The sequence below is a fragment of the Thiohalocapsa sp. genome (assembly GCF_022340605.1).
Lineage (GTDB): Bacteria > Pseudomonadota > Gammaproteobacteria > Chromatiales > Chromatiaceae > Thiohalocapsa.
This window is the reverse complement of sequence record NZ_JAJDNQ010000147.1, coordinates 1-57,671: the sequence shown is the minus strand read 5'-3', so window position 1 is coordinate 57,671 and position 57,671 is coordinate 1. Positions and strand designations below refer to the sequence as shown.

Sequence of the window (57,671 nt, the reverse complement as noted above, 5' to 3'; positions counted from 1 at the left end):
CACCAGCGTCGAGGTGCGCGACCTCTTCTATAACGTGCCGGCGCGGCGCAAGTTCCTGCGTGCCGAGAAGACCGAGCTCGGCCACATCGACCAACTGCTGACCCGCTTTGCGCTGGCGCACGGCGACCTGCATCTGCGGCTCACGCACAACGGCCGCGTTTCGCTGGAGTTACCGGCCGCGGACGCGCCGCTGGCGCCGGAGCGCCTGCACCGGCTGCTGGGCGAGTCCTTCCTGAGCCACGCGCTGGCGCTGGACGAGGGCGCGGTGGGTCTGCGCCTGCATGGGCTGGTGGCGAGCCCCGACTTCGCGCGCAGTCAGGGCGACATGCAGTTCTTTTACGTCAACGGCCGGCTGGTGCGGGACAAGGTAATCGCCCACGCGGTGCGTCAGGCGTACCGTGACGTGCTGCACCACGGACGTCACCCGGCTTTCGTGCTGTTCCTGGAGCTCCCGCCACGGCAGGTGGACGTGAACGTGCACCCGGCCAAGCACGAGGTGCGCTTTCGCGAGTCGCGCCAGGTGCACGACTTCATCTTTCGCGCGCTGCACCGGCGGCTTGCCGACGGGCGGCGCGCAGAGCCCGCGGCAACCGGCGCCCAGGCGTCGGCCGGTGGTGGAGCGGCGCCCGCGACGACGCCAGCGGCGGCGCGCGCGCCGAGCCCGGCGCCACCCGCGCCCGGCCGCCTGCCGTTGGGCGTCGCGGAGAGCGCGGGTGGCTACGCGCGTGATGTCCCCGGGCGCGGTGGTGCAGGCGCCGGCGCGCATGTCCTGTGTGCCGGCTTCGCCTTCCAGCAGCCGTCCGGCGATGCGCAGGCGCGGGTGGAGGCAAGCGACGACGCCGGCGAAGTGCCCCCGCTCGGCTTCGCCATCGGCCAGCTCAACGGCATCTATATCCTGGCCGAGGCGCCGGATGGTCTCATCATCGTGGACATGCACGCGGCGCATGAGCGCATCGGCTACGAGCGGCTGAAGCAGGCGGTCCATGGCGAGCGGCTGGTGCGCCAGCCGCTGCTGGTGCCGGTCGCCGTGCACGTGAGCCGGGCGGAGGCCGACCTGGCGGAGCGCCGTGGCGAGCTGTTGCAACGGCTCGGCCTCGGCGTCGATCGCCTCGGCGAGTCCCAACTCGTGGTGCGCGAGCTGCCGGCGCTGCTCGGCGCCGCCGATCCCGAGCAACTGCTGCGTGACGTGCTCGCGGACCTCGCCACGCATGGCGTAAGCGACCGGGTGGAGGGCGCCATCGACGCATTGCTCGCCGGCATGGCCTGTCACGGTGCGGTGCGCGCGAACCGGCGCCTCACCCTCGCCGAGATGAACGCGCTGCTGCGCGACATGGAGCGCACGGAGCGGGCCGACCAGTGCAACCATGGCCGCCCCACCTGGACCCGCGTCTCCAGGCGCGAGCTGGATGGGCTCTTCCTGCGCGGTCGCTGAATGCACGATCTGGACGCCGCCACCGGCGGCCAGGTGGACGCCACGTTGAACGGCACGGCGAGCGGTCCGCCCGTGGTGCTGGTGATGGGGCCGACCGCCGGCGGCAAGACGGACCTCGCGCTGGCGCTGGTGGACGGCCTCGCCGGCGAGGTCGATTGCGACATCGTCAGTGTCGATTCGGCTTTGGTCTACCGCGGCATGGATATCGGCACGGCCAAGCCGTCGGCGGCGGTGCTGGCGCGGTATCCGCATCGGTTGGTGGATATCTGCGACCCGGCGGAGCCGTACTCGGCGGCGCGCTTTCGGACCGATGCGCTCGCCGCCATCGATGACATCCGCGCGCGCGGCAGGCTGCCGCTGCTGGTGGGCGGCACCATGCTCTACGTGCGCGCGCTGCTGCGCGGGCTCTCGCCGCTGCCGCCGGCGGACGCGGCGCTGCGTGTGCACCTCGACGAGCGCGCCGCGGCCCTGGGACCTGGCGGCATGCACCGCTGGCTGACGGACGTGGACCCGGCTTCGGCGGCGCGTATCCACCCGAATGATCCGCAGCGCGTGCAGCGGGCGCTGGAGGTGTATCTCGCTACCGGCCAGCCCATGAGCGTGCTGTGGCGGGAGGCCGGCGCGGGTGGCCTCGGGCTGCCGACACTCAAGCTGGTGCGCTCACCACGGCAGCGTGCGGCATTGCACCGGCGCATCGAGGTGCGCTTCGATGCCATGCTCGCCGCTGGCTTCGCGGACGAGGTGCGGGCGCTGATGGCGCGCGCCGACCTCGGCCCCGACCTGCCGTCCATGCGCTGCGTCGGCTATCGGCAGCTCTGGGAGCACCTGCGCGGCGACTACGACACCGCCGAGATGCGCCGGCGCGCGCTGGCGGCAACCCGCCAGCTCGCCAAGCGCCAGTACACCTGGCTGCGCGCCGAGCCGGACTGCCATTGGCTTTGGGACGATGCGGATCCGCTCGGGCGAGCGCTCGCGCTGGTGCGGCGCAGCCTTGCTGCGGCTCCTGGATAAGACCCGCACCGCGCGGGCACGGGCGCCGTGTCGCATGGGGAAGCACCGATACCTCCGCATGCGCTTTTAGGGCGCCGATACCTTTCCGGATGTGATACGTTTCTTTTTTCAGTGCGTCACGTAAGCAAGCAACGCCGGCTGGGGAACAACCGACCGGTGCACGAGAAGATGGAGTCGCCAACAATGTCCAAGGGCCAGAGCCTGCAAGACCCTTTTCTAAACGCGCTACGCAAAGAGCGGATACCCGTCTCGATCTTCCTGGTGAACGGCATCAAGCTCCAGGGGCAGATCGAGTCCTTCGACCAATTCGTCGTGCTGCTCAAGAACAACGTCAGCCAGATGATCTACAAGCACGCCATCTCCACGGTGGTGCCGGCCCGTAATGTCAAGCTCCCGCTGGCATCGGAGGCGGGCGCGGAGGAGGGCAACAGCTGAGCTCTTCCTGTCACCGACGTCGTCCCTGCGGCGCCCGCGTGTCATTCCCCGATTCGTCGAGCCTGACGGCCTACAGGGGCCTGCCACATCCGGGCTTATCAAGTAGGGCTCGGTCACGGTCCCAGCCCGAAAGCCGGGTGGGCTGCACCGCAGGGTGCGCCGTGCGCGGTCGTGTGGCCGCAATTGCCGTTTGTCCGGGGGCAGCCGCGGGGGTGTTGGCGCATCGTGTTTGACCGACCTTCCAGCGGAGAGCGTGCCGTGTTGGTGCAACTCGCCGTCGGTGGGGAGTTGCCGGCGGACGCGCGTGACGAGCTGCAGCAGCTCGCGGAGGCCGCCGGGGCGACCGTGGTGGGCTTCCTCGGTGGCAGCCGCGTGAGCCCCGACCCGAAGTATTTCATCGGCACCGGCAAGGCCGACGAGCTGAAGGCGCTGGTGGCCGCCGGCGAGGCCGAGCTGGCGATCGTGGACCATGCCCTGAGTCCGGCGCAGGAGCGCAATCTGGAGCGGCTGCTGGAATGCCGCGTCGTGGACCGCAGCGGTCTGATCCTGGACATCTTCGCGCAGCGTGCGCGCTCCTTCGAGGGCAAGCTGCAGGTGGAGCTGGCGCAACTGCGGCATCTTTCCACGCGGCTGGTGCGCGGGTGGACTCACCTGGAGCGGCAGAAGGGCGGCATCGGGCTGCGTGGACCTGGCGAGACCCAGCTCGAGACCGACCGCAGGCTGCTCGGCAAGCGCATCGCCGTGCTCAGGGAGCGCCTCGCGCGCATCGAGGTACAGCGGGGGCAGGGCCGCCGCGCCCGCGAGCGGCACGAGGTGCCGACGGTGGCGTTGGTGGGTTACACCAACGTCGGAAAATCGACGCTGTTCAATCGGCTCACCGACGCCGGTGTGCTGCAGGCGGACCAGCTCTTCGCGACCCTGGACCCGACCCTGCGGCGCCTGCAGCTGCCGGGTGGGCAGGACGCCGTGCTCGCCGACACCGTGGGCTTCATCAGCCAGCTGCCGCACGAGCTGGTGGCGGCCTTCCGCGCCACGCTGGAAGAGACCCGCTCCGCGGACCTGCTGCTGCACGTGGTGGATGCGAATCCGCTGGAGCGGGCGCGGCACATCCGGGATGTCGAGACGGTGCTCGCGGAGATCGGCGCGGACGAGGTCCCGCGCATCATGGTGTACAACAAGATCGACGCCCTCCCGGAGCCGCCCGGAGGGCCGGCGCCGCGGCTGGACCGCGATGCCTCCGGCCGTGTTGAACGGGTCTGGATCTCGGCTGTCACAGGTGCAGGCCTGGATCTACTCACGGCGGCCATCGCCGAGCGCCTGCAGACCGGCAGCATCCGTCAACGCCTGCTGTTGGGACCGGAGGACGGCGCGCTGCGCGCCTGGCTGTTCCGCAATGCCACCATCGAGCACGACTGTCCCACCGAGCTCGGCGGCTGGGAGATGGAGGTCAGCATGCCGCAGGCGCGCTGGTGCCGCGTGCAGGGCGCAAGCGATCGGATGAGCTGCCGAATCCGTGCCATCGCCGAGCCCGCGCATACCGCCGAGCCCGCGCATACGGCCGACCCGGCTGAGCCCAGGGCGGCGGATCTCGTCCGCTGACGGGCGCGGATGGATCGCGATGATGGCATCTGGCCGATGATGGAATCCGGCGCGCGGCGGCGGCCATCCGCGGACAGCACGCGCGCGGCAGTTCCGTGGCGCGCGAGTCCGTGTCGCGTCTTGATATCATCCGCCCCTGGCGGCACCTGCCCCGCCTTGGGGAGCAGAATCCCGCGCAGGACCACAGGCGACACCCAATAGGTGATCCTGGGGTCCGCACCCGAACATCACACTGACGAGCTGCGGAGACATTATGGCTTGGAACGAGCCCGGAGGCGGCGGCAAAGACCCCTGGGGCAACAGCCCGAACAATGCCGGCCCGCCCGATCTCGATGAAATCGTGCGCAAACTGCAGGAGCGCGTCAGTGGCCTGCTGGGTGGCGGCAAGGGCGGCGGTGCCGGCGGCGGAGGCGGCGCGGACATCAGCAGGCGCACCATCGGGATCATTCTGGCGGTGCTGCTCATCGCGTGGCTTTTCACGGGCATCTATATCGTGGACCCGGCCGAGCGCGGTGTCGTCATGCGCTTCGGCGCCTACGCCAAGACCACGGAGCCCGGGCCGCACTGGCACATCCCATACCCGATCGAAACGGTGCAACTGGTGAACGTGGACGAGATCTCGTCCTTCACGCACAAGGCGGCGATGCTGACCAAGGACGAGAACATCGTCGACGTCGAGCTCACCGTGCAATCGCGCATCCAGGACGCCGCCAATTATCTGTTCCAGGACCAGGCGCCGGAGAAGACCCTACGCGATGCCACCGAGACGGTGGTGCGCAAGACCATCGGCGGCAGCAAGCTGGACTTCATCCTCACCGAGGGGCGCAGCGCCATCGCCGCCACCATCCAGGAGCGGGTCCAGGCGCTGCTGAACGGATACAAGACCGGTCTGCTCGTGACCTCGGTCAACATGCAGCCGGCGAAGCCACCGGACGCGGTTAAAGAGGCGTTCGACGACGCCATCAAGGCGCGCGAGGACAAGGAACGGCTGGAGAACCAGGCCGAGGCTTACTCCAATGAGATCCTGCCGCGGGCGCGTGGCGAGGCCGCTCGCATCCTGGCGGACGCCAAGGCGTACCGCGACCGCGTCATCGCCGAAGCGGAAGGCCAGACGGCCCGCTTCTCCGCCGTCCGGACCCAATATGAGAAGGCGCCTGAGGTCACCCGCGAGCGCCTGTATATCGAGACCGTGGAGCGGGTGCTCGGTGCCAACAACACCGTGCTTTTGGACGTGCCCGGCGGCAACAGCCTGATGTACCTGCCGCTGGACCAGCTCATCGGCAAGCCCACGCGGGCGCAGGCGGGCAGCAACAACAAGTCGTCGGCTGACCTGTCTCAGCCCACGACGGTGGGCACGCATTCGCCGGATCTACGCAGCCGCGACGTATCGCGTGAACGGAGGAGCCGTTGATGGACGACTTCAAGAAGATCCTGGTGCCCGTGGCGGTCGCGCTGCTGGTGCTCCTGGTCTACGCCTCGACCTTTACCGTGAAGCAGTACGAGACCGCCATCAAGCTGCGCCTGGGTGAAATCGTCGGCAGCGACTACAAGCCGGGCCTGCATTTCAAGGTGCCGTTGCTGAACAACATCCTGAAATTCGATGCGCGCATCCAGACGCTGGACGCCCGCCCGGGGCGCTTCCTCACCATCGAGAAGAAGGACGTCATCGTCGACTCATACACCAAGTGGCGCATCAGCAATGCGGCGCAGTTCTTCCGCTCTACCGGCGGTGACTCGGCACGCACCGCACGGCTGTTGTCGGAGCGGATCAATACCAGCCTGCGCGACGAGTTCGGCAAGCGCACCATCCAGGAGGTGGTGTCAGAGGACCGCCTGGAACTGATGACCGAGCTGACCAAGCAGATCGATACCCAGGCCTCCGAGCTCGGCGTCGATGTCGTGGACGTGCGGGTCAAGAAGATCGACCTGCCGCCGGAGGTCAGCGAGTCCGTGTACAACCGCATGCGTGCCGAGCGCGAGCGGGTGGCCCGCGACCTGCGCGCGAAGGGCTCCGAGGCCGCCGAGCGTATCCGCGCCGACGCCGACCGCCAGCGCACCGTGATTCTTGCCGACGCCTACCGGGAGGCGGAAGAGACGCGCGGTCAAGGCGATGGGAAGGCGGCGGGGATCTATGCCAAGGCGTACCAGGCGGACCCGGAATTCTATGCCTTCTACCGTAGCCTGAACGCCTACGTGGAATCGTTCGGCAAGGGCGACACCACACTGGTGCTGGCGCCGGACTCGGAGTTCTTTCGCTTCTTCAGCGACAAGGAGGGTAGGTTGAAGGACAGTACCCCTTCCGTGGAGCCCCCGCAGGCTGCGACGGCCGTGCCCGCACCGGGGCTCAGCGCGCGGCTGTCGCCGCCGATGCCCTACGACTGACGGAACGGCCACGGGGTGCACGCCCGCCACCAGGCACCATGTCTGTACAAGGCACCACCGCGCCGCACCCCGGGAGTGCAGGCGTGGTGGGCTCTCTCCAAGGCCAGCGGGCGTCGCTGACTTGATCTGGCCCCTAACGCCTGCCGACCGGCGGGCGTTAGACTTTGCCGACAGCTTTTGTAATGATTCCGCGCCGTCGCCTGGCGCCGGCGCCGCGGTCCGCAGTCTTCGCCGGCCGCGTTCCCCTTGGGATTTCCTATGTGGCATGACCTGCTGGTGGCCGTGGCGCTGCTGTTCGTCATCGAGGGCATGCTGCCCTTCCTGGCGCCTGGGCTTATGCGGCGCTTGCTGCTGGAAGTGGCCCGGCAGGACAACCGCAGCCTGCGGCTGACGGGGTTGTTCAGCATGCTGGCCGGCGTCGCGTTCCTGTACCTGATCAACTGATCCCGACTCCACCTGACGACTTCCCGCGAGCCCCATGAACGAAGAACGCTGGCGCCTGCCGGACGGCATCGACGAGGTGCTGCCGCCGGAGGCGGCGCGGGTGGAAGCCCTGCGCCGCGAACTGCTCGACCTCTACGGAAGTTGGGGCTACGAGCTGGTCATTCCGCCGTTCATCGACTACCTCGACAGCCTCCTCACCGGCACGGGCAGTGATCTCGACTTGCGAACCTTCAAGCTCACGGATCAGGTGAGCGGGCGTCTGCTGGGGGTGCGTGCGGACATGACCCCGCAGGTGGCGCGCATCGACGCCCACCGGCTGCGCCGAGAGGCGCCGACGCGGCTGTGCTATCTGGGGACGGTACTGCACACCCGCTCGGACGGCTTCGCCGGCTCCCGTTCGCCGTTGCAGATCGGCGCGGAGATCTTCGGCCACGACGGGATGGAGAGCGACGTCGAAATCCTGCGTCTGTTCGTCGCGACGCTGGCGGTGGCCGGCATCGACAACGCCTATCTGGACCTGGGCCACGTCGGCATCTTCCGCGGGCTGGCGCGGCAGGCGGGGCTGGATCGGGGGCAGGAGATGGCCCTGTTCGACGCCCTGCAGCGCAAGGCGATTCCAGAGATCCACGAGCTCATCGACCAGGCCGGCGTCGCGCCCGCTGTCGGCGATATGCTGCTGGTGTTGCCGGAGCTGAACGGCGACGACGCGCTGCAACGTGCCGGGCACGCCCTGGCGGCGGCAGATGCCCCGGTGCAGGCGGCACTTGAGCGCCTGCGGCGCGTCGCCGAGGAGACTGCCCGCTGGCTGCCGGCGCTGTCCGTGCACTTCGATCTCGCCGAGCTGCGTGGCTACAACTACAAAACCGGCATCGTTTTTGCCGCTTTTGTTCCAGGGTGGGGATTGGAGATCGGCCGCGGCGGGCGCTACGACAACATCGGCCACGTGTTTGGCCGGGAGCGGCCGGCCGTGGGCTTCAGCACGGACCTGAAGGGTCTGATCGCCCAGGCCGCTCCGCGGGAGGTACCGGCGTCGGCGTCGGCGTCGCCGGTGCTGGCACCGTGGAGCACGGATGCGGCGCTGCAGGCGGCGGTGGCGGAGCTGCGCCGTGCCGGCCGCCGCGTGATCCAACAACTGCCGGGCAGCGCGGCTGAGATCTCCGAGGCAGCAGAAGTGCTGGTCGAGACCGCCGGCGGCTGGACATTGCGCCGCGCCGCGGACGCAACCGACGAGAGCTAGATGCCTCGTGCAGCAACAGGGGCCGGGAGTGGGGTGCAGCGCACCCGCGGCATGAACATCGTGTTAACGTGTCGCTCGATCATCGGGATCGGCGGCCAGCGGAGATAAGACCGACATGGGCAAGAGCGTTGTTGTCATCGGCACCCAGTGGGGCGACGAGGGCAAGGGCAAGATCGTCGACCTGCTGACGGAGCGGGCCGATGCGGTAGTGCGCTTTCAGGGCGGCCACAATGCGGGCCATACGCTGGTCATCGATGGGGAGCAGACCATACTGCACCTGATTCCGTCCGGCATCCTGCACGATGGCGTCGTCTGTCTCATCGGCAATGGTGTGGTGCTGTCACCCGAAGCGCTGTTGAGCGAGGCGGCGACGCTGGAGGAACGGGGTGTGCCGGTGCGCGAGCGCCTCGGCATCAGCCCTGCCTGTGCGCTGATCCTGCCCTATCACATCGCGCTCGATCAGGCCCGCGAGCTGGCCCGTGGCGCCAAGGCCATCGGCACCACCGGCCGCGGCATCGGTCCCGCCTACGAGGACAAGATTGCGCGGCGCGGCATTCGGCTCGGCGAGCTCATGGAGCCGGCGCACTTCGAGGAGCGGTTGCGCGAGGTGCTGGAGTACCACAACTTCGCGCTCCAGCATTACTTCAAGGCGCCGCCCGTGGACTTCTCCGAGGTGCTGGACAGTGCCCTGACCCACGGTGAGCAGATCGCACCGATGGTGGACGACGTGGCGGGCCGGCTCGCGCGCATGCGCGCCGACGGCGCCAACATGCTCTTCGAGGGCGCGCAGGGTGCGCTGCTGGACATCGACCACGGCACCTATCCGTACGTCACCTCGTCCACCACCACCGCCGGTGGTGCCGCGAGCGGCAGTGGCGTCGGCCCCCTTGATCTCGACTACGTCCTCGGCATCGTCAAGGCCTACACCACCCGTGTGGGGGGCGGGCCCTTCCCGACCGAGTTGTTCGACGACGACGGCGATCACCTCGGTGCCCAGGGCCATGAGTTCGGCGCCACCACCGGCCGCAAGCGCCGCTGCGGCTGGCTCGACATGGTGGCGCTCAAGCGCTCATTCATCATCAACAGCGTCTCCGGGCTGTGCATCACCAAGCTCGACGTGCTGGACGGCATGGAGACGCTGCGCATCTGCACCGCCTATGAGCTGGACGGCGAGCTGCTGGACGCCCCGCCGGTGGGGTCCGATGCGCTGGCGCGCTGCAAGCCCCACTTCATGGAGATGCCCGGCTGGCGCGAGTCCACCGTCGGCGCGGAGTCCCTGGATGCGCTGCCGGCTGCCGCGCGCGCCTACCTCGCCAAGATCGAGGAACTGGGCGGCGTGCCCATCGACATCGTCTCGACCGGCGCCGACCGCGCCCAGACGTTGGTGGTGCGCCACCCCTTCGACGCCACCTGATTCACCCCTGTCAGCACCGACGCCGCGAGCCGAGCCCCAAGGCTCAGACCCCAGCTCGACCCCCAGCTCGAGTTCAGGCCGGAGAGCCCGGGCTTGAGCCCGAGCAGGGGGCCGCGGCGCCCGTCCAACCCCAGCCGGGAATGCCCAATCCATGAGTGAAACGGCCCTGCTGCTGGAGAGCCTGCGCCTGTTGATGATCGGCATGGGTATCGTCTTCAGCTTCCTGCTGTTGCTGGTGGGCATGCTGCGGCTCATGTCCTGGGCGGCACTGCGCCTGGCGCCGGTGTCCGCGGCGCCTGCCCCGCAAACGTCCGCCGCCGCCGACGATCGGGTGGTGGCCGTCATCGCCGCCGCCGTCGCCCGCTATCGGGCAGGCCGAGGCCGTCCGCGGCACTGACGCGCGGCCTGCGCGTCCCGCACGCATGCAACGCTCTTCATTGTTTCAAGTGAGAGATCCATGACCGAGAAGACACCGTTAAGGATTACCGATGTCGTGCTGCGCGACGCCCATCAGTCCCTGCTGGCGACACGGATGCGCATCGAGGACATGCTGCCCATCGCCGAGAAGCTGGACCGGGTCGGTTACTGGTCCCTGGAGAGCTGGGGCGGCGCCACCTTCGATGCCTGCATCCGCTACCTCGGCGAGGACCCCTGGGAGCGGCTCCGCCAACTCCACGCGGCCATGCCCAACACGCCCCAACAGATGCTGCTGCGCGGGCAGAACCTGCTGGGCTACCGGCACTACGCCGACGACGTGGTGGACAAGTTCGTCGAGCGTGCGGCGGCCAACGGCATCGGCGTGTTCCGCATCTTCGACGCCATGAACGATCTCAGGAACCTGCAGCAGGCGGTGCGCGCGGCGCTGGCCACGGATGCGCATGCACAGGGCACCATGTCCTACACCGTGAGTCCAGTGCACGACGTGGACTATTGGGTGGATCTCGGCCGGCGCCTCGAGGACCTGGGCTGCCACTCCATCTGCATCAAGGACATGGCCGGGCTGTTGCGGCCGTACGTGGCCGAGGAACTCGTGACGCGCCTGAAGGCGAGCTGCACCATCCCCATCGCCATGCAGTGCCATGCGACCACCGGCATGAGCACCGCCACCTACGTCAAGGCGGCCGAGGCCGGCATCGACACGGTGGACACCGCCATTTCTTCGATGAGCATGACCTACGGCCATTCGCCGACGGAGTCCATGGTCGCCATCCTCGAGGGCACGCCGCGCGATACCGGGCTGGACCTGAAGCTCCTGGAGGAGATCGCCGCCTACTTCCGTCAGGTGCGAAAGAAGTACGCGCGCTTCGAGGGCTCGCTGCGTGGCGTCGACTCGCGCATCCTGGTGGCGCAAGTACCGGGCGGCATGCTCACGAACATGGAAAACCAACTGCGCGAGCAGGGCGCCACCGACCGGCTCGACGAGGTGCTGGAGGAGATCCCGCGGGTGCGCGAGGAGCTGGGCTACCTGCCCCTGGTGACACCCACCAGCCAGATCGTCGGCAGCCAGGCCGTGCTGAACGTGCTGATGGGCGAGCGCTATAAGTCCATCACCAACGAGACCGCCGGTGTGCTCAAAGGCGCCTACGGCGCCACGCCGGCGCCGGTGAGTCAAGAACTGCAGCAGCGCGTGCTCGGTGCCGGCGAGGCACCCATCACCTGCCGCCCGGCGGACGAGCTGGAACCGGAGCTGGATCGGCTGGCGGCGGAGCTCGACACCATCGCCGGGCAGCGCAAGCTGACACTGGCCGAGGATCATGTCGACGACGTGCTGATCTACGCCATGTTCCCGCAGGTGGGGCTCAAGTTCCTGGAGCACCGCGGCGATCCGTCGGCGTTCGAGCGGCCGCCCTGGGAGCTGGACGCCGAGGACAAGGCGAACGCCCAAGCGGCGGCTCAATCGAGAAACCAGTCGGCAAGCCAGTCGGGAACGGCCGCAGCAGCGACAGGTCCCGAGCGCTATCGGGTCGAGGTGGACGGACGCAGCTATGCGGTGACCGTGTCGCCCGAGGGCAGCATCGAGCACGTGGCCGCCGCGCCGGGCGCCGCCGTGGCGCCGACCCCGGCGGCCGCCGCGCACATGGTGGAGTCGCCGCTGGCCGGCAACATCGTGCGCGTCAACGTCAAGCCAGGCCAACGGGTGGGGGTCGGCGACGTGCTCCTGGTGCTGGAAGCGATGAAGATGGAGACGGAAGTGCGCGCCACCACCGGCGGCATCGTGGTGGAGATCCGGGTCAAGGACGGCGACGCCGTGGCCCTGGGTGCACCGCTGTTGTCACTGGCCTGACCCGGGAAAGAGCGCGCAGATGGACCAACTCTTGAAGCTCTGGCAGTCCATGGGCATCGCCAACATGGGCTGGGGTCAACTGTTGATGATGGCCGTCGGCTGCGGCCTCATCTACCTGGCCATCGCGAAGAAGTTCGAGCCGCTGCTGCTGGTGCCCATCGGCTTCGGGGCGCTGTTGAGCAACATCCCGGTGGCCGGCATCGGCGGCCACGACGGTTTGATTGGCATGATCTACACCGTCGGCATCGAGACCGGCATTTTTCCGCTGCTGATCTTCATGGGGGTCGGCGCGCTGACCGACTTCGGCGCGCTCATCGCGCGGCCGTCCACGCTGCTGCTCGGCGCGGCGGCGCAGTTCGGCATCTTCGGCACCTTGATCGGCGCGGCGCTGCTGAATTTCCTGCCCGGATTCGACTTCACCATCCAGGATGCCTCCGCCATCGCCATCATCGGTGGTGCGGACGGGCCGACGGCCATCTTCCTCGCTTCGCGGCTGGCGCCGGACCTGCTCGGTGCTATCGCGGTCGCGGCCTATTCGTACATGGCGCTGGTGCCCATCATCCAGCCGCCCATCATGCGTGCGCTGACCACGAAAGAGGAGCGTGCGGTGGTGATGCAGCAGATGCGCCCGGTGTCGCAGCTCGAGCGCATCCTGTTCCCGTTTGTGGTGCTGCTCTTGTGCGCCTTCCTGCTGCCGTCGGCGGCACCGCTGATCGGCATGCTGACCTTCGGCAACCTGCTGCGTGAGTGTGGTGTCGTCGAGCGCCTGAGCCGCGCGGCTCAGAACGAGATCATCAACATCGTTACCATCATGCTGGGGCTGGCGGTGGGCTCGAAGCTCTCCGCGGACCGGTTCCTGGCGCTGGATACCCTGGGCATCCTCGTCCTCGGCGCGCTGGCCTTTTGCATCGGCACCGCGGCGGGTGTGCTGATGGGCAAGGTCATGCACCGCGTCAGCGGCGGTAAGATCAATCCGCTGATCGGTGCCGCCGGCGTCTCGGCGGTTCCCATGGCGGCGCGTGTGGTGAACAAGGTTGGCCTCGAGGCGGACCACCACAACTTCCTGCTGATGCACGCGATGGGCCCAAATGTGGCCGGTGTCATCGGCTCGGCGGTCGCCGCGGGTGTCCTGCTGGCACTCACGGGTAGCTGACAGGACCATCACGGGCAGTGCCGCGAGGTCAACGATGGCGGGCCGGCCAATTGCGCCAGCCGAGTGCGACGCTCATTGCGCCGGCCTTGAGGAAGCGCCGATTGATCGGCGCTTTCCATGCCCGGCGGGATGCCCTGCCGTGTTCAATCGCCCGGCGATGAGCGGATCGAGAAGCTCGGAAATCGCCCGATCCTTGAACGGCACCGATCTTGTGCGTCCACCGTGGAAGCGTTATACTTGAATGCTTATGCGCGACGCGTTGCCAAAGTCCGTTGACCCACGTCGGCTGGCAGAGCTTGGTCGCGAACTCGCCGGCCATTTGCCGCTCGGACGTATGCCACGGCTGGCGGGGGTCGTCTTGGACGACCGCGAGAGCGCGGAGTCGGATTACGCCGCGTACGAGCTCAGCTTCCGACGCGATGCGAGTGGCCGGAATCTGATCCAGGGCCGGGTGAGCGCGACGTTGCGGCTGCGCTGCGAGCGCTGCAACGGCGTGCTGGAGTTACCCGTGTCCAGCAGCTTCACGCTGGCAGTGGTCGAGGGGCTGGACGAGGCGGCCCAGCTTCCGGAGGCGTACGAGCCGCTGCTGCCGGAAGAAGCGGATATCGACCCGGCGGAGCTGGTGGAGGACGAACTGCTGCTGGCGGTGCCGGCGGTGTCACGTCACGCCGCCGGCACCTGCGCGCCGCCACCCTTTGCCGCGCCGGCGGAAGACCTGCCGGACGACACGTCGCATCCACATGACAACCCATTCGCCGTGCTGGAGGGGCTGAAGCGCGGGCACTGACGCCTGGCGCACGGCGCCACCCTATATCAAGGGCAGCATTCGGCACATTAATCAAGGATATCGGAGAGAGCTCATCATGGCCGTTCAGCAGAACCGAAAGACCCCGTCGAAGCGCGGCATGCGCCGCTCCCACGACGCGCTCAGCAGACCGACCCTGTCGGAAGATGCCACCACCGGCGAGATCCATCGCCGGCACCACGTCACGCCCGATGGCTTCTACCGCGGCCGCAAGGTCGTGGACCGCTCCGAATAACACGCTTGCCGGCGCCGTCCGTTGCGAGCCCGCGGGAGCGGAACATGAGCCGACCTCCGACCATCGCGCTTGACGCCATGGGCGGGGATCACGGCGCCAGGGTCGTGATTCCTGCCGCCAGGGCCTTCCTGAGCAAGGTACAGAACATCAACCTGGTCCTGGTGGGGCAGCGGGAGGTCATCGAGCCGATGCTCGCCGCCGAGCCCCGCGTGGATGAGGACGCCCGCATCCGCATCTATCACGCCAGCCAGACAGTGGGCATGGATGAGCTGCCGTCCAAGGCGCTGCGCGGCAAGAAGGACTCCTCCATGCGCGTCGCCATCGACCTGGTCAAGGAAGGCGCGGCGGATGCCTGTGTCAGCGCCGGCAACACCGGTGCGCTCATGGCCACGGCGCGCTTCGTGCTGAAGACGCTGCCGAACGTGGACCGGCCTGCCATCATCAGCGCGATGCCGTCGGCGCGGGGCGGAACGCATATGCTGGACCTCGGGGCCAACGTGGATTGCAGCGCGGAGCACCTGTTCCAGTTCGCGGTCATGGGCAGCGAGCTGGTGAAGGCCGTGGAAGGCGTTGCGCGCCCCAGGGTGGGACTGCTGAACATCGGCCAGGAGGAGATCAAAGGCAACGACCAGGTGCGTCGTGCGCACGATCTCATCTCCGGCTCCGACCTCAATTATGTCGGCTACGTCGAGGGGGACGACATCTTCATGGGCGATGTGGATGTCGTGGTGGCCGACGGCTTCGTCGGCAATGTTGCGCTCAAGTCCAGCGAGGGCGTCGCGAAGCTCGTCGCCCACATGCTGGGCAAGCATTTCCGCAAGAACCTCTGGTCGCGGCTGTCGGCGCTGCTGGCGCTGCCGACGCTCCGGGCCTTCAAGGAAGAGGCGGACCCACGGCGCTACAACGGCGCCAGCCTGCTGGGTCTGCGTGGCATCGTGGTGAAGAGTCACGGCGGTGCGGATGCCACCGCGTTCGAGAATGCCATCCACATCGCGCGGCACGAGATCGAGGCCAAGGTCATCTCGCGCATCGAGCACGAGGTGGCGGCACATCTGGACACGGCACCGATGCGGGCGAGCGCATGACGACCTACGCACGCATCCTGGGCACCGGCGGGTATCTGCCGGAGAAGGTCCTGACCAACCAGGACATCGAGCGCATGGTGGACACCTCGGACGCGTGGATCCGGGAGCGCACGGGTATACACGAGCGGCGCATCGCCGCCGACGGCGAGACCTGCGGCGACCTGGCCGAACAGGCCGCGCGGCGCGCCATGGACGCCGCCGGTATCGCGCCGTCAGACATCGATCTGATCGTCGTTGCCACCACCACTGCGGATCAGATCTTCCCGAGCAACGCTTGTCTGCTTCAGCATCGGCTGGACATCCGCGGCTGCCCCGCTTTCGATGTCCAGGCGGTCTGCACCGGCTTCATTTACGCCCTCGGCGTCGCCGAAAAGTTCATCCGCACCGGTGCCGCCCGCCACGCGTTGGTGGTGGGCTCCGAGACAGTCTCGCGCATCATCGACTGGACCGACCGCGGCACATGCGTGCTGTTCGGTGACGGTGCCGGCGCCGTCGTGCTCGGTGCCGACAGCGAGCCAGGCATCGTCTCGACGCACCTGCACGCCGACGGCGCCTACCGCGAATTGCTGCAGGTGCCGGCCGGGATCGGCAACGGTTTCAACGGCTCGCCGTACATGGAGATGAAGGGCAACGAGGTGTTCCGGGTGGCGGTGACGACGCTCGGGCGCATCGTCGACGAGACCCTCGACGCGAACGGTATGACCCGCGCCGACATCGACTGGCTGGTGCCGCACCAGGCCAATCTTCGTATCATCCAGGCCACCGCCCGCAAGCTGGATCTGGCCATGGAGCAGGTGGTGGTGACCGTGGACCGGCATGGCAACACCTCGGCGGCCTCGGTGCCGCTCGCGTTCGACGAGGCGGTGCGTGACGGGCGCATCCAGCGCGGCCAGACGGTGCTGATGGAGGCCTTCGGCGGCGGCTTCACCTGGGGCTCGGTGCTGCTGCGTTACTGAGGCACCATCGCAATCCGGTACGGACCGGGCTGCCGTCTCGCCTGCCTGTCTACTGCCGGCTTATCGTCTGCTCATTGCCCGCACATCGCCCGCATATCTCCTGATCATCGAATGACCGAAACCAAGCTCGCCTTTCTCTTCCCCGGCCAGGGGTCACAGTCCGTCGGCATGCTGGCGGACCTCGCCGACGCCTACCCGCAGGTCCGCGAGACGTTCGCCGAGGCATCCGCCGTGCTCGGCCGGGACGTCTGGTCGCTGGCGGCCGAGGGGCCGGCCGAACGACTCGACCAGACCGAGAATACGCAGCCCGCGATGCTTGCCGCCGGGGTCGCCGTGTGGCGCTGCTGGCAGGCGCGCGGGGGCGCGACGCCCGCGGCCATGGCCGGTCACAGCCTCGGTGAGTACACGGCGCTGGTTTGTGCCGATGCGCTGGACTTTGCGGACGCCATTGGCCTGGTCGCTGAGCGTGCGCAGCTCATGCAGGCCGCGGTGCCGGCCGGCGAGGGGGCGATGGCGGCCATCCTCGGGCTCGATGACGCGCAAGTTGTCGAGGTCTGCGCTGAGCAAGCGCACGGCGAAGTGCTGGAGGCGGTCAACTTCAACGCACCCGGGCAGGTGGTGATCGCCGGCGGCAAGGCGGCGGTGGAGCGGGGTGTCGCCGCGGCGAAGGCCGCCGGCGCCAGGCGGGCGGTGGTGCTGCCGGTCAGCGTCCCGTCGCATTGTGCGCTGATGCGGGACAGCGGCGAACGGTTGGCGGAGCGTCTGGCAGCAACGAAGCTGCGTCTGCCCGCTGTACCGGTGCTGCACAATGTCTCCGTGGCGATCGCGGAAGATCCGGACACCCTGCGCGACCTGCTGGCGCAACAGCTCTACAGCCCGGTGCGCTGGGTCGAGACCATCCGTGCGCTGGCGGGCATGGGCATCACCACGGCGGTGGAGGCCGGTCCCGGCAAGGTGCTCGCAGGTCTTGGCAAGCGTATCGACAAGACCATCACGACCCTGCCGGTATTCGACCCGGCGGGGTTGGACCACGCTCTGGAGGTGATCGGGAATGCTTGACGGCGAAGTGGCATTGGTGACGGGCGCGAGCCGCGGCATCGGCCGGGCCATCGCGACGGCTCTGTTGGAGCAGGGCGCCGCCGTGGCGGGTACGGCGACGACGGCCGCGGGTGCCGCGCGTATCGGCGAGGAACTGGCGGGCGAAGGCCGACAGGTCATCGGGCTCGAGCTCAACGTGACCGATCCGGCCTCCATCGAGGCCACGCTCGCTGCCATCGAGGAAGCCTTCGGCGCCGCGCCCGGCATCCTGGTGAACAATGCCGGCATCACTCGCGACGGTCTCCTGCTGCGAATGCAGGAGGCGGACTGGGACGCCATCATCGCCACTAACCTGACCTCGGTGTATCGGCTCACGAAGGCTTGTCTCAGGCCAATGACCAAGGCACGAAAGGGCCGCATCATCAATATTTCGTCGGTGGTGGGCGCCACCGGTAACGCGGGCCAGGCCAATTACGCCGCCGCCAAGGCCGGCATGATCGGCTTCACCAAATCCCTGGCCCGGGAGGTGGGCGCGCGCGGCATCACCGCCAATTGCGTGGCCCCCGGGTTTATCGACACGGACATGACCCGCGGGCTGGGCGACGATCATCGACAAGCCCTGTTGGCGTCGATTCCGCTGAACCGGCTCGGCGCGCCGGAAGAAGTTGCCGCCGCAGTGGCCTTTCTCGCCTCGCCGGCAGCGAGCTACATCACCGGTGAGACGCTGCATGTCAACGGCGGCATGTACATGGCCTAGCGTGCCCGTGGTGTGCCGGGACGAAAGTAACGAGTTATCAGAACCTTAGTTGCGTTTTGTCAATAGGTTCCGAGCTTTCAACGGCACGCGTTTGTCACTAAAATACCGCCGGCGCACCGCGCCGCGGCCCATACACGTCAAGAGGGTTAAACAGCATGAGCAGCGTTCAAGAGCGAGTCACGAAGATCGTCGTCGAGCAACTCGGCGTCAAGGAAGAGGAGGTGACGCCGGAGTCTTCGTTCGTCGACGATCTCGGCGCCGATTCCTTGGACACGGTCGAGCTGGTGATGGCACTCGAAGAGGAGTTCGATACCGAGATTCCCGACGAGGATGCCGAGAACATCACCACGGTCAAGCAAGCAATCGACTACATCAATGAGCACCTGAACTGAGCCGCGTACCGCGCCCCGCGGTGGGGCGTCGCATCCGCGGCGCCACGGCATGATGGCGGGCGTCCGGCGGGCGCAGCCGCCTCAGCAGGTTGTCGAGAGGTGAAGCATGAGAGGTAGAAGGGTCGTCGTCACCGGTGTGGGCATCGTTGCGCCCGTCGGGCTCGACATCGCCTCCGCCTGGGAGAACATTCTGGCCGGGCGCAGCGGCATCCAGCCCATCACCCATTTCGACGTCGGACCCTTCAGTACCAGGTTCGGCGGTCCGATCTATGGCTTCGATGCCACCCAGTACGTCTCCAAGAAGGAGGCGCGCAAGATGGATGCCTTCATCCATTATGGCGTCGCGGCGGGTACCCAAGCCATCGAGGCGTCGGGGCTGCCCATTACCGAGGAAACCTCCAAGCGCATCGGCGTGGCGGTGGGCTCGGGCATCGGTGGCATCACGGGCATCGAAAACAACTACGCCGCCTACGTCGAAGGTGGTCCGCGCAAGATCTCGCCGTTCTTCGTACCGGCCAACATCGTCAACATGGTTGCCGGAGACCTGTCCATCAAGTATGGGCTGAAGGGGCCGAACTTCTCCATCGTGTCCGCGTGCAGCACGGCCACGCACAACATCGGTCAGGCGGCCTACATGATCCGCTATGGCATGGTCGATGCGATGGTGGCGGGCGGCGCTGAGATGGCGACATCGCCGGTGGGGCTCGGTGGCTTCGCGGCAGCCAGGGCGCTGTCGACGCGCAATGACGATCCCCAGCGGGCGAGCCGTCCCTTCGACAAGGAGCGCGATGGGTTCGTGCTCAGCGACGGCGCTGGCGTCATGGTGCTGGAGGAGTATGAGGCGGCCGTCAAGCGCGGTGCGCCGATTCTTGCCGAGGTCGTCGGCATCGGCATGAACTCCGATGCCTACCACATGACCGCACCGTCCGAGGACGGCGCTGGTGCCGCAGACTGCATGCGGCTGGCATTGGAAGACGCCGGTATCGATGCCGGGATCATCGACTACATCAATGCCCATGGCACCTCGACGCCAGCGGGTGACATCGCGGAGACCAAGGGTATCAAACTCGCCATGGGCGAGCACGCCTACAAGGTCGCCGTGAGCTCCACCAAGTCCATGACCGGGCACATGCTTGGTGCCGCCGGTGGCGCGGAGGCCATCTTCAGTGTGCTGGCCATTCGCGACCAGGTGGCGCCGCCCACCATCAACTACGAGACGCCGGACCCGGCGTGCGACCTGGACTACGTGCCGAATGAGGCGCGCCAGATGCGCATCGACTATGCGCTCAGCAACTCGTTCGGCTTCGGCGGTACCAACGGGACGCTGATCTTCAAGCGCATCTAGCGCGTCGTTCCCCGAGCATTGGGAGGCGCGTGAGGTAGAGGGACGTGGCCCGCGCTTCAGCACTGGTCGACGGCCGTGCCGCCGACCGTGTGGCCGTCACCGACCGTGGCTTGCACTACGGTGACGGCCTTTTCGAGACGATCGCGGTCCGGGGCCGGTGTCCCTGCCTGTGGCAACGGCACCTGGAGCGGCTCGCGCTGGGCTGCGAGCGTCTCGGCATCCCGGTGCCGGCGCCGGACACCCTCGTCGCCGAGGCGCGGCAGTTGCTCGACGGCGCCGACGCAGCCGACGGCGTACTCAAGCTCATCCTCACCCGTGGCAGCGGCGCGCGCGGCTACGCCGCGCCGCCGGCACCGCGACCGACACGCATTCTCTCCTTCCATCCGGGCCTACCCGAGCCGAGGCGGGGCACTGAAGCCATCATCCGGCTAACGCTGTGCGAAACCCCGCTTGGCGACAATGCACGACTTGCCGGCATCAAGCACCTGAACCGGCTGGAGCAGGTGCTGGCGCGCGCCGAGTGGTCGGATCCGCGCATCCTCGATGGCATCATGTCCGATGGGCGCGGGCACCCGGTCTGCGGCACCATGTCGAATATCTACGTCCTGGACGCGGCCGGCATCGCTACACCGCCCCTGACGCGGTGCGGCGTCGCCGGCACGGTTCGGGATGTGGTGCGGGACTGCGCAACGGCGCTCGGCATCCCGTTCCAGGAACGGCAGCTCGACCTGTCTGACCTGCATGCCGCCGACGGGCTCATGATGAGCAATGCGTTGCTGGGGCTGATGCCGGTGGGTTGGCTGTGCGAGCATCGCTATAGCGCCGGCACCGTGCCGGCGGCATTGATCGACCGGGTGCGGGCGACCGCGCTCGAACCGGAGACCCTTGCGTGAAGACCATCCTTTCGACCTTGCTGGTGCTCGCCATCGCCGGCGGTGCCGCCGCCTGGGGCGGTTGGGCGCTGTACCAGGACTTCCTTGCCACACCGGTGAAGCTGAACGCCGAGCAGGTGGTCTACAAGGTTCCCAACGGGGCCACCATCCGTGGTGTCGCGCACGATCTTGCCGACCGTGGCTGGATCAGGAGCCGGTTCCTGTTCACGATGCTTGCCTACGAGCACAACCAGCAGAACGCCCTGAAGTCCGGCGAGTACGCCATCGAGCCCGGCATGACGCCGCCGCAGGTGCTGGCGCGACTGACCAGCGGCAGGTCGATCCAGTTCCCGGTGACCATTGTGCCCGGCATGACCTTCCGCCAGGCGCTCGCGGCGGTCGATGATGCCGGTGTCTTCGAGATGGAGCTCAAGGGCTTGCCCAACGATGAGCTGGTCAAGCGGTTGGGGATCGAGTCGGAGCACCCGGAGGGCTGGCTCTATCCGGACACCTATCTGTTCCAGCGCGGTGCCACGGACGTGCAGATTCTGACCCGTGCGTATCGGCGCATGCGCGAGGTGCTGGATGAGGAATGGGGCGCGCGTGGCGGCGACCTAGCCGTCAAGACACCCTACGAGGCGCTGATCCTCGCCTCCATCGTCGAAAAGGAGACCGGCAAGGCCGACGAGCGCCCGCGCATCGCCGGCGTTTTCTCCCGCCGGCTCGAGCAGGGCATGAAGCTCCAGACCGACCCTACGGTGATTTACGGGCTGGGCGAGGACTTCGATGGCAACATCACCCGTGCGCACCTGCGTCGGGAGACGCCGTACAACACCTACGTGATCCCGGCGCTGCCACCGACCCCTATCGCCCTGCCGAGCCGGGAGGCCATCCATGCGGTGCTGCACCCGGCCGCGGGGGACGAGCTCTACTTCGTCGCCCGCGGCGACGGCAGCCACTACTTCTCTGCTACCCTGGAGGAGCACAATTGCGCCGTGAGGCATTTCCAGCTCAAGCAGCCCTGCGCAGAGCTGCGCCATGAAGAGACCGGCGGCGCCGATGCGCCTGCGGACAAGCCGGAGACGGCCGCGGCCGACATCTGAGCCGCGCCGGGCCGGGGCGACCAAGGGCAAGCGACATGCGCGGGCACTTCATCACGCTGGAGGGCATCGAGGGCGCCGGCAAGACCACCCAGCGCGAGGCCGTTGCGGACGGACTGCGCGCCGCCGGTCTCGATGTCTTGGTCACGCGCGAGCCGGGCGGCAGCGAGATCGCCGAGCGCATTCGCGCGGTCCTGCTGGACCCCGCCAACACCGGCATGCATGGCGATACCGAGCTGCTGCTCATGTTCGCCGCCCGCGCCGAGCACTTGCACCGGCGCATCGTGCCGGCACTGGATGCAGGCACCTGGGTCGTCTGCGACCGCTTCACGGATGCCACCTACGCCTACCAGGGCGGCGGCCGCGGCGTACCGCCGGAGCGCATCGGGATGCTGGAGGCACTGGTGCAGGGCACGCTGCGGCCGGATCTGACCCTGCTGTTCGACCTGCCGGCGGCGATGGGTCTGGCCCGTGCGCGCGGGCGCTCAGCGCCGGACCGCTTCGAGTCGGAGGCGCTGCATTTCTTCGAGCGCGTGCGCGATGCCTATTTGGCGCGTGCCGCGGCCGAGCCCGGGCGCATAGTGTGCATTGATGCCGGGCGCGAGCAGGCCGTCGTGACCGCCGAGACCCTGGCCGCGGTCCGCGCCTATCTCGCCCGCGTCGGCCCGGCGCGGAGTCCGGCGCGAGGCGGGACGGACTCATCGCAATGATCCTCGCCGAGCCGCTCTCGCTGGCGCCACTGCCCTGGCTCGATGCGCCGTGGCAGTCCGTCCAGGCCGCCGTCCGCACCGATCGCCTCGGCCATGCATTGCTGATCACCGGCCCCGCCGGCATTGGCAAGCGCCGCTTCGCGGATCTGCTCGCCGCGGCGCTACTCTGTGCGCAACCGACATCGGACGGGCTGCCCTGCGGGACCTGTGAGGACTGCCGGCTGCTCGCGGCCGGCAGTCACCCGGACCTGGCCCGGCTGGTGCCGGACGAAGACAGCAAGACCCGCGAGATCAAGGCGGATCAGGTCCGGGCGCTGTGCGGAAGCCAGGCCATGACGTCGAGCCGGGGGCGGCGTGCCGTCTATTGCATCGCACCGGCGGAGGCCATGAACACCGTGGCCGCCAACAGCCTGCTCAAGACGCTGGAGGAGCCCGCCGCCGCCACACTTTGGCTGCTGGTGTCGGAGGCGCCGGGCGGCTTGCCGGCCACCGTCCGCAGCCGGTGTCAGCGGTTGACGCTCGCCGTGCCGCCAGCGGAGGCCGCCTTGCGTTGGCTGAACGAGCAACTCGCGGGCAAGGGGGACGGCGCACGACTGCTCGACATCGCCCACGGCGCGCCGTTGCGGGCGCTGGAGCTGGCCGCGGAGGGACAACTCGAGGCGCGGACACGGTGCCTGCAAGGCCTCGAGGCCGTCAGTACGGGGAGCACGGATCCGCTCGCCGTCGCCCAGGCTTGGCAGTCCCTGGAGCCGGGGCTAGTATTGGACTGGCTCGCCGGCTGGGTGAGCGACCGGTTACGGCTTGGGGTGGACCCCGGCGTGAAGCATCTGACTAACCCGGACCAGCGCCGCGCGCTGGCGTCCATCGCACCCGGCCTGGAGCCGCGACAGGGCCATCACTACCTGCGGCAGATTTATGCCGCGCGCGCGCAGGCTACGTCGACCGTGAACAAGCAGCTGCTGTTCGAATCCCTGCTGTTGCGCTGGGCCCAACTGAGCCGATCGGCCTGATTCGTTCCAGATCCATTCCAGGCCCGTTCCATAGCCGCTGCAACTGGCCGGCACCACCACGCGGCGCATCGCATCGCGCAAGACACCATGGACTCCGAATCACAAACCGGCCGCCAACGCATCCTGAGCTTCGCCATCAAGGACAAGGCGGCGCTTTATGCCTCCTACATGCCCTTCGTGCGCAACGGCGGACTCTTCATTCCCACCAGCAAGCGCTACAGCTTGGGCGACGAGCTGTTCCTGCTGCTTCAGCTAATGGACGAGAAGGAGCGCATTCCCGTGGCCGGCACCGTCGTTTGGATCACGCCTCTCGGCGCCGAGGGCAACCGGCAAGTGGGCGTCGGCATCCAGTTCACCGAGCAGGACAAGGGCGACGCGCGGCGCAAGATCGAGGAATACCTCGCCGGCGGTTTGGAAGCCGACCGTCCTACCCACACCATGTAAGGCGCTGGTACGCGGTGCCGGCAGACTGATTTGGAGCCGGATCATGCTCGTGGACTCCCATTGCCACCTGGACCGCGTTGACCTCACGCCTTACGCGGGGCGCTTCGACGCCCTGATGCAAGCGATCCGCGCGGCCGGCGTCGGCCACATGCTCTGTGTCTGTATCGACCTCGAGGATTTCGACGCCATGCGCACGCGGGTGGCGGGGCAGCCGGACGTCTCCATCTCGGTCGGCGTGCACCCGAACGAGCGTGACGCGCGCGAGCCCACAGTCGAGGAACTGGTGCGGCTCGCTGCCGAGAGCGGTGCGGTGGCCATCGGCGAGACGGGTCTCGACTACCACTACAACCAGGGCGACCTGGAGTGGCAGCGGGAGCGCTTTCGGGTGCACATCGATGCCGCCCGCCGCAGCGCGCTGCCGCTCATTATCCACACCCGCGATGCCCGCGAAGACACCATCGCCATCATGCGCGAGACCGGCGCTGATGCGGCCGGCGGGGTCATGCACTGCTTCACCGAGACCTGGGACATGGCCCGGCAGGCGCTGGATCTGGGCTTCTATATCTCGTTCTCGGGCATCGTCACCTTCCGCAACGCCGAGGCGCTGCGCGACGTGGCGCGCCGGGTGCCGCCGGAGCGTCTGCTCATCGAGACCGACTCCCCCTACCTGGCCCCGATGCCGCACCGCGGCAAGAGGAACGAGCCGCGCTTCGTCGTGCACGTGGCGGAGAAGATCGCCGAGCTGCGCGGGATGACCACCGCGGCCGTTGCCGAGCTGACGGCGCAGAACTACGCGGCGCTGTTCGGCGCGCCGAACGGGCACTGAGACGGGCAACGACAGGACGGCACCAAGTCGCTTGAAGGGCCTAGATCGTTGCAGATGTGTGAAGCCAGATGTGCAGCGCAGCACCGATCAGAAAGGGCTAAGGGCCAAGGGCCGGAACGGCAGTCGACGGAAACTGGGCGGTCGCGCTTTGGGGCTCGGCCCTCGGCCCTTCCTGCCTAGGCGCGCTGCGGCCGTGCGGCCGGGCGCAAGTCGTCGACGTTCAAAGCCGGCAGCGGCCAGAAGGGGCCGAGGTCCTCGCGCACCCACCAGACGCCTTGCTTGGCGTGCTCCTCCGGCGTTGCGAACCGGTAGCGGTAGACCCGCACCCGCAGCATCGTCGGCGGCCCGTCGGCGAACGGCGGCTTCGCCAGCAGCCGGGTTACGGGCGGCGAGCCCTCCAGCAGCCGTTCGAGAAAGGTCCCGAAGTCGTCAAGGAAGGGCGGCGCCTTGGGCACGAACCAGATTTGCCAGTCCCAGCGCGGCTGGCGCGGTACGACGAAGGGTGTCATTTCCGCGGGGTCGTCCGGCGCATAGCGCCAGTCGAGCTCCACCCAGTCGCGGCCGTTGCGCGACGCCTCCACCTGCACAGCAATGCGCTCGCGGTCGATGATCGGGAAGATATGATAGCGGTTGGCGATGCGATAGGGCTCGAGGTAGTCGACCCAGCCGCTGAGGGTGGGAATCGGCTTGCGCCAGACCATCTCCGCTGCGGACACCACGCTCGCCGGCACCACCACCAGCGCGACGCCGACGCTGAGTGCGGTCACCAGCGGGCGTGCCTTTACGGGTAGCGGTGAGCGCTCGGTGGCCCAGGCCGGCAGCCGGCGCGGCAGCACGCGCGCCAGCGCGCGGTCGTCGAACAGGAACAGGCACAGCAGGATGGTGAGCAGGTTGATGAAGTTGTGGTTGCTGGTGGCGATGATCAGCACCTGCCACAGGATGGTGAGCCAGGCGCCGATGTGCCGGAAGCGCCGCGGCAGCAGAAAGAAAAACGGCACCACCAACTCAACGAACAGGGTGCCGGCGGTGCCGACGCGCAAGAGCCAATCCGGGAGTTGGTGCGCGTACCAGGCGCCAATGTGGGGCAGGGGCTGGGTCTCGAAGTAGTGGTTCAGCGCCGTCAGATGCCGCCAGCTCTCGTCGCCGCTGATGATCTTCGACAGCCCGGACAGAAACCGCAGCTTGAACAGCACCCAGCGGAACAGCCAAACCACGAGCCTGGGCCCCCCGGGCAGCAGGATCGCGAGAAAGCCCGTCTCCAGCAGCAGATAGTCCCACTGGAAGCTCGTGAAGCGCTGTCCGGCCTGGTACAGCGACAGATAGCAAAGGTAGAGCAGGATCAGCAGGACGCGGTTGTCGCGGCCGAGGAACAGCAAGAGCCCGAGCAGCGCACCGCCCCAGGCGACCGCCAGCAGCGCCAGGTCGCTGGCGTTGAGCCAGAACAGCGACGGGTACTGCAGGAAGCGCAGCGCCCCGTAGATCTCCCGGGCGCGCAGCAGTTGTTCGGCGATGGGATGGATGCCCTCGGCGCCCGCCAGCGCCTGGATCTGCAGCGCAAGCGACGCGAAGGCGGCGAAGTAGACGAGTCCCAGCAGGCGCAGGAACAGCCACGCCACGAGCCGATAGCTGTCGGCAGCGGAGGGTAGTGCCGTGCTGATGGGCAAGGTCTTGGGCATGCTGGGTGTGGGCCTGCGGATTCCTCGGTTACCATGGTGGCCGATGCCGCCGCGGCGGTCCATGCCGAGGCGCTGATCTGCCTCGCTTCACCGATCATGGCTCCGCGCGCTCTCGATTACCGCCATGCCCGACTTCATCGACAAGCTGCGTCTGAAGGAGCAGGCGGACGAGGACCAGTACTTCGCCCGCCGCGACCGTGAGCTGATCGCCGCGCTGCGGGCCCGGCGGGCATGGTCCTTGACGCGCCTCGTCAGCGGCGGTCAGACGGGTGTCGACCGTGCCGCGCTGGACGCCGCGCTGGCGCAGGGCATTGCGGTCGGTGGTTGGTGCCCTAAGGGGCGCGCCGCGGAGGACGGTGTGATCCCGGAGCGCTATCCATTGCACGAAACCCCGAGTGCCGATCCGGCGCAGCGCACCGAGTGGAACGTCCGCGACAGCGACGCCACGCTGATCCTGCACCGTGGGGCACTCGCCGGCGGCACGGCGCTGACCGCGGAGGCCGCACGGCGTCGCGGACGGCCGCTGCTCCAACTGGACCTGGACGCGGCGCCCGAGCCCGACATCATCGATGCCTGGCTGCGAGGGCAGGGCGTTCGGGTGCTGAATGTCGCGGGTCCCCGGGAGTCCGAGGCGCCGGGCATCGGCGACCTGGCGCTGGACCTGCTGCGGCGCCTGTTGGCGGTGGAGTCGAAAGGTGCCGCCGGCCCGGCTTAGCGAAGCAGCCGTGACCGGGCCGTTCAGAGCAGCGCGCTTGCGGCGCCGAGTGTGGCCCGGCATGACTGGCATGACCGGTGTTCTGCGGCTCCTGCACCCGCGGTGCTTGCGTTAGACTCCGTGCGTCGCGACAACGTGCCTCCCCATGAATCTGTCCCTTGTCGTTCTGATCCCGCTTCTCGGTGCACCGCTGGCTGCCTGGGTGTCGCGTTTCGGCCGGCTGCACGCCGCCTGGATGGCGGGGGTGCTGGCCGCGCTCGCGCTGGCCGCGCTGATCCCGTCGAAGCCGGCGGTGTTCCATGGCGAGACGCTGGTGCAACAGTTGGCGTGGCTCCCGGACTTGGGTCTGAACCTGGCCTTCCGGCTGGACGGGCTGGGGATGCTGTTTGCGATCCTGATCCTGGTCATCGGTCTGCTGGTGATCCTCTACGCCCGGTATTACCTGTCGGAATCGGACTCCACCGGCCGCTTCTACGCCTACCTGCTGCTGTTCATGGGCTCGATGATGGGCGTGGTGCTGTCGGAGAATATCCTGCTGCTGCTGATGTTCTGGGAGATGACCAGCCTGTCGTCGTTCCTGCTGATCAGCTACTGGCAGCAGCGCAGCGATGCCCGCAACGGCGCGCGCATGGCACTCACCATCACCGGCCTCGGCGGGCTCGCGATGCTGGGCGGCTTTCTGCTGCTGGGGCGGATCGCGGGTAGTTACGATCTGTCGGCGATCCTGGCCCAGGGCGATGCGATCCGGGCACACCCCCTCTACACGCCGATGCTCGTGCTGATCCTGCTGGGGGCCTTCACCAAGTCCGCCCAGTTTCCGTTCCACTTCTGGCTGCCACAGGCCATGGCGGCGCCGACGCCCGTCTCGGCGTATCTGCACTCCGCCACCCTGGTGAAGGCGGGCGTGTTCCTGCTGGCGCGGTTGTTCCCGGTGCTCTCGGGCACCCACGCGTGGTCCTACCTGGTCATGGGCCTCGGGCTGACCACGCTGCTGATGGGCGCTTACTTTGCGCTGTTCAAGCACGACCTCAAAGGGCTGCTCGCTTACTCCACCATCAGCCACCTGGGACTGATCACGCTGCTGTTCGGCATCGGCACGCCGTTGGCGGCGGTGGCCGCCGTGTTCCACATCATCAACCACGCCACCTTCAAGGCATCACTGTTCATGGCCGCGGGCATCATCGACCACGAATGCGGCACCCGTGACATGCGGCTCATCAACGGCCTCTGGCGCTACATGCCCTACACGGCGACCCTGGCGATCGTGGCGGCGCTCTCCATGGCCGGCGTGCCGCTGTTCAACGGCTTTCTGTCCAAGGAAATGTTCTTCGGCGAGGCCGTGAACTTCGCCAGGGACAGCGTCTGGATCTGGGTATTCCCCGCCACCGTGGCGCTTGCGGGCGTACTGGCGGTGGCCTATTCCCTGCGCTTCATCCACGACGTCTTCTTCAACGGTGAGCCGGTGAACCTGCCGCGCACGCCGCACGAGCCGCCGCGCTGGATGCAGGTGCCAGTGGAGGTGCTGGTGGCCATCTGCCTGCTGGTGGGCGTCGCGCCGGCCTATACCGTTGGGCCGTTTCTCCACGTGGCGGTGGCCGCCGTGCTGCAGGCGGAACCGCCTCACTACAGCCTCGCCATCTGGCATGGCTTCAATGCCGCGCTGCTCATGAGCGTGGTGGCGCTGGTGGGCGGCGTGCTGGTCTACGGCGGGCGCCGGCCACTGTTCGCCCTGGCCCGTCGCTGGCACGGCCTGCTGGATGCTCCCGCCGTCTACCGGTGGGTGTTGCGCCAGGTGCTGGCGCTGGCCGGGGCCGTCACCCGGTTGCTGGACACCGGCTCCCTGCAGCGCCTCGCCGCGGTGTTCATCGTCACCGCGCTGGTCGCCGGTGCTGTCGGCATCATCCCGCCGCGCCTGCCCATCACCGGCCCGGTGGCGGTGAGTGCGCCCGACGCGGCCAGCGTGCTGGTGGCGGCGATGCTGGTGGTGGTGGGGCTCGCGTCGGTGCTGATCCACCAGCGCCGGCTCACGTCGCTGATCGTGCTGGGCGCCGCCGGGCTCCTGGTGTCGCTGATCTTTGTGAAGTTCTCGGCGCCGGATCTGGCTCTGACCCAGCTGTCGGTGGAGGTGGTCACCATCGTCCTGCTGCTGCTGGCCATGTATTTCCTGCCGCGGCGCACGCCGGTGGAGACCGACACCGGCCGGCGGCTCGGGCATTTCTTCATCGCCCTGGGCGCCGGCGGCGGCGCCGGCATTCTGTCCTGGGCGATGCTGACCCGTCCGCACGCGAGCATCTCGCGGTTCTTTCTGGACAACAGCGTCTCCGGGGGCGGCGGCGCCAACGTGGTGAATGTGATCCTGGTGGACTTCCGCGGCTTTGACACCCTCGGCGAGATCACCGTGCTGGCCCTGGCGGGGCTCGGCATCTATGCCCTGCTGAAGGATCTGCGGCTGCCCGGACCGCGGTACGACATCGCCGGCCGGCCCTGGGACTGGGACGTGCACCCGCCCATCATGGCCGCGCTGGTGCGTCTGCTGCTGCCGCTGGCGCTGCTGGTGGCGGTGTTCATCTTCCTGCGTGGCCACAACCTGCCGGGCGGCGGTTTCATCGCCGGACTCGTGACGGCGGTGGCCCTGATCATGCAGTACCTGGCCAACGGCGTGGATTGGACGCATGCACGGATGCCGCGTAACCTGCACCCGGCCATCGGTCTTGGGCTGCTGACCGCGCTCGTCACCGGCAGCGCCAGCATGCTGCTGGGCTATCCGTTCCTGACCTCTGCCTTCACCCATGTGCACTGGCCGTTCGCCGACTTCGAACTGGCCTCGGCCATCGCCTTCGACCTCGGGGTCTATTTGGTGGTGGTGGGAGCCACGCTTCTGATCCTGGTGCACATGGGCCTGATGCACGGCGCCAGCCATCTGCCCGACGCCGGTCGCCCGCGGGCTGCCCGCGACGCGGCACCGCATCCGACGTCTCGCCTCGCCGCCGACTGACGGAGTCTGCTGTCATGGAAGCCCTGTTCGCCGGCATCATCGCCAGTCTCACCGGTTGTGGCGTCTATTTGGCTCTGCGTGCCTACACCTTTCCCGTGGTGCTTGGCCTGACGCTCCTGTCCTATGGCGTAAACCTCTTCCTGTTCGCCACCGGGCGGCTCACCGTGGGGCAGCCGGCCGTGATCAGCGACACGGCTGCCGGTTATGCCGATCCGCTGCCCCAAGCGCTCGTGCTGACGGCCATCGTCATCGCCTTCGGCATGACCGCGTTCGTGATCATGCTGGCACTCAAGGCCAAGGCGGAGCTCGGCAACGATCACGTGGATGGCCGCCCACCGGACAACCCGAGGGATGAGTGGGAGCAGGATCGGGCAGACGGCTGGGCGAACGACCGGGAGGACGAGGCTTGAGCCAGGCCGTTATCGTCCCGCTGCTGCTGCCGCTGCTGGCGGCGATCGTTCTGCTGCTGACCCGGCGGCGGCTGTCTTTGGCGCTCCGCCGCAAGCTCAATCTGGGTGCCGTGGCGCTGGAACTGGCGGCCGTGCTCTGGCTGTTCGTGCAGGTGGCCGGCGAGGGCATCCTGGTCTACCAGGTGGGCAATTGGCCGGCACCCTATGGAATCGCCCTGGTGGCCGACCGCCTCAGCGTCTGGATGCTGCTGATCACGGCCCTGCTGGCCTGCTTCGCGTTGCTGTATGCGGTGCAGGGCACCGACAGCGGCAGCCGTCACTTCCACCCGCTGTTCCAACTTCAGCTCTTCGGGCTGAATGGCGCCTTTCTGACCGGCGATCTGTTCAACCTGTTCGTGTTCTTCGAGGTGTTGCTGCTGGCATCCTATGGCCTGCTGCTGCATGGTGGCGGACGCGCGCGGGTGCGCGCGGGCCTGCACCTGGTGATCCTGAACCTCCTCGGCTCGACGCTGTTCCTGTTTGCGGTGGGCACCCTCTACGCCATCCTCGGCACGCTGAACATGGCCGATCTGGCCGTCAAGGTGGCCGCCACCGCCCCGTCGGACGTGGGGCTGGTGCGCGCGGCCGGCCTGCTGTTGTTCACGGTGTTTGCGCTGAAGGCGGCACTGGTGCCACTGTATCTTTGGCTGCCGGCCGCCTACGCGGGCACGTCGGCACCGGTGGCGGCGCTCTTCGCCATCATGACCAAGGTGGGTGCCTACGCCATCCTGCGAGTGGAGACGCTAATCTTCGGCGCCGACGCCGGCCCGCTGGCGCACCTGCTGGAGCCGTTTCTGCTGCCGCTGGCGCTGCTGACCATCGTCGTGGCGGGTCTCGGCGTGCTGTCCGCCGATGGCCTGCGCCGTCAGGCCGCCTACCTGGTGGTGCTGTCCATCGGCACCCTGCTGACCGCCTTTGCGCTGGGCACGTCCCGGGGCATCGCCGCCGGGCTCTATTATCTACCGCACAGTACCTTCGCCGCCGCGGCCCTGTTTTTGCTGGCGGACGTCATCGCCCGCGGTCGCGGCGCCCTGGGCGACCGGCTGAATCCCGGGCCGGCGGTGCCGGCCGCACCGTTGGTGGGGGGACTGTTTTTCCTGCTGGCGGTGACCATCGCCGGTCTGCCGCCCTTGTCCGGCTTCCTCGGCAAGTGGATGCTGCTGCAGGCCGCGCTGGACCTGCCAGCCATGCCCTGGGTGCTCGCGCTGGTGCTGAGCGTGGGATTGCTCACCATCGTTGCGCTGGCACGTAGCGGCAGCCTGTTGTTCTACCGACCAACCGGCGGGTTGCGCGGCTGGGCCAGCGCCGCGACGGTGTCTGACCTTGCACCGGCGGTCGCGGGTGAGGAGGGCGCGCGCCAAGGCGGCGCGGGCGATCGCTGTGTCGTCGGCGGGCGCGAGGAACACGCCGGGCCGGACTGGTCCCGGCTCGCACCCGTGATGGGTCTCGCCGCCCTGTGCCTGGCCCTGGTGGCCGCCGCCGGCCCCGTCACGGACTTTACCGCCGCCACTGCCGAGGGCCTGCTGCAGCCGCAGCGCTACATCCAGGCGGTGCTGGTCGGCGCCGCGGAGACCTGAACATGCTGGGCCGCCTGTTGCCGCATCCGCTGCTGACGCTGGCCTTGGCCCTGGTCTGGCTGTTGCTCGTGAATAGCTTCACCAGCGGCCAGGCGTTGCTGGGCCTGTGCCTGGGCTGGGCCATTCCGCTGTTCACGCGCCGCTTCTGGCCGGATCGGGTGCGTATTGCACGGCCCTGGTGGCTCGTGTTCTTTCTGGTGAAGGTGCTCTGGGACATCCTGGTGGCGAACCTCACCGTCGCCCTGCTGATCCTTGGGGGGCGTCGCTTTGCCCGGCCGGCCTTCGTGCCGGTGCAGCTGGAGTTGCGCACCGAGCTGGCCCTCAGCATCCTGGCCAACACCGTCTCCCTGACCCCGGGCACCGTGTCCGCCTGGCTGAGCCCGGACCGCCGCACCCTGCTGGTGCACGGACTGCGGGTGACGGACCCCGACGCGCTGGCGCGGGAGATCAAGACCCGCTACGAGCGGCCCCTTAAAGACATCTTCGAGCCAGACATCGTCGAACCCGACATCTTCAAGCCGGACACGTTCGAGCCACCATGCTGAGCATCGCCCTCATCATCGCCTTGACCCTCGTCTGCGCCGCCATGCTGTTGAGCCTGTGGCGGCTGCTGGTCGGTCCGGACCATCCGGATCGCATCCTGGCGCTGGACACCCTGTACGTGAACACCATCGCGTTGCTGGTGTTGGTGGGCATCTGGCTCGGCAGTGGGCTGTACTTCGAGGCGGCGCTGCTGATCGCCATGATGGGCTTCGTCGGCACGGCCGCGCTGTGCAAGTACCTGCTGCGCGGCGACATCATCGAATAGGTGCAACATGCAGGAAATCGCCATCTCGGTGCTGATCGTCATCGGCGCGGCCTTCACCTTCATTGGCTCCCTGGGGTTGGCGCGGCTTGGCGATTTCTACAGCCGCCTGCATGGCCCCACCAAGGCGACGACCCTCGGCGTCGGCGCGCTGCTCACGGCGTCGGTGATCCATTTCAGCATGGAAGGCGAGGGCATCAGCCTGCACGAGCTGCTGGTGACGGTGTTCCTGTTCATCACCGCGCCGGTGAGCGCCCATTTGCTTGCCAAAACTGCCCTGCATTTGCGCGTGCGCTCCATCGCGCCGCCGCCTCGGGTCGCGTCGTCCAGCCGCACGGGCAACGAGCGCTCCGCGTGAGCATGACGGCTCGCGAAGCGAGCGCCTGACGTTCTTGGGTTGCGATGCTCGGGAACGCGGCGGAGCACCCCGCAGGGCGCGGCGCGGCGGGGCGGGTTTGGCTCGGCGGCAGGAGCTGGGGCTGCCAAGCGCGGGGCTTGGGCAATCAGTGAGCGAAGGCGCTGTCGGGGTTGGCTGTCGACGGCTGCGCGGCATCGGGCTTGTGCACGCCGGTGTCGGCGACGAGGTCTAGCTTGAGCGGCGCGAGCTGTCCGCGCTCGCGATTTGCGCTGACGCCGAGCAGGTCGCTCATGGATGTGAGCGGCATGCTCGAATTCACGGGAAAGCTGCTGTGGCGGTACCGGCTCACCTGCAGGTTGAGTCCGCGCAGAGGGGTCTGCTCCAAGACTTCCATCACCTGAAACGCCAGCTTTGCCGGCTGGATCGAGACCAGACCCTGGTGCGTGACGATGCCCGTGTCGGGGTTCGTGAGCCGCAGGATGTTGCAACTGCAGATGGCGGGCGTCAGACGAAACCCGGTGTCATGGAGGCCGTCGATGACGCCCTGGACATGGGCTTTCAGGGCTTTCCGGGAGACTTGCGGCGGCAGATTGCCGATGGAAAGCAGAATCGAGCCCGTCTTGCCGAACATGCTTGAACACCTCGTCTAAAGCGGAGTGAGGACGCCAAAACGCCGAGCGACCTAAGGGAAATAGTGCACGTAACTATAGGTACGAGTCTTTCAAAACTGTAAGGGTATTCTACCGCGCGCAGATGACGAGGATGCTTCGTTGTAGAACACGTTATGTATATGCTTAGGGCCATGGAGCCGGCGAAATGCTGCGTATTCGCTGTCAGTCGAACACGAAAAATGCTCTCTGCAATATTTTTGCATCAGGGGGTTAGATATACACAAATAGGGCCTTGCGACGAGCGCTCTGGCGTGTTCTGTCGTCGCGGACACTTTGCGCGAGGTACGCCGGCGGTCGTCCAGCCACCAGTCCCGGATCGGTCGATGGCGACGCGGATGGCGGGGGCGAGGCCGCGGGCAGCCCCGGTCCGCGGAAAAGCCGGATCAAAGTCATGCGAATTGACATGCCGCGTTGCTCTTGGCGGCCGGCGGCCTGATCCTTAAGCGGTTGACCAGCAGCCCTGCACCCGGCGCGGCGCGACAGCGTTCCGCACCGGGCGTGGCGGCACACCCGACCAAGCAGCAGAGCCGGACCGTGCGTAAAGCCATCAAGATTCTTCTCCCCATCGTGGTGCTCGTGCTCGGTGTCGGCGTTTTCCGGGTGCTCAAGTCCACCAGACCGGAGCAGCCGCCGCCGGAGGTGCAGGAGCGCATCTGGCGGGTGGAGGTCGAGCGGACGATGCCCGAGCGTATGGCCCCGGAGCTCAGGCTGTACGGCCGTGTCGAGACGCCTGATCTGCTGCGCGCCACCGCTTCCGCGCCGGCCTGGGTCACCGAGGTGGCGGTGCGCGATGGCGAGCGCGTGCGCGCGGGGGACGTGCTGGTGCGCCTGGACGCGCGCGACTTCGTGCCGCGCATCGACCAGGTGAAGGCGCAGATCGCCGAGCTGGAGGCCGAGATCGGCAGCGAGCAGAACCGCTACGAGACCGACCGCCTGGCCCTGGCGCAGGAGAAGCGCCTGCTCGAGCTGGCGCGCGATGCCGTCGAGCGCCAGCGGCGGCTCAAGGCGGAAAAGGTCGGCGCCGAGCAGGCGTTGGATGATGCGGAACAGGCCGCCGTGCAGCAGGCCCTGGTCGTCAGCAATCGGGAGATGAGCCTGGCCGACCATCCCACCCGCCTGCGTGCCCTCGAGGCACGGCTCGCGAGCAACCAGGCGCGGCTCCAGGAGCTCCAGCTCGAGTACGAGCGTGCCACCATCCGCGCCCCCTATGACGGCATCGTCACCGGCGTCGAGGTCACCGCGGGCGACCAGGTGGCCAAGGGCGAAGTGCTGGTGCGCATGTTCGGGCTGGACAGCTTGCAGGTGCGGGCCCGTATTCCCGCGCCCTACCAGGCGGAGCTGCTGGCGGCGCTGCACGAGCATGGCCGGCTGCCGGCGACGGCCGACCCGGGCGATCAGGCGCTGGAGCTGGCGCTGGAGCGCATCGCCGGCGAGGCGGGGCCGAGCGGCGTCGACGGGCTGTTTGAGGTGAGCGGCGACCCGTCCGCGCTCAGGCTCGGGCAGATGCTCACGGTGCGCCTGGAGCGGCCAGCCCGAGACGGCGTGGTCGCCGTGCCCTTCCGCGCCGTCTACGGCGGTGGACGCATCTACAAGCTCCAGGACGGCCGCATGGTGGGGATCGACGTGGATACGCTCGGCGAGCGCCAGGGCGGTGCGGATGGCGATGAGCGGCTCTTGGTGCGCTCGCCGCTGCTCGGGCGTGGCGATCTCATCGTGACCACTCACATGCCCAACGCCATCGACGGCCTGCGCGCGGAGACCCTCGACGAGAGTCGGGTCGCCGGGGCGTCGGCAGCGGAAGATGCGCCCGCCGCGCGGGGCGATTCGCGTCCCGCCGACGCCGGCAAGGCGCAGACGCTGCAATGAGCGAGCACCCAACACCGCCCGCGGGCGATGCGCTCGCGCCGCGCGGCCCGCGCACGTCTAGCCGCCAGCAGCCTGCCATGCAGCATCGCGGCGACCTGATCGGGCTGTTCGCCCATCACAAGGTCGCGGCCAACCTGCTCATGATCATCATGCTGCTGGCCGGCGCCTTCGCGCTCGACAAGCTCAACGTGCAGTTCTTCCCGAACTTCGAGCTGGACGTCGTGCAGGTGCGGGTGGTCTGGACCGGCGCCAGCGCCGAGGACATCGAGGACGGCATCACCGATCCCCTGGAGCAGCGCCTGCGCTCGGTGGACAACCTGGACAAGCTGACCAGCACCTCCAGCGAGGGCATCTCCGCCATCACGCTGGAGTTCAAGGAGGGCACCGACCCGCTGCTGGCGCTGGACCAGGTGCGCCGCTTCGTGGACGAGTTCCGCAACTTCCCGCTGGATGCCGAGAAGCCCGAGATTTCACTCCTGACGCGCTACGAGCAGGTGGCGCGGCTGCTCATCACCGGCCTTGACGACCCGGCGGAGCTGCGCAAGCTGGCGCGCCGCTTCGAGTCCGAGCTACTGGACCGCGGCCTCGACAAGGTGGACATCAACGGCCTGCCGGACGAGGAGATCAGCATCCAGGTGCCCACCGAGCAACTGGAGCAGCTCGAGCTGGGCCTGCGCGATATCGGCAACCGGGTGGGCGAGTTCAGCCGCGATCTGCCGGCGGGCTCCGTCGGCCGTGCGGAAGGGTCGCGGGAGTTGCGCAGCCTCGACAAGCGCCGCGACCCGCTCGCCTTTCGCGACCTGCCGGTGAAGACCGACGAGGAGCTGCGCGTCAACCTCGGCGACGTCGCCACCATCGACCGCGCCCCGAGCGACAACACCATCCAGGTCGGCGTCGCAGGCAAGCCCGCGGTGGAAATGATCGTGCGCCGCGCCGAGACCGGCGACACCCTCGAGTCTGCGCAAACGCTGGCGAAGTGGCTCGACGACACTCGCCCAACCCTGCCGCCGGGCGTCAAGGTCACCGTCTACGACGCCTCCTGGGAGCTGGTGCGCGACCGCATCATGCTCCTGGTGCGCAACGGCCTGAGCGGCCTGGTGCTGGTGGTGCTGATCCTGTACCTGTTCCTCACCGGTCGGGTGGCCTTCTGGGTGGCCTGGGGCATTCCTGTGTCCTTCGCGGCGACGCTGTTCATCCTGTATCTCACCGGCGGCAGCATCAACATGATCACGCTATTTGCGCTGATCATGGCACTCGGCATCATCGTCGACGACGCCATCGTCGTCGGCGAGGACGCCATGGCCCACTACCAGATGGGCGAGGACCCGCTGCTGGCCGCCGAGGGCGGTGCGCGGCGCATGCTCGCGCCCGTGGTCGCCTCGTCGCTCACCACCATCGCCGCCTTTCTGCCGCTGATGCTGGTGGGCGGGCGCATCGGTAATATCCTGGGTGCCATCCCGGTGGTGATCATCTGCGTGATCCTGGCCTCCCTGGTGGAGAGCTTCCTGGTGCTGCCGGGGCACCTGCGCAACGCCTTCCTCCACACCCACAAGATCAAGCCCGGGTCCATCCGCGCGCGGCTCGACCGGGGCTTCGAGGCCTTTCGCGACCGGCTGTACCGCCCCTTTGCGACCCTCGCCATCGCTCACCGCTTCACCACCGTCGCCGTGGCCATTGCGCTGCTCTTCTGCGCCGTCGGACTCATGGCAGGCGGGCGCATCGGCTTCACCTTCTTCCCGACACCCGAGTCGCAGATCATCAAGGCGGACGTGACCTTCGTCGCCGGCACCCCGCGACAGGTGGTGGACCGCTTCCTCGCGCACCTCCAGCAGACCGCCTACGCGACCGAAGCGGCCCTCGACGACAAGCGCAGCGGCGGCAAGCTCATCGATGCCATGATCGCCTACCACGGCTCCAAGGCCGATGACCCGGCCGCGGCGGACCAACTCGGCGGCCTCACCCTGGAGCTCATCGACGGCGACCTGCGCGACGTGCGCAACACCGCGTTCATCCGCGCCTGGCGCCAGCGCATTCGGCAGCCGGCGGGGCTGGAGAACCTCACCATCGCCTCGCGGCGCGTGGGGCCGCCCGGGCGGGACCTCACCGTGCGCCTCACTGGCAATGACTCCGCCGTGCTCAAGGCCGCCGCCGTGGACCTCGCCCAGACGCTGTCCGGCATCGACGGCGTGCGCGAGGTGGAAGACGACATGGCCTACGGCCGCGAGCAGCTCATCTATTCGCTGACGCCGGCCGGTCAGGCGCTGGGGCTTACGGTGGAAAGCCTGGGGCAGCAGTTGCGCGCCGCCTTCGACGGCCAACTGGTACAGATCTTTCAGGATGGCGCCGACGAGGTGGAGGTGCGCGTGCGCCTGCCGGAGGATGAGCGCGCGAGCCTCGCGAGCCTGTATCGGCTCAATATCCGCACGCCCAATGGCGAGTCGGTGCCGCTGACGGCGGTGGCGGACTGGCACTCGCGGCGCGGCTTCGAGGTGCTGCGCCATGCGGAAGGGCGACTCGCGGTGGAGGTCACCGCCGACGTGGACACCAGCGTCAACAACACCGACCGCATCATCGCCGCGCTGGAGCAGGGGCCGCTGCCGGCGCTGGCGCGCGACTACGGCATCCACTATTCATTTGAAGGGCGCTCCGCGGACCAGCGCGACACCCTGTCCGACATGCGCAAGGGCTTGGGGCTGGGGCTGATTCTGATCTATCTCATTCTGGCCTGGGTCTTCTCGTCCTATGGCTGGCCCATCGTGGTCATGACCGCCATCCCTTTCGGGCTCACCGGCGCGCTCATCGGGCACTGGGTCATGGGCATCGATCTCACCATCCTGTCGCTGTTCGGCATGTTCGGCCTCTCCGGCATCGTCGTGAACGACAGCATTATTCTGGTGACCTTCTACAAGCACCTGCGCGCCGGCGGCATGCCCGTGCGCGAGGCGCTGGTGGAGGCGTCCTGCCAGCGCCTGCGCGCCGTGCTGCTGACCTCGCTGACGACCATTGCGGGTCTGACCCCGTTGCTCTTCGAGAAATCCTATCAAGCGCAGTTCCTGATCCCGATGGCTACGTCCATCGCCTTCGGTCTCGCCTTCGCCACTGTACTGGTGCTGCTGGTGATCCCCTCATTGCTCTCCATGCACGAGAGCGTGCACGGGCTGATCGAGCGCTTCACCGGCAGCAAGGCCGAGCCCGCCCCCAGCGCCTAGCCCCCGGGACCGCCGGCGTCCCGCCGGCACCTGTGGGAGCGCCGGCGTCTCGCCGGCACCTGGGAGCGCCGGCGTCTCGCCGGCCCGCGCAGCGTTAGCCGCGCTGAGGCCGCCTCCAGCGTTTCGTGTCGACCGACAAGGCCGGTAAACCCGATACACACCCGCTCGCACGGCGGCCTCCGACCAACGCGTGCGCCGGCAAACGGTCAGAGCCCGAGCCCGTGACCGGGCGCCACGGGCGGAAGTGCGTGTCGGTGTGTGAACCGTACACCACCTCGAACCCGACTCATGACGCCGGCCAGCGCCCCAACCGCGCAAGCATGGCCTCGGCCCGGGGCGACCGGGGCGAGAAGGCCCACTTCAGCGCCAGACCCGAGCCGAACGCGAGCAGGATGATGACGGCCACCAGGGCGGCGAAGAGCTGGTCGTTGATGATGTCGAGCGAGCGGCCGACGCCGACGAAGATGAGCGCCACCTCGCCGCGCGGGAGCATGCCGAGCGCAACCGTGGCGCGGTCCACGTCTGATCCCGCCACCCAGGCGGTCGTGAGCTTGCCCAGCACCGCCGCCAGCAGCAGCGCGAAGGTCAGCAGCATGGTCTGCCACTGAAGGAACACCGCCAGGTTCACCTGCATGCCGATCAGCAGGAAGAAGATGGGCGTGAAGACCGCGATCAGGGGCACGAGCATCTGCTTGGTGGTATCGCGCAGAGCCTCGTCGGAAAGGATGAGGCCAGCCGCGAAGCCGCCGACGGTGCCGCTCAGACCCAGCGAACTGCACAGCCACCCGAGCAAGAAGGCGAAGGCAAGCGGCGCCAGGAAGCGCAGCTCCGGCGGAGAGATGCGGTTGAGCTGGTGGGCGAGGGGTCCACCGAGTCTGTCCCCGAAGATCACGATGGCGGCGAGAAAGGCGACGCTGGAGACCAGGAGCCAGGCTACCGCCGGCACGTCCATGTGGCCCTTGACGACCAGCTCGATGGCAAGCGCCAGCAGCAATAGGCCGATCACGTCGTTGAGCACGCAGGCTCCCAGGATGAGCCGCCCTTCGGGCGTGGTGGCCTTGTCGATGTCTTCCAGCATGCGGGTGACAACGCCGATGCTGGTGGCGCCGAGGGTCGCCGCGATAAAGAAGCGCCCGGCAGGGGACAGGTCGAGCGGCAGGAGCCAGGCTACGACAAGCGCGATCGCGAGCGTCCCCAGCGTGCCCACTACGGCCACCTGTGCGGCATCGCGGCCGACCCCGCGCACCTGGCGAATGCCGGTCTTGAGCCCGACGTTGAATAGCAACAGGATGATGCCCAGGCTGGAGAAGAGCCACAGGCTGATGCCGGTATTGACGTTTGCCAGCGCGTGGCCGCCACTCAGGAGCTGCAGCACCTCGTGCCCCTGGCCGCCCGGGGCCAGTTCCTCCGGGCTGAAGACCTCGGACGCGGCCTGAGTGACTGAAACGCCGGTCTGCCAGACCTGATCGAATACCGGGCTGGCCGCCCCGTAGATCATGACGAACTTGAAAAACGGCAGCCCGAGCCAGTAGCCGATATTTCCCACCACCACGCCGATCAGCAGTTCACCCAGTACTGACGGCTGCCGGAAGCGGCTGGTGACCCAGCGGGCGACGATGACCATCGTCATCAACAGCGCCAGCTCCAGCATGATGCTCGCGAAGGGATCGGGCATAACTGCCTGTGTGGGCATGTCAGACATGGCTCGCATCCTGAAAGTTGTTTACGACTCGCACCGGCCACGATGGCCAGTGTTCATTTGGAGTCACAATTCATGCCAAGCCGCTGTTTACCGTCATCGCCGGGCAACGGGTGTCGGCGAATGCCGGGGCAGCAACGTGTGTTGGTTGACATGAACCAAGGGCGATGTGTCCTGTCCACCAGCACGAGCGCCGCGGCAACCCGCTCGGCGCGCCGCGCGCGTTGAAACTGCCCATGCCGCCCTGTTCGACGCCTTTGGCAAGCAAGATGCATGACAACCATGAGAGCCAAGGCTGCGCGCGCTCCCACGGGCGGCCGCGCCAGTCACTAAGGCTTGTGGGGTTCCGAGTCGAGGCTGCGCCTCGTCCGCGGTGCTTTGCCGTGGGGCTTGGGCCATGTATTCATGCTCGATGAAGCGGAGATCCTGCTCATGTCGAACGTAATCACGCACGACACGCAAGACATGCCAGACACGCACGAGGATAGGCACGAGGGATTGCCTCAACTCGTGCCACGACCGCGTAGCGGCATCGGCAAGTTCATCGTATCGGCCTTGCCATACACGGTGCTCTACGCCATTGCGGTGGTGCTCATCGCGATGACGGATCACAATCCAGCCTCGGCGCAGGATACCTGGGACTACTTCATTCCCTTGGTGGGTCTGGTCTCGATCACGAGCGGCTGGGCCTTGCATGCCGGCGACACCTGGCAGTCGCGCCTGCGTTACATCCTGCAGCAGGTCATCCACTGGGGGGCGCTGCTGCTCGTGATCCACCTGCTGTTCCAGACGGACGTGCAGCATTTTCTCCGGGCCGAAACCGATGGCTTCGTCATCGTCTATCTGCTCGGCCTGTCCGGATTGCTGAGTGGTCTCTACCTGGACTGGAAGATGGCCGTGTTCGGGCTGTTCCTGATCTTCAGCGGCGTTTTCATCGCCTACCTGGACGATAACGCGCTGCTGTTCGCCATTGGCGGCATCGCCACCATGGCCGTGGTCGGCACCGCCATCGCCTGGATCAAGTTCCACCAGCAGGGTGGAGACAGCAGCGGCAGCAGCGCCTGATCCGAACGGAGGCAACCGTGGAAACGATGCCGAGGGAAGGCTCAACCGGCGCAGGCTGCAAGAGTAAAGTGCTCCGGCGGCGGGGCAGGGTGCTCCGCCGTGGGAGCGGCGTCCCCGCCGCGATCGCGATCGCCCCGCCCGGGCTCCGTGTCGCGCCGAGGACGGCGCTCCCACGGCGCCGGCCCGAGCCTGTCCCGCGCCCGGCAGGGCAGGCTAATGCCCCTTGCCCGGCTTCAATAGCAACAGCAGCGGCGCCATAAACACGAAGCTCAGCGCGATGAGCTCGAAGACCTGCGTGAACGCGACCATCGATGACTGACGACTCAGCTCGTTGGCCAGTAGTATCGCTGCCCTGGGATCGCTGAGGGTGAGTCCTTGCACCTGGAGCCAGTGCTCCAGCGCCGGATTGAAGGGGTTGATGTAGCCGCCGAGCCGGTTCCAATCGGCCTGGCCGAGCCTGGTGTACCAGGTCGCGGCGATGGAGATGCCGATGGAACTGCCGACGCTGCGCGCCAGGTTGTAGAGGCCGGCACCGGCGTCGGTCGCCTCTGCCGGCAGCGTCGCATAGGCCAGGGTCGAGAGGGTCACGAAGATGGACCCCATGCCGAGCCCTTGCAGCACGCTCGGCCAGATCAGCCAGCCCGGGCTGATCTGGAGGTTGTACCACGACATGATCCAGGTCGCGGTGCCGGCCACGACCATGCCGGTGGCGATGATCCAGCGCGCGTCGACCCTGCCGGAGATCCGCGCGATGATGAACATGCCGAGCGCTGCCCCGAACCCCCGCGGTGCCATCACCAGGCCGGTCGTCTCCACCGGGTAATTCAGCAGCCGCTCCATCAGCAGCGGCTGGATGGCGATGGTGCCGAACAGCGCGAGCCCGAACACCAGCATCAATAACGAGGCGAGCGCCAGGTTACGGTCGCCGAACAGGCGCAGATCCACGATGGGCTGCTTTGCGGTCAGTCCGCGCCAGGCGAACAGCGCGAGCCCCACCACCGCCGTGAAGGTCAGCAGCACGATGAAGTCCGAGGTCCACCAGCCTTCCTCGTTGCCGCGGTCGAGCAGAGTTTGCAGACTGCCGATGCCGACGATCATGAAGAGCGCTCCCAGCCAGTCCGTACCGGTCTCCCGGCGCGGGGTCTCGCGGATGTAGCGCGCCACCATTGCCAGGTTGAGCAGCCCCACCGGCAGGTTGATGTAGAACACCCAGCGCCAGTTGAGGTGCTCGGTGACGATGCCGCCGACCGTGGGCCCGAGGATGGGCCCGAGCATGACGCCGATACCCCAGATGGCCATGCCCTTGCCGCGCTTGTCCGCCGGGAACAGGCCAACCAGCACGCCTTGGGAGAGCGGGATCAGTGGCGCACCGGCGACACCCTGGATCAGCCGGAAGAACACCATCTGCGTCAGCGACTCGGCGAGGCCGCAGGCGGCCGATGCGAGCACGAAGCCGGCAATGCCGTAGAGCATGACCCGGCGCCGGCCGAAGCGCCCGGCCAGCCAGCCGGTGAGCGGTATCGTGATCGCCTCGGCGACGATATAGGCGGTCAGCACCCAGGTGACCTGGTCCGCCGTCGCGCCGAGCGCGCCCATCATATGTGGCAGCGTGACGTTGACGATGGTCATGTCCATGATGGCCATGACGGTGGTCAGCATCACGGCCGCAATGGGCAGGATGCGGTCCGCGGGCTTCAGGTCGTTGCCGGGCTCTGCCATGTCGGTGCGCCGCTGCGGGCTAGTCCACGGTGGTGTTCACGGTGACCTCGGCACTGGCTCCGACACGCAACTGCGGTGTCGGGTCGAGGACGCGGATGCGCACGGCGAAGCGCTGCGTCACCTTGACCCAGTTGCCGGTGGCGTTTTCCGGTGGCAGCAGCGAGAACGCGGTCCCGGAGGCCGGACTCAGCCCCTCCACTTTGCCCTTGAATTGCCTGTCGGGCACCGCGTCGACGCTGATCGATGCCGGCTGTCCGGGCTGGATGCGGGGCAGGTCTGTCTCCTTGAAGTTGGCGTCCACCCAGACGTCGTGACTTTCCACCAGCGCGAACAGGGGATTGCCGGCATCGACATAGCTGCCGGGGCGCAGGTCGAAGTTGCCGACGACGCCGTCGGCTGGCGCGTAGATGCGGGTGTGCTGCAGGTCGAGCTTTGCCTGTGCCAATGCGGCCTGGGCGGACTTGATCGAGGCATTGTTCTCACCGAGCGCCCCGCGCGCCGCCTTGGCGGCCACCAACTCCGCCCGAGCGCTGTTGAGTGCGGCCTGGGCATCGAGCTTGTCCTGCTCGGCGCTGTCGCCCATATCCCGCGACGCGGAGCCCTTGGCCACCAGCGCCTCGATGCGCTGGGCGTGGCGCGATGCCTCTGATGCGTTGGCCTTGGCGGAGGCCACCTTCGCCTCGGCGGCATTCACGCGTGCGTCGGCGGCCGCCAGGTCTTCCTGGGCCTGCTGGAGCTGTGCCTCGGCGTGGCGCACCGCCAGCTCGAAGGGCGCCGGGTCGATGGTGAGCAGGAGCTCGTCGCCCTTGACCGCCTGATTGTCGCTGATCAATACGGTCTTGATCGGGCCGCTCACCTGGGCAGCGATGTGTACGACATGGCGCCCGACATAGGCGTCGCTCGTCGACGGATGGTGGCTGGCATAGATGTGGTACCACCAGCCGGCGCCCGCAAGCACCGCGATGACCGGGATACCGATGAGTACATGACGCAGCTTCATCGCCGCTGTCTCCTGCTATTGCGCAAATGGGCTGCCAGGGTTTGCGATGTCCGCGGGAGTTGCCATCGCAGGCGGGTGTCCGAGGGCCACCCGGCGGCGCTTGACGTGCAGCTGACCTGCCGGCGGATCTGGTGCGGCGGACCCGTCGTCCAAGGATCTCGCTCCTGACGTTTGATAAGCGGAGGTCGGTTGTCGAGGACAAAGTCACGGCAGACCTCCAGAGGATGCTGTCCCGGCCCTCACTGTGCCGGGATCTGCCGGCCGATGAACAGTCCCAGCCACAGCGCGGCCAGGCACAAGATCAGGCTCAGCACGATGTTCAGGGCCGCGTGCAGCGGCGTGAAGCGCCGGTGCAGCGACAGGCTCTGATAGGCGAAGCTCGAGAAGGTGGTGAAGCCGCCGCAGAAGCCGTGGAGGAACTGTTCCAGTTCCTTGGTATTCCACTGCACCGGGTTGGGCATCCAGCCGATGCCGATGCCGAGCACCAGACAACCGACCACATTGACGATGAGTGTCGACAACGGAAAGCGGTGCGTGATGCGCAGCGTGATGAGGAATCGGGCGAGTGCGCCGAGGCCCCCGCCCAGTCCGAACAGGCCATGCAGCAGAAGCGCGCTCATGGCGCCTTGCCGGTGTGTTGCCCGAGCAGGTCACCGAGATAGGCGGCGGCGACGCCGAGTACGACGGAGCCCGCGACATCGGCGGTCATGGCCAGCATCTCACCCTCGGAGGCCAGGTTGAAGACCTGGTCGGTGAAGTGCGAGAAGGTTGAGAACCCGCCGCAGAAGCCGACGGCGGCGAACTGGAGCAGGTGATGGTGCAGGCGATCCTGCGCCCCGTACAGCCAGCCCACCAGGAAGCAGGCGCTGACATTCACCAGCAGCACGACGACCCAGGGCGGCAGCTCGGGCAGCATCGGCGTCAGCAGCTCCCGGGTGATCGAGCCCAGCGCGCCGCCGAGGAAGACCAAGACGAGCAGAGGCGCCATCTCCCGCGGCGTGATCGGTGCCGGGGCGGGAGGGGCTTGGGGCTCACGTGCCATGTACAAACATCTCCTTGGATTGGTCTCGGCTGCTGGCCCGGTTGCCGCGCCGGCTGGCGGTCCAGTCGCCGCTCCAGTCGCTGGCCCGGTTGCCCGCCTCGGCGCCGGCTCAGTCGGTGGCCTTCAGGCCATACTTCTGCACCCGGTAGCGGAGCTTCTCGCGCGTCGTGCCCAGCACCCGCGCCGTCAGGCTGACGTTCGCGGCGTTGCGGCGCAGCGCCTCGTCGAGGATGGCACGCTCCATCGCATCCAGGGTCAGGCTGCCGTCCAGCGGCAGGCAGATCCGCTCGCCTTCCGCGAGCGTCCCCGGCTGCGTGCCATCGGTCGCGGCCGCGGCCTCGCCCAGATGCAGCCAGTGTTCGGGAAACACCGGGCCGTCGGCGAGCAGCACGCAGCGCTCCACCACGTTCCTCAGCTCACGCACGTTGCCGGGCCAGTGGTAGCCCTTGAGCCGGCCCCAGACCGACGTCGGGATCGTATCGACGCGCTGGCCGGAGCGGGCATTGAACTCGCCGATGAGCACGGGTAGCAAGTCCTCGATGTCGTCCTTGCGCTCGCGCAGCGCCGGCACCTCCAGCCGAAAGACGGCGAGGCGGTGATAGAGATCCGGCCGAAAGGCGCCTTCCGCCACCCGCTGCTCCAACGGTTGGTTCGTGGCGGCGATGACTTGGATGTCCACCTCCAGCTCCCGCTCTCCGCCGATCCGCCGCACCCGGCGGTCCTCGATGGCCTTCAGCAGCTTGGCCTGCAGGTCCAACGCCAGCTCGCCCAGCTCGTCGAGAAACAGCGTCCCGCCGTTGGCCTGCTCGATGAGCCCGCGCCGGCGCCCCTTGGCACCGGTGAATGCGCCCGCCTCGTGGCCGAACAGCTCGGCCTCCATCAGCTCTTTGGGCAACGCGGCGCAGTTCACCTCGATGAGCGGGCCCGAGGCGCGCGGGCCGGTGTTGTGCAGGATGCGCGCGGTCAATCCCTTGCCGGTACCGGTCTCGCCGGTGAGCAGGAGCCCCGAGAAGGGCACCTCGGACAGCCGCGTCAGCATGTTGCGAAACCTGGTCGCGGCCGCGCTGTGGCCGATGAAGGCGTCGGGAGAGTAGCGGTTGCCGCGCAGGCGCTCCTCGTCGCGCAGCCGGCGCTGCGCGCGGGCGCTGCGGGCGGCACCGGCGACGACGATCTGCAGCCGCTCCAGCTCGCAGGGCTTTTCCAGGAAGTCGAAGGCGCCGAGCTTCAGCGCGCGCACGGATTCGGGGATGCCGCCATAGGCGGTGAGGAAGATCCACTCCCCCGCGACGCCGCGGCCGCGCACCTTTTCCAGCAGGTCCAGCGCGTTGCCGTCCGGCAGGCTCATGTCCGACAGCACCACCAGGGGCTCCAGGTTTCGCTCCACCAGCAGGCGCTCCGCCTCGGCGAGGTCGAAAGCCTGTACGGCGTCCCAGCCGCTCGCTACCAGCTCCGAGCGGAGCTCGTCGCCGAGCAGGCGCTCGTCCTCGATAATCAGCAGGGCGTCAGGCATGGTCGAGCGCTCCGGATGCGTCGGCGGACGCGCAGGGCAGGCGCAGGGTCACCACCGCGCCGTGGGGCTCCCGGTTGGCGAGCTGGAGGTCGCCGTCGTGATCGCGGACGAAGCGCCGGACCATGGCCAGTCCAAGCCCGGTGCCGCCCTGACGCCCGGTGGCGAAGGGCCGGATGCCCGCGCGCAGCAGCTCGGCTGGAAAGCCGGGACCGCTGTCGCTGACACTGATGCTGAGCTCGGTGTCCGCGCGCTCGGCGGCGATCTCGATGCGCCCCGTCGCCGGCATGGCCTGCACGGCATTCAGCACCAGGTTGAGCAGGGTCTGGCGCAGGCCCGCCACCGGCAGCAGGCAGCGCAGCTCGCCCGGCACGCGGGCGTCGATCTGGACCCCGTCCGGAACCTGGTAGCGCAGCAGGGTCAGGAGCTCGGCAACGAGCCGGTCGACGGCGACCACCTCCAGCGGCTCCGGCGAGTGGCGCGCGGCGTCCACCTGGCTCGTGAGCAGGTGATTGATGCGCGTGAGCTCGTCGATGACCGCCGCGATGCGGGCGGCGTGCTCGCTATGTCCCAGCGCCCGATGCAGCTTGCCGCAAGCCATCTGGATGCCGGCCAGTGGGTTGCGCAGCTCGTGCGCCAGGCCCGCCGAGACCGCGCCCACCGCGGCGAGCCGCTCGGCGCGGCCGAGCTCGCGGCTCTGCGCCAGCAGCGCCTCGGTGGCGCGGCGCACCTCGTGCTCCAGGGTCTGCTCGCGGTCGCGGTGCTCGGACTCCAGCTCCTTCAGGCGCGAGACCAGCGCGTTGTAGCTGTGAAAGGCGGGCTGTGCCAGGCCATCCATCTCGTCGATGACCGTCCCCGGCACCGGCCGATAATCCTTGCGGCCGAGGCGTCCGAGCAGTTCCTCCAGCGCCCGCAGTGGCTGTCTGGCGCGGCGCTGCACGGTCAGCAGGGAGGCACCGAGCAGCAGCGGGACGGTCAACAGCAGCAGTGCAGTCAGGGTGATCTCCGTCCGTGCGTCTTCCTGGCCTCGGGTCAGGAGCTCATTGTGGCGTTCGCGCTCGCCATCCAGCACCTGCCGCATCTCGGCCAGCGTCCGGAACAGCACGTCCTCGGGGTGCGCCGCGGTCGTGCCGAGCTGCGCCTCGATCTGCGCCAGTCGGGTCGCGGTGTCCGGATGCAACGCTCCCTCGGCGCGGGCGATTGTCGCGACCTCGGTTCGAAGCTCCAGGAGCTGCGAGGGCTGGATCGGTTGCCCTCGCAAGTCGCTCAGCAGGGTCTGCTCCATGCTCAACGCTACGTCCTCGATGTGCTGGATGTGGTCAAGGTGGGCCTCGATGGGCTCCAGGCGATGCAGATTGCGCCAGGATACGAACAGCATGCTCAGCAGCACGGCCACCACCACGCCCGCCGACATCCAGAGCGGGAGCCACAGCATCTGCCGAACCACGAGCGGGCTGTCCGTCCCAGTGCTGGTCAGATGGCCGCGATTTCCGAATGACATCGTGCATTCGCCCTCGTTGGCCCGCACGGGCCCTTGGTGGAGCCGGGCGAGCGCCGCCCGGGCTGGTCGGCAGGGTGCCGATCGTTGCGCCCGTCGCGCATTGGCCGGCCGGATCGGCGCGTCGCGCAAGCGCCCCCCGCTGTTTAAGCAAACTTCGTACCGGTTGCCAAACACCCGAGCAATCGGGTCCAGAGGGCGAATGATCCATCTGTTGCTGGTTGACTACAACCAACCTGGCTGCCATCAACCAGGAGGAAGGTCTCGTGACATATGGTTGTCGGCACCGAGCGTCGGGCTGGCTTCCTCGAAGCGGTGGCGACGAACTGGCCGTGATGCCCGACGGCGAGTTGGTCGAGGCGTCATTGCGTTTGTGCGCGAGGGCGGGATTCGTCTCGTCTCACGGCGCCCTCAGCCGGGCGCCGAGACCACCCAGCCGGCATCGTCGCGGCGGCTCGCGACCAAGGCCTCCAGCGAGTCGATCTCCGGCACCTGCTGGCGCAGGATCCCGTCGCCAAGGCTGTACGTCCAGCCGTGCACGATCAGCCGGCGGCCCTGTTTCCAGGCGTTCTTGACGATGGTGGTGTTACAGACGTTCGTCACTTGCTCGGTGAGCAAGAGGCCGGAAAGGGCGCCGATGGGGCGCGCACCGTAACCGCCTGATTGTCGTGCCTGCTTCGTCGGCCCGACCTACGGGGGCATGCTCGACGCTCACGCGCGCGGCGGCGGCGCGCCGGTGTCGATGAGCCCGCCCCGTTTCATGGCGTTGAGCCTGGACGGGGCAGTGCTCGCGATCGCCTACGATGACGACCTGACGCCTGGCTATGAACGGCCTGCGTCGGGCTTGCCCCCCGTTCCGGCCTCAGCGGTTGCGGATGAAGTCGTAGATGTTCAGATAATCCTGTCCGGGGTGATTCCAGGAATAGTCTGAGCGCATGGCATTCTTCATCAGCTCGCGGAAGTGCTCCGGGAATTGGTAGTAGCAATCAATGGCGCGACCGAGGGCGGACTCCAGCCCGGGTGGGTCGTAGTTGTCGAAACGGTAGCCGTTGCGCTCGTGCAGCGGGCGGTCCGAGAAGTCCTTGTCGAACACGGTGTCGGCCAGTCCGCCGACGGTGCGCACCACGGGGATGGTGCCGTAGCGCAGCGCGATGAGCTGAGTGAGGCCGCAGGGCTCGAACTGGCTCGGCACCAGCATGATGTCGGCACCGGCGTAGATCAGGTGGGACAGGTCTTCGTCGAAGCCGATCTCCAGGTGGCAGTCGGGGCTGTCGTTCAGCATGTGCTTGAGGCCCCAGAAGTCGTTGTTGATCTGCTGGTCCGGGCTGGAGCCCAGCAGCACGAACTGGGCACCGTGCTCGAGGGAATAGAAGATCGCATGACGGACCAGATCGAGGCCCTTCTGCGGGTCGAGCCGGCCGATGAAAGCGACGATGGGCTTCTCGTTGTCGGCCAGCATGAGGCGATGGCGCAGGGCACGCTTGTTGTCGTACTTGGCGTCGATGTTGTCGACGCCGTAAGGAACCGGCAGGTGGTGATCCACCTCCGGGTTCCAGACATCGTAGTCGATGCCGTTGACGACGCCGCCATACTTCATGTGGTGCGTGTGCAAGGTCGGCTCCAGACCGAAGCCTTGGCCGCCGTCCTTGGTCTCGAAGGCATAGCGCGGTGACACCGTGGTGATAAAGTTCGAATAGACAACGCCCGCCTTGAGCAGGTTTAGCGCATTCTTGTGGGTGTTGTCGCCCATGCGCAGCCGGTCGAAGAAGCGCTCCGGCTGATGCAGCCCGGTGGCGCGCAGCAGCTCGGCGCCGGTTACGCCCTGGTGCTTGTAGTTGTGGATGGTGAGGCAGACGCGCGGATGGGTCATGCCGAGCTGCTGGTAGAACTCGTAGAGGAATACCGGCACCAAGGCGGTCTGCCAGTCATGGCAGTGAATGATGTCCGGATGCTTGCCGGCCTTCCACAGGAACTCCATGGCCGCCCGGGAGAAGAAGGCGTAGCGGAAGACGTCGTCGGCGAAGCCGTAGATGCCGCCGCGGTTGAAGAAGTTGTCGTGGGAGTGCGGCTCGATGAAGAAGCACTTGCGGTCGTGCACGAAGCCGAAGTACACGGTGCAATGGACGGCTCCTTCATACCACGGCACCCAGAGGTCACGGTAGACCTCGTGCAGCTCGTAGATATGGTCGTAGCGCAGGGTGTCGTATTTCGGCAGGATGATCTCGACGTGGTTGCCGCGAATCGCCAGCTCGCGGCTCAGTCCGAAGACCACATCGGCAAGGCCGCCGACCTTGGCTACCGGCGCCATCTCCGGCGTGATCTGGACGATGAACAGGCTCGGCCGGTGCTCATGATAGGCGGATGGGGGAGGCGGCTCGTGCTGCGGCTCGGGATGGGGCTCGGGCTCGGGCTGGTAGCCGGAGTCGGGACGGTCCTCGGGCGTTGGCTCCGGTTCCGGCCCACGATCCCGGGAGGTCGTTGGCTGCTCGGGCGCTTTCGCGCTCGGCTCGACTGCCGGTGCTGGCGCCGGCTTTGGCTTTGGCGTCGGCTTCGCTTTCCGCGCCGGCGCCGGCTGCGCCATCGACTCCGGCGGTGCGGTCACGGTCGTGCTTGGCTCGGCGCGGGTGAACGCGTGGACCAGCGGCATCGGGCGCAGCGCAGCGGTCTCCTCGCCGGCGCGAATCCGGGGCAGCAGCGGCTTCGCGGTGGTCTCGGGCGCCGGCGGTGCCGGGGTCGCCTTCGTCGGTGCCGCGGTGGCGGTGCCGGCCGCCGCCTTGGCCTTGGCCCCAGCGGCTTTCTTGGCGGCGCGCTTCTTCGTGGTCTTGCTGGTCTCGGCCGCGGTCGTCTCTGTGACCGCGCTCTTCTTCGGGGTCGGCTTGTTTGCCATATCAGACAGCCTACAGCGTCAGTGAGCTCATTGTGGTCGCGCGAAATCCGCGACTCAGTCTTCGGGGCCTGCCTCGGTGACCCTTGCCGAGTCCTCGGCCGGCGCCGTCGGTTTCAGTACGATCGCGGCGAGCGGCGGCAGGGTCAGCACGAGGGAGTCGGGGCGGTTCATCCAATCGACGGTCTCGGTCGGGATCGGCTCGTCGCCGTTGCCCATCCCGCTGCCGCCGAATTCGGGCGCATCGGAGTTGAAGATCTCCCGGTATGCGCCGGCGGCGGGCACGCCGATGCGGTAGCCCTCTCGTGGCACGGGCGTGAAGTTGAGCGCGATCACCAGATGGTCTTCGCCATTAGCGGTTTCGGCCGGTGCACGCCGCTGGAAGACCAGCACGGAATTGTGCGCGTCATGACAGTCGATCCACTCGAAGCCGTGCGGCTCGAAGTCCTCTGCATGCAAGGGCACCTCGGCCCGGTGCAGGCCGTTCAGCGTGCGCACCAGCTTCTGTATGCCTTGGTGGAAGGGATATTCCAGTACGTACCAGTCCAACACCGCGGTGCTGTTCCATTCCTCGCCCTGACCGAATTCACTGCCCATGAATAACAGCTTCTTGCCGGGATGGGTGTACATGTAGCTGAAGAGCAGCCGCAGGTTGGCGAAGCGCTGCCATTCGTCGCCGGGCATGCGATACAGCAGCGAGTGCTTGCCGTGGGTGACCTCGTCGTGGGAGAACGGCAGCAGGAAGTTCTCCGTGAACGCGTAGATCATGCTAAAGGTCAGCTCGTTCTGATGATACTGCCGGTGGATCGGGTCGTTTTTGAAGTACTCCAGCGTGTCGTTCATCCAGCCCATGTTCCATTTCAGGTCGAAGCCGAGTCCGCCGACGTAGGTCGGCCGGCTCACCTGCGACCACGAGGTGGACTCCTCCGCCATCATGAGCGCCCCCGGTACTTGCTCGTGGACGACCTCGTTGAGCTCGCGCAGGAAGGCGATGGCCTCCAGGTTCTCCCGCCCGCCGTGGCGGTTGGGCACCCAGTCGGTGCGGGAGTAGTCCAGGTACAGCATGGAGGCCACCGCGTCCACACGCAGGCCGTCGATGTGGAACTCCTCCAGCCAGTAGAGTGCACTGGAGATCAGGAAGTTCTTCACCTCGTTGCGACCGAAGTTGAAGATCAGCGTTGACCAGTCCATGTGCTCGCCGAGGCGCGGGTCCGCGTGCTCGAACAGCGCTGTGCCGTCGAAGCGGGCGAGGCCGTGGGCATCCTTCGGAAAGTGGGCCGGTACCCAGTCCAGGATCACGCCGATGCCGTTGGCATGACAATGATCCACCAGCCAGCGGAAGTCCTCCGGGCTGCCGAACCGGCTGGTGGGGGCATAGTAACCGGTGGTCTGGTAGCCCCAGGACAGGTCGAACGGATGCTCGGTGACGGGCATGAGCTCGATGTGGGTGAAGCCGAGATCGCGCACGTAGCTCACCAAACGCTCGCCCAGCTCCCGATAATTCAGCATCTCGCCCTCGGGACCGCGCTGCCAGGAACCCGGATGGACCTCGTAGATGGACATCGGGCTGTGCAGCCAGTCGTGCTCCTTGCGGGCGGCGAGCCAGCCGTCGTCGCGCCATTGAAAGCCGCTCGGCGGCTCGACGATGGATGCCGTGCTGGGGCGCACCTCGAAGCGCCGACCATAGGGGTCTGACTTGAGCGCGATGGCGCCCTCGCGGGTGCGGATCTCGAATTTGTAGAGCACGCCGGGCGCGAGGTCCGGAATGAAGAGTTCCCAGACGCCGTTGCCATGGATGCGCATCGGGTGGCGGCGTCCGTCCCAGCCGTTGAAGTCGCCGACCACGCTGACGCGGGCCGCATGAGGTGCCCAGACCGAGAACAGGACGCCGGCGACGCCGTCGGTCTCGTGCACACGCGCGCCGAGCAGCCGATATGCGTGCCAGTGCTTGCCCTCGCCGAACAGGTGCATATCGAAATCCGGCAGCTGCGGCGGGAAGCAGTAGGGGTCGTGGGCGATGTGCTCGCGGTGCGCGTTGTCGCGCCAGATCAGCCGATAGCGCTCCGGCACGTCCGCGGCCGGTCCGCGCCACTCGAAGATGTCGGTGCCCTCGATCCGGTCCATGGCGCGATTGCCGTCGGCGATGGTCACCGTCTCCGCACCGGGCAGCATCACCCGGACACAGACGTCGTCTCCGTCCGGATGCCGCCCGAGGACCGCGAACGGGTCGCCGTGGCTGGCATCCATGATCTGCTGCAGGGCGTTGTCGAGCTGGGGCTGGCTCATCCTCGGTACCTCTTGGGATGTGGTTCGGGTCCTGCCGCCAATGACGGGACGGCGAGTCGTGCGAGTGACAGTTCGCCGCACATTATGCGGGCTTTTGAGCCGCTGTCGCGGTGCAATCGCGCAGGCTGGTCGGCTCGAAGGGGCTTCACGCCAGGGCGTGCAGGACCGGCGCGGCAGGCAATCGCCAAAGCAGGCATGGCACAGCCCGTCTGACGCCACCCGGAGCGCCGGCATCTTGCCGGCAACTGGGAGCGCCGGCATCTTGCCGGCGACTGGGACGGCCGGCTTCCAGCCGCCCGCTTGGACACTGCCATGCCAGCATCGACGCGACGTCTTGAATGCATCCCAAACCGGGGGCGGGACGCCCCCGATCCCAGTGGCCGGCTGGAAGCCGGCGCTCCCAGCGGCGGGCGCTCCCGGTGGCGAGGGCGGGGTGGCGCTATTGGCTCAGCGTCGCGGCATCTTTGGCCTTCATCACCTTGGCCATGGCCTCCGAGATGGCGATGGCGTCGGTGAAGAGCGCGTCGCCGGCGCGGTGCGCGAGCTGGGCGGCGACCATCTGCTCCAGGCGCTGCTCGGGGGCGGGAATGGAGGAGGGGAGTAGCGCCGGGTCGCTCGGGAAGTGGCGGATGTAATGGCCTTCATGGCGATAGTCGGCGGAGCCGGCGGGCTGCTCGCCGTCGCCATGCCAGGCGATGCGCATCTGGTCGATCAGCGCTGCTCCCTCGTTGTCGCGGTGCACCTTGATCTGGATCGGTCGAGGGTTGCCCCCCCCGGCATTGGATCTTCCGGTGCCGCGCTCGAACTGCCAGGTGAGCTGGTCGCCGGTCTTCGCGATGCCCTGCCGCGGCTGCCAGCCCAGGCGGCAGGCGAGCCAGCCCAGCAGCAGCCACGCCAGCGGCAGCGCGTGCGGTCCGTGCCTCAGCTCGATGGCATCGATGCGTTGCAGCGCGCCCGGCACCAGGGTCGGCGCCAGGCTCTGCGCCAGGATGCGCCGCCAAGGCTTGAGCCGGCGCCAGGCGAGATTGAAGATCACGGTGCGGTGACTCTTCGCCCAGCGCGTCATCGCCAGCACGGCACGCGGCGGGTCGGACCAGCCGACGCTGTCGTAGATGATCTGCTCCGCCATGGGCGCGAAGGCGTCGAATACCGCACCGGCAAGCGCCGGCGGCCGCGGGCTCAGCCACCACATCGCGCTCGGCAGATCGGCGATCAACAGCGAGCGCACCACGGAGGCCGCACGCTCGGCGCTGCTCGCACCGAAGCGCAGCTCGATGTGCTCGGCACAGAGCTGGGTGCCGTCGCTGGTGCGCCGGCAATGCGCCGTGACCCAGGCGCGCACGTCGTCCCCGGGGTGGTCCGCGATCAGCGCCAGGACCAGCACCCGGGCGGGATGATGCTGCACCAGCAGGGGGATGCGGTTGGCGGCGTCCAGGGCCTGCGCCTCGCCGTCGCAGAAGATCATGACGTTGGACATCGACGCGCGGGTGACGGTGCCGCGGCCGCCCTTCTGCTGGCCGTCGATGGTCGCCCAGATCGCCGCGAGCTCGCGCTCGATCTGGACCGGATCGATGTAGTCGTCGGGGGAGCGGTCCATGGGGCTCAGGCTCCTAGAGCTGGCGCCAGGCATGGCCGTCGGCATCGATGAGCCGATCTGCCTCGACGGGGCCCCAGGTGCCGGCCGGGTACTCCGGCAGCCAGCGCTCGCCGCTCGCCTCCCAGGCGTCCAGGATCGGCTGAATCCACTGCCAGGATGCCTCCACGGCGTCGTCGCGCATGAACAGGGTGGCGTCGCCGACGATGACGTCCAGCAGCAGCCGCTCGTAGGCCTCGGGGGACTGATCGCCGAAGGTGGAGCCGTAGCGGAAGTCCATCTTCACGGGGTAGATCCGCACCTTCGGCCCCGGCAGCTTGCTGCCGATGCGCAGGGACATGCCCTCGTCCGGCTGGATGCGCAGCGCCAGTACGTTCGGCTCCAGCGGGTGGTCGGTGTCGGTGTTGAACAGCATGTGCGGCACCGCCTTGAACTGCACCGCCACCTCGCTGACCCGCTTCGGCATGGCCTTGCCGGTGCGGATGTAGATCGGCACGCCGGCCCAGCGCCAGTTGTCGATGAACACCCGCAGCGCGACGTAGGTCTCGGTGGTGGAGTCGGCCGCCACGCGCTCCTCGCGGCGGTAGCCCGGCGCGTTCTTGCCGCGGTAAAAGCCCGATGCGTACTGGGCGCGGACCGCGTGCCGGTCCACGTCGCGGCTGCGGATGGGGCGCAGGCACTGCAGCAGGTCCAGGCGGCGGTCACGGATCACGTCGGCGCGCATGCTCCAGGGCGGCTCCATGGCGATCAAGGACAAGAGCTGGAGGATGTGGTTCTGCACCATGTCGCGCAGCGCGCCGGCGGTCTCGTAGTAGCCGGCGCGGGTGCCGACGCCCTCCGCCTCGGCCACCGTGATCTGCACGTGGTCGATGTACTTGGAGTTCCACAGCGGCTCGAAGATGGAGTTGCCGAAGCGCATCGCGAGAATGTTTTGCACCGTCTCCTTGCCGAGGTAGTGATCGATCCGGTAGAGCTGGTGCTCGGCAAAGCAGGCCTTGAGTGAGCGGTTGACGGCGCGCGCGCTCGGCAGGTCGCGGCCGATGGGCTTTTCGACAATCAGCCGGGTGAAGGGCAGCGGCTGATCGGCCGGCGCGACCAGTCCGCCGTCGTGCAGCCCGAAGACGCAGGTGTCGATGAAGCTCGGCGGAATGGCGAGGTAGTAGACCCGGCTACCGGGGATGCCGAACTGCGGCTCCAGCGCTTCCAGCCGTGCTTTGAGTGCGGCATAGGAGGCCGCATCGCTGAAATTGCCCTGCTGGTAGAACAGGTGCCCGGCGAAGTCCTCCCAGTCCTCCTCGCTCAAGCTCCGCCGCGAGAAGGTCTCGATGCCCTCGCGGGCGAATTCGCGGAAGGACTCGTCCGTGAGCGCGTCGACGGCGAACCCCACCACCGCGAACTGGGTCGGCAGCAGCCCGTCCAGCGCGAGGTTGTAGAGTGCCGGGATCAGCTTACGGCGCGACAGGTCGCCGGCGCCGCCGAAGATGACCATGGTGCAGGCCTGGGGGAGCAGCTTGTCGGCCAGGCCCGAGGTCAGCGGGTTCTCGTCGAACTGGATGTCGTTCATGATGCCTTGCTCGCCCCTTTGCCGCCGTTGTCTCGGTTGCGCATCACCCACTGCCGCGACCCGTCTGATCGCCGTCATGCCGACCCGCGCCGCCAATGCACCCCGCGCCTGCGCGCTGCGCGAACCATAACCGCGGCGTTACCTGCATCACAACCATGGCTTGCCGCAGGGTAAGCCGTGTGCCAAACGGGAAACATGGCACTGCCGCGCGGATGGCTCGCCCCGGCGTCGTCCGTGGGCGCGGCGTGCCCGCCGCAACGCGCCGACGCCAAGCTTAAGTGCAGAATCCAGCGCTCCACGAGCGTGCCCAGATCCCTGATTGGAAGGTGCTGACGTTGCACCAACTCGCCGGCTACTCGGAGCGCCGGCGTCCCGCCGGCAACTGGGAGCGCCGGCGTCCCGCCGGCTACTGGGAGCGCTGGCGTCCCGCCGGCTACTGGGAGCGCTGGCGTCCCGCCGGCTACTGGGAGCGCTGGCGTCCCGCCGGCTACTGGGAGCGCTGGCGTCCCGCCGGCTACTGGGAGCG

General features: G+C 67.9%; 51 protein-coding genes (1 of these 51 running past the window's edge). 37 read left to right on the top strand and 14 right to left on the bottom strand.

Annotated elements, in window-relative coordinates:
• The 26 genes from mutL to LJE69_RS18400 all read left to right on the top strand — a co-directional run.
• Window positions 1-1,432: the 3' portion of a DNA mismatch repair endonuclease MutL gene (gene mutL, locus LJE69_RS18525; protein WP_296927531.1), read on the top strand. The gene continues 437 nt to the left of window position 1, outside the view; the window shows 1,432 of its 1,869 coding nt (coding positions 438-1,869); the start codon falls outside the window, past its left edge; its stop codon occupies window positions 1,430-1,432.
• An 84-nt stretch (window positions 1,433-1,516) separates the two neighbouring features.
• Window positions 1,517-2,443: a tRNA (adenosine(37)-N6)-dimethylallyltransferase MiaA gene (gene miaA, locus LJE69_RS18520; RefSeq protein WP_296927551.1), complete on the top strand. Its 927-nt coding sequence runs from the start codon at window positions 1,517-1,519 to the stop codon at window positions 2,441-2,443.
• Window positions 2,444-2,626: 183 nt separating this feature from the next.
• Complete coding sequence (hfq, locus tag LJE69_RS18515) at window positions 2,627-2,878, top strand: RNA chaperone Hfq (RefSeq protein WP_296927530.1); 252 nt, start codon at window positions 2,627-2,629, stop codon at window positions 2,876-2,878.
• A 225-nt stretch (window positions 2,879-3,103) separates the two neighbouring features.
• Complete coding sequence (gene hflX / locus LJE69_RS18510) at window positions 3,104-4,477, top strand: ribosome rescue GTPase HflX (RefSeq protein ID WP_296927529.1); 1,374 nt, start codon at window positions 3,104-3,106, stop codon at window positions 4,475-4,477.
• A 253-nt stretch (window positions 4,478-4,730) separates the two neighbouring features.
• Entirely contained in the window at window positions 4,731-5,888 is a 1,158-nt protein-coding gene (gene hflK / locus LJE69_RS18505; RefSeq protein ID WP_296927528.1) for an FtsH protease activity modulator HflK, read from the top strand.
• Entirely contained in the window at window positions 5,888-6,859 is a 972-nt protein-coding gene (gene hflC / locus LJE69_RS18500) for a protease modulator HflC (protein ID WP_296927527.1), read from the top strand. Before hflK ends, hflC begins: the two co-directional genes overlap by 1 nt.
• 258 nt (window positions 6,860-7,117) lie before the next feature.
• Window positions 7,118-7,303, top strand: a complete 186-nt coding sequence (locus tag LJE69_RS18495; RefSeq protein ID WP_296927525.1) for a DUF2065 domain-containing protein — start codon at window positions 7,118-7,120, stop codon at window positions 7,301-7,303.
• 34 nt (window positions 7,304-7,337) lie between these two features.
• Window positions 7,338-8,540 (top strand): ATP phosphoribosyltransferase regulatory subunit, encoded by a 1,203-nt coding sequence (locus LJE69_RS18490; RefSeq protein ID WP_296927524.1) that lies wholly within the window; start codon window positions 7,338-7,340, stop codon window positions 8,538-8,540.
• Between the two features lie 115 nt (window positions 8,541-8,655).
• Complete coding sequence (locus LJE69_RS18485) at window positions 8,656-9,954, top strand: adenylosuccinate synthase (RefSeq protein ID WP_296927521.1); 1,299 nt, start codon at window positions 8,656-8,658, stop codon at window positions 9,952-9,954.
• A gap of 151 nt (window positions 9,955-10,105) precedes the next feature.
• On the top strand, window positions 10,106-10,351 hold the full coding sequence (locus LJE69_RS18480; RefSeq protein WP_296927520.1) for an OadG family transporter subunit: 246 nt from the start codon (window positions 10,106-10,108) through the stop codon (window positions 10,349-10,351).
• A 60-nt stretch (window positions 10,352-10,411) separates the two neighbouring features.
• Window positions 10,412-12,238 (top strand): sodium-extruding oxaloacetate decarboxylase subunit alpha, encoded by a 1,827-nt coding sequence (gene oadA, locus LJE69_RS18475; protein ID WP_296927519.1) that lies wholly within the window; start codon window positions 10,412-10,414, stop codon window positions 12,236-12,238.
• Window positions 12,239-12,257: 19 nt separating this feature from the next.
• Window positions 12,258-13,391: a sodium ion-translocating decarboxylase subunit beta gene (locus tag LJE69_RS18470; RefSeq protein WP_296927518.1), complete on the top strand. Its 1,134-nt coding sequence runs from the start codon at window positions 12,258-12,260 to the stop codon at window positions 13,389-13,391.
• A 358-nt stretch (window positions 13,392-13,749) separates the two neighbouring features.
• The gene (locus tag LJE69_RS18465) at window positions 13,750-14,178 is read left to right on the top strand and encodes a YceD family protein (RefSeq protein ID WP_296927517.1); all 429 of its coding nucleotides are present in this window, start codon (window positions 13,750-13,752) and stop codon (window positions 14,176-14,178) included.
• Between the two features lie 76 nt (window positions 14,179-14,254).
• Window positions 14,255-14,431 carry a 50S ribosomal protein L32 gene (gene rpmF, locus LJE69_RS18460; RefSeq protein ID WP_296927516.1) on the top strand — a complete coding sequence of 59 codons (177 nt, stop codon included), beginning with the start codon at window positions 14,255-14,257 and terminating at the stop codon, window positions 14,429-14,431.
• 44 nt (window positions 14,432-14,475) lie between these two features.
• Entirely contained in the window at window positions 14,476-15,516 is a 1,041-nt protein-coding gene (plsX, locus tag LJE69_RS18455) for a phosphate acyltransferase PlsX (RefSeq protein WP_296927515.1), read from the top strand.
• Window positions 15,513-16,472 (top strand): beta-ketoacyl-ACP synthase III, encoded by a 960-nt coding sequence (locus LJE69_RS18450; RefSeq protein WP_296927514.1) that lies wholly within the window; start codon window positions 15,513-15,515, stop codon window positions 16,470-16,472. The genes plsX and LJE69_RS18450 overlap by 4 nt, the downstream gene beginning before the upstream one ends.
• Before the next feature lie 111 nt (window positions 16,473-16,583).
• Window positions 16,584-17,531, top strand: a complete 948-nt coding sequence (fabD, locus tag LJE69_RS18445; RefSeq protein WP_296927513.1) for an ACP S-malonyltransferase — start codon at window positions 16,584-16,586, stop codon at window positions 17,529-17,531.
• Window positions 17,524-18,267, top strand: a complete 744-nt coding sequence (gene fabG, locus LJE69_RS18440) for a 3-oxoacyl-ACP reductase FabG (protein WP_296927512.1) — start codon at window positions 17,524-17,526, stop codon at window positions 18,265-18,267. Before fabD ends, fabG begins: the two co-directional genes overlap by 8 nt.
• Window positions 18,268-18,422: 155 nt before the next feature.
• Window positions 18,423-18,659, top strand: coding sequence for an acyl carrier protein (gene acpP / locus LJE69_RS18435; RefSeq protein WP_296927511.1), 237 nt, complete (start codon window positions 18,423-18,425; stop codon window positions 18,657-18,659).
• 106 nt (window positions 18,660-18,765) lie between these two features.
• Window positions 18,766-20,004, top strand: coding sequence for a beta-ketoacyl-ACP synthase II (fabF, locus tag LJE69_RS18430; RefSeq protein WP_296927510.1), 1,239 nt, complete (start codon window positions 18,766-18,768; stop codon window positions 20,002-20,004).
• 44 nt (window positions 20,005-20,048) lie between these two features.
• Complete coding sequence (gene pabC, locus LJE69_RS18425; RefSeq protein ID WP_296927509.1) at window positions 20,049-20,897, top strand: aminodeoxychorismate lyase; 849 nt, start codon at window positions 20,049-20,051, stop codon at window positions 20,895-20,897.
• Entirely contained in the window at window positions 20,894-21,979 is a 1,086-nt protein-coding gene (gene mltG, locus LJE69_RS18420; RefSeq protein WP_296927508.1) for an endolytic transglycosylase MltG, read from the top strand. The genes pabC and mltG overlap by 4 nt, the downstream gene beginning before the upstream one ends.
• Before the next feature lie 35 nt (window positions 21,980-22,014).
• Window positions 22,015-22,686, top strand: coding sequence for a dTMP kinase (tmk, locus tag LJE69_RS18415; protein ID WP_296927507.1), 672 nt, complete (start codon window positions 22,015-22,017; stop codon window positions 22,684-22,686).
• Complete coding sequence (locus tag LJE69_RS18410) at window positions 22,683-23,696, top strand: DNA polymerase III subunit delta' (protein WP_296927506.1); 1,014 nt, start codon at window positions 22,683-22,685, stop codon at window positions 23,694-23,696. Before tmk ends, LJE69_RS18410 begins: the two co-directional genes overlap by 4 nt.
• 87 nt (window positions 23,697-23,783) lie before the next feature.
• Entirely contained in the window at window positions 23,784-24,140 is a 357-nt protein-coding gene (locus LJE69_RS18405; protein ID WP_296927505.1) for a PilZ domain-containing protein, read from the top strand.
• Between the two features lie 43 nt (window positions 24,141-24,183).
• Window positions 24,184-24,966: a TatD family hydrolase gene (locus LJE69_RS18400; protein ID WP_296927504.1), complete on the top strand. Its 783-nt coding sequence runs from the start codon at window positions 24,184-24,186 to the stop codon at window positions 24,964-24,966.
• Between the two features lie 176 nt (window positions 24,967-25,142).
• On the opposite strand, the gene LJE69_RS18395 is transcribed toward LJE69_RS18400, so the two are convergent.
• Window positions 25,143-26,642 carry a lipase maturation factor family protein gene (locus LJE69_RS18395; RefSeq protein ID WP_296927503.1) on the bottom strand — a complete coding sequence of 500 codons (1,500 nt, stop codon included), beginning with the start codon at window positions 26,640-26,642 and terminating at the stop codon, window positions 25,143-25,145.
• 124 nt (window positions 26,643-26,766) lie between these two features.
• On the opposite strand from LJE69_RS18395, the gene LJE69_RS18390 reads away from it, so the two are divergent.
• From LJE69_RS18390 to LJE69_RS18360, 7 genes are all read left to right on the top strand, one after another.
• Entirely contained in the window at window positions 26,767-27,357 is a 591-nt protein-coding gene (locus tag LJE69_RS18390; RefSeq protein WP_296927502.1) for a putative molybdenum carrier protein, read from the top strand.
• Between the two features lie 145 nt (window positions 27,358-27,502).
• On the top strand, window positions 27,503-30,352 hold the full coding sequence (locus LJE69_RS18385) for a monovalent cation/H+ antiporter subunit A (RefSeq protein WP_296927501.1): 2,850 nt from the start codon (window positions 27,503-27,505) through the stop codon (window positions 30,350-30,352).
• Window positions 30,353-30,366: 14 nt separating this feature from the next.
• A complete protein-coding gene (locus LJE69_RS18380; protein ID WP_296927500.1) occupies window positions 30,367-30,762 on the top strand; it encodes a Na+/H+ antiporter subunit C in 396 nt (131 codons plus the stop codon).
• A complete protein-coding gene (locus tag LJE69_RS18375) occupies window positions 30,759-32,378 on the top strand; it encodes a monovalent cation/H+ antiporter subunit D (RefSeq protein ID WP_296927499.1) in 1,620 nt (539 codons plus the stop codon). The genes LJE69_RS18380 and LJE69_RS18375 overlap by 4 nt, the downstream gene beginning before the upstream one ends.
• Window positions 32,379-32,380: 2 nt before the next feature.
• A complete protein-coding gene (locus tag LJE69_RS18370; protein ID WP_296927498.1) occupies window positions 32,381-32,923 on the top strand; it encodes a Na+/H+ antiporter subunit E in 543 nt (180 codons plus the stop codon).
• Entirely contained in the window at window positions 32,917-33,186 is a 270-nt protein-coding gene (locus LJE69_RS18365) for a K+/H+ antiporter subunit F (protein WP_296927497.1), read from the top strand. The genes LJE69_RS18370 and LJE69_RS18365 overlap by 7 nt, the downstream gene beginning before the upstream one ends.
• A gap of 7 nt (window positions 33,187-33,193) precedes the next feature.
• A complete protein-coding gene (locus LJE69_RS18360; RefSeq protein WP_296927496.1) occupies window positions 33,194-33,541 on the top strand; it encodes a Na+/H+ antiporter subunit G in 348 nt (115 codons plus the stop codon).
• A 145-nt stretch (window positions 33,542-33,686) separates the two neighbouring features.
• On the opposite strand, the gene LJE69_RS18355 is transcribed toward LJE69_RS18360, so the two are convergent.
• A complete protein-coding gene (locus LJE69_RS18355; protein ID WP_296927495.1) occupies window positions 33,687-34,172 on the bottom strand; it encodes a hypothetical protein in 486 nt (161 codons plus the stop codon).
• A gap of 574 nt (window positions 34,173-34,746) precedes the next feature.
• On the opposite strand from LJE69_RS18355, the gene LJE69_RS18350 reads away from it, so the two are divergent.
• Both LJE69_RS18350 and LJE69_RS18345 read left to right on the top strand, forming a co-directional pair.
• Complete coding sequence (locus tag LJE69_RS18350) at window positions 34,747-36,078, top strand: efflux RND transporter periplasmic adaptor subunit (RefSeq protein ID WP_296927494.1); 1,332 nt, start codon at window positions 34,747-34,749, stop codon at window positions 36,076-36,078.
• 77 nt (window positions 36,079-36,155) lie between these two features.
• The gene (locus tag LJE69_RS18345; RefSeq protein ID WP_296927550.1) at window positions 36,156-39,287 is read left to right on the top strand and encodes an efflux RND transporter permease subunit; all 3,132 of its coding nucleotides are present in this window, start codon (window positions 36,156-36,158) and stop codon (window positions 39,285-39,287) included.
• Between the two features lie 286 nt (window positions 39,288-39,573).
• On the opposite strand, the gene LJE69_RS18340 is transcribed toward LJE69_RS18345, so the two are convergent.
• Window positions 39,574-40,989, bottom strand: coding sequence for a cation:proton antiporter (locus LJE69_RS18340; protein ID WP_296927493.1), 1,416 nt, complete (start codon window positions 40,987-40,989; stop codon window positions 39,574-39,576).
• 429 nt (window positions 40,990-41,418) lie between these two features.
• On the opposite strand from LJE69_RS18340, the gene LJE69_RS18335 reads away from it, so the two are divergent.
• Window positions 41,419-42,051: a hypothetical protein gene (locus LJE69_RS18335; protein WP_296927492.1), complete on the top strand. Its 633-nt coding sequence runs from the start codon at window positions 41,419-41,421 to the stop codon at window positions 42,049-42,051.
• Between the two features lie 213 nt (window positions 42,052-42,264).
• On the opposite strand, the gene LJE69_RS18330 is transcribed toward LJE69_RS18335, so the two are convergent.
• From LJE69_RS18330 to zwf, 11 genes are all read right to left on the bottom strand, one after another.
• Window positions 42,265-43,770: a DHA2 family efflux MFS transporter permease subunit gene (locus tag LJE69_RS18330; RefSeq protein WP_296927491.1), complete on the bottom strand. Its 1,506-nt coding sequence runs from the start codon at window positions 43,768-43,770 to the stop codon at window positions 42,265-42,267.
• A gap of 19 nt (window positions 43,771-43,789) precedes the next feature.
• Entirely contained in the window at window positions 43,790-44,770 is a 981-nt protein-coding gene (locus tag LJE69_RS18325) for an HlyD family secretion protein (protein ID WP_296927490.1), read from the bottom strand.
• A gap of 239 nt (window positions 44,771-45,009) precedes the next feature.
• A complete protein-coding gene (gene crcB / locus LJE69_RS18320) occupies window positions 45,010-45,390 on the bottom strand; it encodes a fluoride efflux transporter CrcB (protein WP_296927489.1) in 381 nt (126 codons plus the stop codon).
• Window positions 45,387-45,812, bottom strand: a complete 426-nt coding sequence (locus LJE69_RS18315) for a CrcB family protein (RefSeq protein ID WP_296927487.1) — start codon at window positions 45,810-45,812, stop codon at window positions 45,387-45,389. The genes crcB and LJE69_RS18315 overlap by 4 nt, the downstream gene beginning before the upstream one ends.
• Before the next feature lie 109 nt (window positions 45,813-45,921).
• Window positions 45,922-47,322: a sigma-54 dependent transcriptional regulator gene (locus LJE69_RS18310; RefSeq protein WP_296927486.1), complete on the bottom strand. Its 1,401-nt coding sequence runs from the start codon at window positions 47,320-47,322 to the stop codon at window positions 45,922-45,924.
• Complete coding sequence (locus tag LJE69_RS18305; protein WP_296927485.1) at window positions 47,315-48,754, bottom strand: ATP-binding protein; 1,440 nt, start codon at window positions 48,752-48,754, stop codon at window positions 47,315-47,317. Before LJE69_RS18305 ends, LJE69_RS18310 begins: the two co-directional genes overlap by 8 nt.
• Window positions 48,755-49,228: 474 nt before the next feature.
• Window positions 49,229-49,435, bottom strand: coding sequence for a hypothetical protein (locus LJE69_RS18300; RefSeq protein ID WP_296927483.1), 207 nt, complete (start codon window positions 49,433-49,435; stop codon window positions 49,229-49,231).
• A 244-nt stretch (window positions 49,436-49,679) separates the two neighbouring features.
• Window positions 49,680-51,704 carry a glycogen synthase gene (locus LJE69_RS18295; protein ID WP_296927481.1) on the bottom strand — a complete coding sequence of 675 codons (2,025 nt, stop codon included), beginning with the start codon at window positions 51,702-51,704 and terminating at the stop codon, window positions 49,680-49,682.
• Window positions 51,705-51,758: 54 nt separating this feature from the next.
• Window positions 51,759-53,987 (bottom strand): 1,4-alpha-glucan branching protein GlgB, encoded by a 2,229-nt coding sequence (gene glgB, locus LJE69_RS18290; RefSeq protein WP_296927480.1) that lies wholly within the window; start codon window positions 53,985-53,987, stop codon window positions 51,759-51,761.
• Window positions 53,988-54,426: 439 nt separating this feature from the next.
• Complete coding sequence (locus LJE69_RS18285; protein ID WP_296927479.1) at window positions 54,427-55,584, bottom strand: glucose-6-phosphate dehydrogenase assembly protein OpcA; 1,158 nt, start codon at window positions 55,582-55,584, stop codon at window positions 54,427-54,429.
• A gap of 13 nt (window positions 55,585-55,597) precedes the next feature.
• A complete protein-coding gene (zwf, locus tag LJE69_RS18280; RefSeq protein ID WP_296927478.1) occupies window positions 55,598-57,145 on the bottom strand; it encodes a glucose-6-phosphate dehydrogenase in 1,548 nt (515 codons plus the stop codon).
• 335 nt (window positions 57,146-57,480) lie between these two features.
• Here zwf and LJE69_RS18275 point away from each other — a divergent pair.
• On the top strand, window positions 57,481-57,671 hold a 191-nt coding region (locus LJE69_RS18275), incomplete at its 3' end, for a hypothetical protein (RefSeq protein ID WP_296927477.1).

Bases quoted from the DNA above. Each gene is read 5' to 3' on its own strand.
- miaA (WP_296927551.1), top strand. From the start codon at position 1,517: ATGGGGCCGACCGCCGGCGGCAAGACGGACCTCGCGCTGGCGCTGGTG.
- hfq (WP_296927530.1), top strand. From the start codon at position 2,627: ATGTCCAAGGGCCAGAGCCTGCAAGACCCTTTTCTAAACGCGCTACGC.
- hflK (WP_296927528.1), top strand. From the start codon at position 4,731: ATGGCTTGGAACGAGCCCGGAGGCGGCGGCAAAGACCCCTGGGGCAAC.
- hflC (WP_296927527.1), top strand. From the start codon at position 5,888: ATGGACGACTTCAAGAAGATCCTGGTGCCCGTGGCGGTCGCGCTGCTG.
- LJE69_RS18495 (WP_296927525.1), top strand. From the start codon at position 7,118: ATGTGGCATGACCTGCTGGTGGCCGTGGCGCTGCTGTTCGTCATCGAG.
- LJE69_RS18490 (WP_296927524.1), top strand. From the start codon at position 7,338: ATGAACGAAGAACGCTGGCGCCTGCCGGACGGCATCGACGAGGTGCTG.
- LJE69_RS18485 (WP_296927521.1), top strand. From the start codon at position 8,656: ATGGGCAAGAGCGTTGTTGTCATCGGCACCCAGTGGGGCGACGAGGGC.
- LJE69_RS18480 (WP_296927520.1), top strand. From the start codon at position 10,106: ATGAGTGAAACGGCCCTGCTGCTGGAGAGCCTGCGCCTGTTGATGATC.
- oadA (WP_296927519.1), top strand. From the start codon at position 10,412: ATGACCGAGAAGACACCGTTAAGGATTACCGATGTCGTGCTGCGCGAC.
- LJE69_RS18470 (WP_296927518.1), top strand. From the start codon at position 12,258: ATGGACCAACTCTTGAAGCTCTGGCAGTCCATGGGCATCGCCAACATG.
- rpmF (WP_296927516.1), top strand. From the start codon at position 14,255: ATGGCCGTTCAGCAGAACCGAAAGACCCCGTCGAAGCGCGGCATGCGC.
- plsX (WP_296927515.1), top strand. From the start codon at position 14,476: ATGAGCCGACCTCCGACCATCGCGCTTGACGCCATGGGCGGGGATCAC.
- LJE69_RS18450 (WP_296927514.1), top strand. From the start codon at position 15,513: ATGACGACCTACGCACGCATCCTGGGCACCGGCGGGTATCTGCCGGAG.
- fabD (WP_296927513.1), top strand. From the start codon at position 16,584: ATGACCGAAACCAAGCTCGCCTTTCTCTTCCCCGGCCAGGGGTCACAG.
- fabG (WP_296927512.1), top strand. From the start codon at position 17,524: ATGCTTGACGGCGAAGTGGCATTGGTGACGGGCGCGAGCCGCGGCATC.
- acpP (WP_296927511.1), top strand. From the start codon at position 18,423: ATGAGCAGCGTTCAAGAGCGAGTCACGAAGATCGTCGTCGAGCAACTC.
- fabF (WP_296927510.1), top strand. From the start codon at position 18,766: ATGAGAGGTAGAAGGGTCGTCGTCACCGGTGTGGGCATCGTTGCGCCC.
- tmk (WP_296927507.1), top strand. From the start codon at position 22,015: ATGCGCGGGCACTTCATCACGCTGGAGGGCATCGAGGGCGCCGGCAAG.
- LJE69_RS18410 (WP_296927506.1), top strand. From the start codon at position 22,683: ATGATCCTCGCCGAGCCGCTCTCGCTGGCGCCACTGCCCTGGCTCGAT.
- LJE69_RS18405 (WP_296927505.1), top strand. From the start codon at position 23,784: ATGGACTCCGAATCACAAACCGGCCGCCAACGCATCCTGAGCTTCGCC.
- LJE69_RS18400 (WP_296927504.1), top strand. From the start codon at position 24,184: ATGCTCGTGGACTCCCATTGCCACCTGGACCGCGTTGACCTCACGCCT.
- LJE69_RS18395 (WP_296927503.1), bottom strand. From the start codon at position 26,642: ATGCCCAAGACCTTGCCCATCAGCACGGCACTACCCTCCGCTGCCGAC.
- LJE69_RS18390 (WP_296927502.1), top strand. From the start codon at position 26,767: ATGCCCGACTTCATCGACAAGCTGCGTCTGAAGGAGCAGGCGGACGAG.
- LJE69_RS18385 (WP_296927501.1), top strand. From the start codon at position 27,503: ATGAATCTGTCCCTTGTCGTTCTGATCCCGCTTCTCGGTGCACCGCTG.
- LJE69_RS18380 (WP_296927500.1), top strand. From the start codon at position 30,367: ATGGAAGCCCTGTTCGCCGGCATCATCGCCAGTCTCACCGGTTGTGGC.
- LJE69_RS18370 (WP_296927498.1), top strand. From the start codon at position 32,381: ATGCTGGGCCGCCTGTTGCCGCATCCGCTGCTGACGCTGGCCTTGGCC.
- LJE69_RS18365 (WP_296927497.1), top strand. From the start codon at position 32,917: ATGCTGAGCATCGCCCTCATCATCGCCTTGACCCTCGTCTGCGCCGCC.
- LJE69_RS18360 (WP_296927496.1), top strand. From the start codon at position 33,194: ATGCAGGAAATCGCCATCTCGGTGCTGATCGTCATCGGCGCGGCCTTC.
- LJE69_RS18355 (WP_296927495.1), bottom strand. From the start codon at position 34,172: ATGTTCGGCAAGACGGGCTCGATTCTGCTTTCCATCGGCAATCTGCCG.
- LJE69_RS18345 (WP_296927550.1), top strand. From the start codon at position 36,156: ATGCAGCATCGCGGCGACCTGATCGGGCTGTTCGCCCATCACAAGGTC.
- LJE69_RS18340 (WP_296927493.1), bottom strand. From the start codon at position 40,989: ATGTCTGACATGCCCACACAGGCAGTTATGCCCGATCCCTTCGCGAGC.
- LJE69_RS18335 (WP_296927492.1), top strand. From the start codon at position 41,419: ATGTCGAACGTAATCACGCACGACACGCAAGACATGCCAGACACGCAC.
- LJE69_RS18330 (WP_296927491.1), bottom strand. From the start codon at position 43,770: ATGGCAGAGCCCGGCAACGACCTGAAGCCCGCGGACCGCATCCTGCCC.
- LJE69_RS18325 (WP_296927490.1), bottom strand. From the start codon at position 44,770: ATGAAGCTGCGTCATGTACTCATCGGTATCCCGGTCATCGCGGTGCTT.
- crcB (WP_296927489.1), bottom strand. From the start codon at position 45,390: ATGAGCGCGCTTCTGCTGCATGGCCTGTTCGGACTGGGCGGGGGCCTC.
- LJE69_RS18315 (WP_296927487.1), bottom strand. From the start codon at position 45,812: ATGGCACGTGAGCCCCAAGCCCCTCCCGCCCCGGCACCGATCACGCCG.
- LJE69_RS18310 (WP_296927486.1), bottom strand. From the start codon at position 47,322: ATGCCTGACGCCCTGCTGATTATCGAGGACGAGCGCCTGCTCGGCGAC.
- LJE69_RS18305 (WP_296927485.1), bottom strand. From the start codon at position 48,754: ATGCTGTGGCTCCCGCTCTGGATGTCGGCGGGCGTGGTGGTGGCCGTG.
- LJE69_RS18295 (WP_296927481.1), bottom strand. From the start codon at position 51,704: ATGGCAAACAAGCCGACCCCGAAGAAGAGCGCGGTCACAGAGACGACC.
- glgB (WP_296927480.1), bottom strand. From the start codon at position 53,987: ATGAGCCAGCCCCAGCTCGACAACGCCCTGCAGCAGATCATGGATGCC.
- LJE69_RS18285 (WP_296927479.1), bottom strand. From the start codon at position 55,584: ATGGACCGCTCCCCCGACGACTACATCGATCCGGTCCAGATCGAGCGC.
- zwf (WP_296927478.1), bottom strand. From the start codon at position 57,145: ATGAACGACATCCAGTTCGACGAGAACCCGCTGACCTCGGGCCTGGCC.